Origin of the sequence: Vibrio fluvialis (genome assembly GCF_900460245.1) — a bacterium.
Taxonomy (GTDB): Bacteria; Pseudomonadota; Gammaproteobacteria; order Enterobacterales; family Vibrionaceae; genus Vibrio; species Vibrio fluvialis.
This window is the reverse complement of record NZ_UHIP01000002.1, coordinates 1,606,762-1,664,432: the sequence shown is the minus strand read 5'-3', so window position 1 is coordinate 1,664,432 and position 57,671 is coordinate 1,606,762. Positions and strand designations below refer to the sequence as shown.

The following is a 57,671-nucleotide window of genomic DNA, read 5'->3' as shown; positions in this document are numbered from 1 at the left end:
ACTTTTAAAGCGTGCATACAAAATGTCATTGAGTGTCAGGGCGTTATGTATGCGCGCTTCAATCGCAAACTTTTTACCCAGAACCCCCAGTGTCAGCCAAGTCGCCGGTAACTGGATCATCGCCAGCAATACCCATCCGAGGCCCATTTTGTATGCCGCTCCGGGGCCGCCGATAAAGCTACTGGCGCTGGCATACGTGGCGGCCAACGTCATGGCTAATACGAAGCCACCCATGCTGCGGCTACCTACAAAGTATTCGCTGAGGAAGCTGCCGTTTTTGTAGTGGCGGCGAGTCAGAAAAGCGACCGCGAATACGCCAATCAGATAAATAACTAAAGGTATGAGAAGTTGACTATTCATTGGATTCGTCAGGATTTACATCTAAGGGAATATCGCGATAAAACACTTTCACCATCACCGCGCACAGCACAGTGAAAATGATTGGGCCAATCACACACGAAAGCAGGAACCAGAGCGGCATGCCGAAATAGAGTTCAGGCATGCTGGTGTCTTGCGGCGGCGCCGAAAACCCATAGGCGGAAACGTACCACCAGATGAAGTAGCCCACTGCCAGCGCAATGGCTAAAAAAGCCTCACGATGCGCCTGACGATACCTGCTTTTTCTGTTGTCCATAAGTTGTCTCCCAGTCTAGGTACCATACGGAGGAGGGCTATGGTATTACAAATGTGCTGCAAGGCACAAAAGATTACTAAACCAGGGTGTTCAGGTTAGGTGAGTGCAAACCTGACCTGAACAAAAAGTGTCACAACAGACATGTACGTCGGCGCATGTGAGGAAAGGGACGGAAGGATAATCAGTCTTGGGGTAAACCTTCCCACAGTACAATTGCGGCGGCGAGATCTTCCAGCGATGCGCCGACCGATTTAAACAGCGTGATGTCGTCATCGGAGCGGCGGCCAAACACCTCGTGGCGAGTCAGCTGTTCCAAGTCGCCATGAATGTCTTCCATTGAGAACTGACCTTCGGCCATCGCCTGATGCAAATCGCCTGCTTCGCCTTTTGCGCCTGCCCAGGTATCGACAAACACCTGACTGCGTGCAACGGCTTCACCATCACATTCGCGCATATCTTTGCGAAACGCCCCGACCAAATCGAGGTGGCAGCCGGGTTGTAACCATTCACCCCGCACAATGGGTTCTTTGGAGAGCGTCGCGCAACTGATGATGTCGGCCTGAGCGCAGGCTTTGGCCAGATCGCTGACGGCTTCAATCTGCGTGATGGTGGTAAAGGCGCCTTGATAATCCTGATACTCATCAACCATTGCTTTCACTTTGTCGGGATTACGCCCCCAGACCAACACGCGCTGAATCGGCCGCACAGCGGCGTGCGCTTCAATTAGCATCGGCGCCACCTGTCCGGTGCCGACGATAAGTAGCGTCTGCGCATTTGTTTTAGCCAGATAACGCGCGGCCAGCGCAGAGGCTGCGGCGGTGCGACGACGAGTCAGTTCGTTGCCGGCAATGCACGCCAGCGTTTGGCCATGTTGGCCTTCCGATAACAGATACAGGCCGGAAATCGCAGGTAAGCCCACGGACGAGTTCTGCGGAAATACGTTGAGCATTTTCATGCCAATATAGCCATGTTGCTCCCATGCGGGCATCAGCAGCATGGTGGCTTCGCCGTCGGGGCGTTCAATGGTGTGGTGGTGACGCGCGGGGGCATTCACACCCGTGCGAAAGGTATCGTCCAGTTTGTCGATGAGCGTTGTCCAAGGCAGATGGCGGGCAACAACGTCGGCTGAGAGAAACTTCATAAAACCTCACAGAGTTTGCAAGACTGGCAGCCAGTGCCGCCAGTCGGAGTCACTATTATTCCCAGGCCGGGCCACCCATCACATCGGGTAACCACAACGCGGTTTCGGGGAAGGCGAGCACTGCCGTCAGCACCAGAAGCTGAATTACAATAAACGGCACCACGCCCGCATACATATGACGCAGCGAAATATCCGGCGGCGTAATGGCACGCAGATAGAAAATCGACGGTGCCAGCGGCGGAGTCAGGTAGCTGGTTTGCAGTACCACCAGGAACGCCACGCAGAACCACACTTCATCAAAGCCGAGAATGCGCACCACGGGCATTGCAACCGGAATCACGATCAATACCACCGACATCATGTCGAGCACAAACCCTGCCAGAAATGCGATGATGAGGATCAGCGCCAGAATTGCCCACGCTTCAAGTCCAGTGCCGAGCAGCACTGATTGCACGGTCGCCATACCACCTGCGGCAAAGAATACGCCCGCAAACATGTTCCCGCCGAGCACAATCAGTAAGATCATGGCAGAGATGTTGACGGTGCTCATCAGCGAGCTCCACATCACCTGCAGTTTCAGGTTACGGTAACAGGCGGCCAGAATGATGGAGCCAAGTGCTCCACAGGCGGCGGCTTCGGTCGGTGTGGCTAAACCCATCAGGATGGTGCCCAGCACGGCAAAAATCAGAATAGCCGCTGGCAGCAGCGCAGTGAACGTCGCGACCAGTCGCTCTTTCAGGCTGTAGCCTTCGCCATCTTCAATCTGGCGAGGTGCCACCGCCGGTTTCAGCCACGAGAGCACAATCACGTACAAAATAAACAGCGTCGCCATCATCAGGCCCGGCAGCAGCAAGCCACTGAATAGCTGACCGACCGACACGCCCGCTACCGGACCAAGTACAATCACGGTAATCGAAGGCGGAATCGCGGTACCGAGCGAGCCACTGGCGCAGATCACGCCGGACAGCAGGCGTTTGTCGTAAGCGTGTTTCATCATGATTGGAATGGCGAGCATGCCAATCACCGCTTCGGTTGCGCCGACCACGCCGCTCGCGGCAGCGAAAATGGTGCCGAGCAGAATGGCGCCGACGCCAAGTCCGCCGGGCATGCCGTGCGTCCACATATGGATGGCTTTAAACAGCCGCTCGGCGATACCGGATTTCTCCAACATCGCCCCCATGAAAATAAACAGCGGGACGGCGGCAAGTATCGAGTTGGTGGCGGTTTCTTCAATTTTGCTCAGCAATTGATAAGCGGTCACGTCGCCAAATTGCATCAGGCCGAAAATGGTCGCGACCAGAATCATGGAGAATGCGACCTGAAATCCCGCAAAGATAAACAAGATCAATAGCGGGAACATCAACAGGGATAAATAATCACTCATACATTCACCTCGCGGCCAAGGGCGATTTGCGCCGATTTCAGCAGTTCTGCCAGAATTTGCAGGCTCAGAGCCGCCAGGCCAATAAACCAGACGCCATAGATTGGCCACATCACCGGGTTCCATGCCGAACGGCCGGAGCGTTCACCACTTTCAAACGCTTCGTAGAAGTAGTGGTACAAATCCAGACTGATCCAACACACGATAGGCAGGAACATCAGATAGCAAAGGCTGCGCACCGTTGCGTTGACGCGCGGTTTGAGTTTCAGAGTCATCACATCGACACTGACGTGCTGTCCAAGACGCAGTGCATTGGCGAGGCCAAGCATGAAAATGGCGCCCATGACCATATAACTGATTTCAAAAGCCCATAGGGTCGGGGAATCAAACATATAGCGGCTGAAAACTTCGGTGACAAGTGCACCGATCAGCGGCAATACCAACAGAGCGGCGATCAGCCCGGCAAAGCGGGTAATGGCCTCGATACTGGTAATCAACTTCATAGTGTTAACCTAATTACGATCGGAAAAGAGACCAGACAGCCGCCTTACGGCGGCTGTGGCAAAGAAGATTAGCCTTCGGTCGCGCCGATTTGCAGACGGTATTCCGGCCACAGTTTGATCTTCTCTTTGAACTCGCGCTGAGAGGTCAGCACGCGCTTGAACCAAGCGTTGTCTGCCGCGTGTTCATCTTCCCACTTCTTAGTTTCTGCCATGATCTGGCTGATGAATGTCGGATCCAAACGAACGATTTCGTTGCTGCCATTGACCAGCTCTTTGTAAACATCTAAGTCGGCATAAGAAGAAGCCAGCCATGAATCAAACAGAGACAGTTTGGCGGCTTGGCGAACCAGGGTTTGTTCTTCGGCAGGCAGTTTGTTCCACGCTTTTTGGTTCACCTGACACTCCAGTACGCCACCCGACTGGTGAATCCCCGGTAGAATCACGTATTTCGCCACTTCCTGGAAACCAGTTGGACGGTTCATTTCTGGGCTGCCCCATTCGGCTGCGTCAATCACGCCACGTTCCAGCGCGGAGTAGATATCGCTACCCGCCATCACCACGGTTGACGCGCCAAGACGAGAGGCGATTTCTGCCCATGCGCCAGAGGTGCGGATGCGCAGACCTTTGAAGTCTTCCAGCGTGCGAACGGGCTTGTTGGAATGAAGGAAAATTTCGGTGCCAAGAATGGAACAAGGGAAAGCGACCACACCGAATTTCTCTTTACGGTACTGTTCGTACAGCTCGATACCGCCGCCTTTGTACATCCACAGCATGAACTCTTCCGGTGTCAGACCGCTTGAGTGACCGGCCAGCAGCGCGGTCGTTGGATCTTTACCGTAGTCGTAGTTGATGTAGTTATGGCTGACCGTCGCCACGCCCGATTTTACGGTGTCCGTAACTTTCAGCGCGCTGCCGAGTGTACCACCCGGAAACACTTTCACGCTGATGTCACCGTGAGTCAGTTCGCTGACGTTGTCGGCAAAAAACTTGGCGTCGCGTTCCAGCCAAGGGCCACCAGACCAAGGGGTGGCCATGCGCCATTCATCGGCGTGAGCGGCTGACGTTGCCAGTGAAACACACGCAGCCAGAGCGGCGGTTTTCATGATTTTACGAAGATTTCCTTTCATCTTTACTGAGTCCTTTTACGGGTTGTAGGTTTACCTCGGTTACCTGAGGTCGCCGTATTCAGGCGGCACCCACCCACGCGCATACAACGCCACTACGCGCGGGCGCAACGGATGACCGCCTTCCGACTGGGTCGGGTACGTCGGTTATTGGAATATTGTGCTGTGAGCTATTTCGTTATTTCTCGCCAAAGAGTGACTGCATCTCTCGGGCGCGATCGGCACAGTCCTGCATGGTCTGTGCAACGATTTTGCGAAGCCCGGCGGCTTCGAATGAGGCAATGGCACGCTCGGTTGAACCTTGTGGCGACATCACATTGCGCATCAGTTGCTCCGGTTCATCCTCACCGGTTAGGGCCATGGATGCGGCGCCAAAGCCGGTTTGCAGCGCCAGTTTGCGTGCTGTAGAGCGGGGAAGTCCTTGTGCCACGGCGGCATCTTCCATCGCTTTGAAAAACAGAAAGAAATATGCAGGTGCGCTGCCCGCGACGGCGGTGGCGGCATCCATCAGCTCTTCATCAGCCAGCCATTCGACAATGCCGGTGCTCGACAGCAGTTTTTCGATCTGCTGACACTGTGCTTCGCTGACCAGAGTATTCGCTTTAAGCGCAGTGGCTCCACAGCCGATCATGGCTGGCGTATTTGGCATGGCGCGCACCACAGGTACGTGCTCACCCAACCAGACTTGTAACGAACCGAGCGGAATCCCCGCGGCGATGGAAAGTACCAGTGGCGGCACCTCGCGAGCATCTAAGCTAGGGCGTAGTTCCTCACATACCACCCGCAGAATCTGCGGTTTGACGGCCAGTACCACAATGTCGGCTTGTGCGATGGCGGCGCAGTTGTCGCTGGTGACCTGAATACCGAAGCGCGTGCTGACGGCGTCAAGCATGGCTGTGTCCGGCGACGTTGCGGTAATGCTATCGGCTGGGTATCCCTGACTGACCAAGCCGCCGACAATTGCGCTGGCCATGTTTCCCGCACCAATAAAAGTGATCGTTGCTGTCATTGTTATTTTTCTTCCTGATTGAGAGCTGTGTTTGCCGCATGGTGTCCGTGCGTTGTTTGCATTTAAGCAGCTACTCATGTTGGATTCTTGTTTAAAACTCCTGATTTTTTGCGCAAATTGCAGCACTTGTTTAACATTTGAAACGCTTTTGAAATATTGCTTGTGTTTTTAATGACACCTTTGTTATAAGAGAATAATTCTTATTAACCTGGTCGGACATGTTTCCACACTCATCATGGGTATTCGAATTCGAACACAAACTCTGCAAAATAGTTGCTTACATCATGACCACGATTACCATCAGATTGTGATTGCGTATCGTGGCGGCGCAGCGTTTGAAGTGCAGGGCAGAGGCGGTCAGGTTGACCCGTTTCATGGTTGTTTGGTGCCAGGTGGAGATGTCCACTTTTATGAGGGGATCGGCGATAATAGCCACATTATCCTCGATATTCCGACTGAGAATGTCGGTTTTAAGGTTGAGCGTCTGTTCGAATCGGCGCAGTATTTTGATATCGATTCCGGCCTGCGTTATCTGCTGGCCTACATGCACCGGGAAAACAAAGTGTGGGACAGCTATCCGGAGGCGGCGGAGGGGATCACCACCACCTTTTTATCCAGCCTGCATCAACGCATGTTCCACAAGCAGGAAGTCAATTACCTTCATCGTGGCCGTCTCGATTTGGTTGCGATCGACGAATACATTCAGCAACACATTGATGAAGCGCTGCCAACCTCGCGCTTAGCGTCGGTCAGTAATGTCAGCGCCGGGCACTTCCATGAGCTGTTTCGCGAAGCGGCAGGCATAACGCCGGGGCAATACCTGTTTACCGCGCGGATGAAACGTGCGCATCAGATGATTCGTGATACTCGCTTGCCGCTGATCGAAATTGCCGAAAAGGTCGGATTTTCCAGCCAGAGCGCGTTAACTCATGCGTTTCGGCGCTTTTTCGGTGAAACTCCGGGACAAATGCGTCGTAAAATGTCTGCAAAACGATGATCGCTAAATCGGTGGTCAAATGCACCGAACAGCCGTAATCGTTCTAAATTGTCATATTAACTTCATAACATTGGCGTAGTTTCTTCACAAAACGAAGGAACGTATCGCCGTGATGAATGACGTCATGACGCGGCTCTGGCACCATCCCGCTGCGCCGCGCTGTTACACCCTGATGAGCCTGATCTTGTTCGTCGGGTTGATGGCTTGGTTGCAAGCACCAATACTCACCATGCCCCAAACTCTCACTTTTAATCAGCTATCCTGTTCTGCGGTTAAGGCAACAAAACACGCCGACCCAGCGCTGCCCAATCTAACCATATTGATCCCGGCGCATGTTATGGCAAGGCCTCTGCTGTCAACGCTGTGCAGTGACCCTGTTCTCAATCACCGTTTTAGTGATGTTACGGTGCAATGGTTGCCACGTGGTGAACTGACGCCACGTATGATCTATCAGCAGGATTTCGATCTGATGTGGGGGCGCGACTATCATCTGGCGGGATTGAGCCCGGACTATCAGCGCTACTACGAGACCCTGCTGCCCATGCCTCAATACGATGCGCTGTGGTTTGCCCGCGAGCCCATCACGCCGCAATTCCTTGCGACGCATCGTATCGGTCTGCTCAGTGATACCTTCAGTCGCTCTGGCTATCAGCTGCCGGTACAAGTGCTGGAGCAACTGTCTATTGATATTCATGCTGCTAATGTGATCCGTTATCCGTCACGTCAGGCGATGGTTTCTGCGCTCATGACGGGGGAGATTGATGTCATTCCGGATACCAATTACAGCCCGCTGTATCAGGGCGATACGTTTTATCAAACGACGATCGCGCAGGGTATTTCCGCTGGTGGCTGGTTTGTTTCCCGTTCATTGCGCGACGTTCAAGTGCTGCAAGCGTTGCAGCTTCGCCTCAAACAATTGCTGACAGCTTCCGCCCCATGAACCTTATTTCCTTAGTACGCCGCGCACCGATCGCTCGCGTGTTTGGTTTGACCGTGTGTTATCTGCTGATCTCGCTGTTGGTCAGCGTGATGCAGGCTCAGGCACGTTTGCAGCAGTTGATTGATGGCCCGATTGAGGCGGCGCGTAGTCTGGTTTGGCGGGACAGTGCTGAATTGGGCGAGCAGGCTGAAACCCAAGTGCTGTTTGCGCTGCAAAGCCGTGAGACGCTGAACCATCTGCAATGGCACAACCCGTTGCAAGTGCTGGCAACGTGCGGGTTTGAGTCTTCAAACTCGGCAACAAACGGGCTGCGATTCCCGATTACGCTACAGCTGCCATCGCAGGGTGAGGCGCAGCGCCTTTCCATGCAGTGCGATGTGCAGTGGTTGCCATGGGTCAGTATTGCGCTGTTGGCGGCGGGGCTGACTTCTCTGCTGATGCGCTGGCGGCCGCAACCACTCAGGCTGAGCGATCAGCGTTTGCTGCATCAGTTGTCTCAGCAGGGAGCTGATGCCAAGGTCTGGAAGCAAGCGCTGCAACACTTTCGCGGTTCGGCGCCGAGCGCTGAACCTGATGGTGATTATTTGCTGGCGGTGATCGCCAGCTACCAGTCTTCATACACGATTGAAGATGCGGTTGAACTGCTCAATCAAGCTTCGCAGCCGTTGACGCTCAAGTTCATCACTCATTCCGGTCAACTTCAGGTTCGCCTGAATGCGTTGGTGATCCCTTTGTCGGTTACGCCGGCCATTTACTGGCTGTGGTACGCGCAGCGCCGCAAGTGCGAGAGCGATAATGGCTGGGTGAGCAACCCGCCAGCGAACCGTCCGGATGTGTTCAGTGCGCAAAGTTTGATTGAGTTGATGGAGCAATTCGGAGGTCATGGGCGCGCCATTAGCGAGCTTAAACAACATGGTTTGCGGGCCAAAACCCTCGATCAGAACCGCAATAAAATTAAAGAGGCGCTGCTGGGTGTGGTTGGGGAGACGCTCACGGAAGCTTGCGGATTTGAAAATGGCCGAAAAGATCAAAACGCGCAGTCTTGCTACCGTTTAAAGATGTCTCCAAATCGGATTGATATTGCTATCGATGATTTTTAACTGATTGAAATTTAGTGAAAATATTTTAAAGATATCTCTGTATTGAACCGCTGAAAAGTTGTAACCGAAGCGTCATGTTTTTTCGCAAAAGTAACGTCCAGACCGCTCAAACACGGAGTTTGAGCGGAAGACAACACAGTGAAAAAACGGATCAATCATGAAGCAATTCTCAAAAGTCTGCCTGACGATGGCAGCGTGTGGCGCCCTGACGCTTTCCAACCCATCTTTTGCGCTCAATATTCTGCTGACGAATGACGACAGTTGGGACACCACCAACATTCAGGTGATGAAAAGCACGCTCGAAGCGGCGGGGCACGATGTGATTATGTCGGCCCCTTGTACCGGACAGAGTGGCAAAGGCGGCGCGATGACGTTCCTCAAACCCGTGTCGGTTGATGAGACCCAGTCGGCGGATCAGGAATATTGTGTCGGTGACACCGATACCTCGGTGGCGTTTTCCAGTTTCGCAGAAGGAACGCCAGTGATGGCGGCGATTTACGGTATTGATGTCGCCGCGCAGGCCGTGTGGGGGCAAGATCCGGATCTGGTGATTTCGGGGCCGAATGAAGGTAACAACCTTGGTTATATGAACAACAACTCCGGCACGCTCGGTGCGGCGATGATTTCACTCAGCCGTGGCATTCCGGCCATTGCGGTTAGCGCCAATTCCAATACCGCGTCAGACGCAGAGCAGTCACAACTGGTGGCGAACGTGGTGGTTAAGATTGTCGCGCAGCTGGTGGCCAATCAACCTTCGGGCCAGCCGCTATTGCCTGCTTACACTGGGTTGAACGTCAATACCCCGGAAGAGATGAACAACACGCAGGGGTACAAGTTTACCGATGTGGGCTGGAACGGCGGCGGCGCGCTGCTTAAATTCAGCGATGATCTGTCTACCGATTCCACCGCGCTGTACTACACCATGCAGAGCCTGATTGCGGGCGGCATGACTTCAGAAGAAGCGCAAGCGGCGGCAACGAGTGCGCTATCTGGCAAGCAAGGGCTGACTTTCACCACTGGTGATGCCGGCGACAGCAGTGAAGATTCTGAAGGTGTCGCGGTTAACGAAGGCTACATCACCATCAGCACGATTGATGGCAACGTGCAGGCGGCACGCGGCAAAGTCGCGTTGGTTGGCCAGCGTTTGATCGGTTTGGAGTAGGGAAGCGGTGATGAAACAGCAACAATGGATGATGGCACTTTGCTGCGCGTTCGCATTGTGGGGGTGTAAACCCACTGACAACACCATACAAGTAGGCACGTATGAAGGTGTGGTATGGAGTGACGACACGCTGCCTTTATCAGCGCAGGTTGTGGTGCAGAATTCGGCGACGTTACTGACGCTGTGGGATGAACGTGAGCATCAGACCTCGTATGTGGGCAGCAGTAGTGAAGGTAAGCTGGTATTTTCGGCGGCGGGGTTAAGTTGCGAAATGAGCGCCGCTGCTCTGGCGTGCACCAACAGCAATGGTGAAACCATTCTGTCACCGGTCTCTGCAGAGAGCGTGGATATTGCCAGCTTTGCCGGCTCCTATCAGGCGCGTTATCACGACGCACTGCTGCAAATGAGCATCGATGACAGCGGCGCACTTACCGTCAGTGGCGCAAGTTGTGAAAGCTCAGGCAGTCTGACCGCGACCACCGAGGTCAATGGCTTGGCGGACATGCAACTGACGGATGACCAATGCGCCGCAGCAGGGCATGTGAATCTGGTTACTCTGGAGACGGAGAACGAATCTCTGGTCAGCCTGAATATTCAGACCAACAGCGCGACGTTTCCTCAGGTGTGGGTGAAAATCTGATTTCTTGTTTCTTCTTCCAAAGCCGCTGCTCACCAGCGGCTTTGTCTGCTTTTTGCTCCGTCATGGTGACGTTGAGCAATTTCCTCAGCAGGCTCAAACAGTTGCATCAGCTTTTGCTGATTTAGTGTATCCACAACAAAAATAAGGTTGTTAATCAATAACTAAGATAATTGATATTCTTCTCATGAATCACTACACATTGAAGGTGATCAATAGTACCTTGTGCCGTTTCTGACCATCTATTCATCACAAGAAGAACGATCACCTTATGCTTGAGCAGTTTTTTGTTACGGATGTCGACCCATCTAAACTGGTTACCGGAACTTATGACCCGTGGCTGGTGCTGCTTTCGGTGTTTCTCGCCTCAATGGCATCGTTCTTCGCTTTGCGTCTCGCGGCGGCTGCGCGCCATATTGTGATCAGCAAATATCGCCGCATCGCTCTGTTCTCCGGCGCTTTCATCATGGCAGGAGGCATCTGGAGTATGCACTTTGTCGGCATGCTGGCTTTCGCGATGCCGCATTCGATGGATTACGACCCAATGATCACGGCGCTCTCGCTGCTGCCCGCGATTGTCGCCAGCTACATCGTGCTCAAATCTCTGATCGATGAAACGGACTCCTGTCGCCTCACGCTGCGCAATGGACTGATTGTCGGCGCAGGCATCGGTGCGATGCATTACCTCGGTATGGAAGCGATGCGGATGGACATGGCGCTGCGCTATGATCCGTACTGGTTCGCGCTCTCTATTGTGGTGGCGGTGGTTCTGGCGTTTATTGCGCTCTCGGCGCGCCGTTTGCTGCGAAAACGCTTTCCTGCTTTGCGCTCTCTGCACGTGAAGTTGATCAGCGCGGTCATCATGGGCGCGGCCATTTCGGGGATGCATTACACCGGTATGGAAGCGGCGCGTTTTATTGAACAGTTAGAGTGCATTACCCCTGTGGCGGGCATGCATGCAGGCGTTCAGGATAATCAGCAGCTCGCGTTGGCGGTGGCGATTTTCACATTGTTGATTTCCACGCTGGCACTCAACGTCAGCTCACAGCTACGTTACCGCCAGCTGTTGTCGGAAAAGACCTCTGGCGAAGCGCGATTACAAGCCATTCTGGATACCGCAACCGACGGTGTGATCACCATCAATGCCAAAGGCGAAATTCAGGGCATCAATGCGGCGGTCAGCCAGATATTTGGCTGGCAGGAAAATGAAGTGCTCGGGCGCAATGTGTCGATGCTGATGCCATCGCACCACCAACAGCAGCACGATGGCTATCTCAAACGTTATCTGGAAACGGGTAAAGCGAGCGTCATCGGTTCACCGCGCGAAGTTTACGCGCGTCATCGCAATGGTGATTTGATTCCGGTACGTCTCGGCGTCGGCCGCGTCAATCTCGATGACGGTGAAACGCTGTTTGTCGGCTTTATCGCGGACATTTCGCAACGCAAAGCGATGGAAGAAAAGCTGCGTGAAAGCGAGGAGCGCCTTAGCTCGCTGATGCAAAACATTCCCGGTGCGTCGTTTCGTCGCCTGCTCGATCATGGCTGGACTCCGATTTACCTCAGTGACGGTGTCGCAGAGCTGTGTGGTTACTCTGCCGATGTGCTGCTTTCCGGAGAAGTCTCGTTTTTTGACTGCCTGTTCGAAGAAGATCGCCCTCAGTTGTGCGACAACATTCGCAACTCACTGGATGAACGGGAAACGTACGAAATTGAATACCGTGTCACTCACAAGGACGGTCACACGGTATGGGTGCTGGAAAATGGCATGATTGTGCGCGATGAAAACGGCAATGTCGTGTGGTCAGACGGTGTCATGGTCGATATCTCCAGTCGCAAACAGATGGAAAGCGAGCTGTTGGAAGCGAAGCTGCGCGCCGAAGATGCGGCGGAAAGTAAAGCTTCGTTTCTTGCCAATATGAGCCACGAAATCCGCACACCGATGAACGCCATCATCGGCTTTACCGACATTCTGCTTGATTCCGACATCAGCGGCGAAAATCGTCGTCACCTGCAAACCATTTGTCAGTCGTCGCGTTCGCTGCTGCATCTGCTCAATGACATTCTCGACAGCGCCAAGCTGGAGAAGAACAAACTCGAAATAGAGCCGATTCCATTTAAGCTTGCGGCGTGTGTCGACACCGTGATCTCAACCTTGTGGCTGGGGGCAAAAAGCAAACGGGTTGAGTTGGATTTAGTTATGTCGGCCGACTTGCCCGAAGTGGTCGAAGGCGCAGAAGATCGTATTCGTCAGGTGTTGATGAATCTGGTCGGTAACGGCATTAAGTTTACCGAGCACGGCAGCGTCACGCTGGCTGTCGACCCGATGACCGATAAGCCTGGCTGGATACGTTTTAGTGTGACCGACACCGGTATTGGGATTGAGCCGGAGCGCCTGAACGCGATTTTCGAACCCTTTACTCAGGCCGATGCGTCAATGAGCCGCCGCTTTGGTGGTACGGGGCTGGGTACCTCAATTTCTAAACAGCTGGTCGAGCTGATGGGCGGCCAGATTTCGGCAACCAGTCAGCCGGGCCGAGGCAGTTGCTTCGTGATTGAACTGCCGCTCCCGGCCAGTGAACTGACCGTCGCTACGCCGTCATCTCAGGTGGTGGCGTTGCCGCATCTGCGCGTATTGGTGTGTGATGACATTGAACAGAACATTAACCTGCTGCGTATCTTGCTTGAAAGACAGGGGCACACGGTATTCACCGCTCAGGATGGTCTCGAAGCGGTGCGGCAATATCAGACGGTGCTCCCGGATGTGGTGCTGATGGATATTCAGATGCCAAACCTTGATGGCCTTGGCGCCAGCCGTGAGATTCGCCATTGGGAGGCCGAGCAGAATCTGTCTCAGGTCCCGATTGTGGCGCTGACGGCCAGTGTGTTGATTGAAGATCGTTTGCAGGCCAGAGATGCAGGCATGGCAGGCTTTGCCAACAAGCCGGTTGATTTTGCGCAACTGACTCAGGAAATGGCGCGTGTGTTGAACATCAAGCCGCAAGCCAGCAACTCGAATCCAGCAGTTGAACGTGAACAAACCACAGATTCAGATTATCAAGTCGTGCATTTCGCAAAGGCGATGAAATTGTGGGGTGACGAACGCTTATACGCAGTGGAGTTACAAGCCTGGCTCGACAAACAGGGTGAGGTGGCAAGCACGTTGGCGGCACTGGCCGATGATGGCGCCTGGAGTCAACTCGCCGAGCGGGCGCATGCACTGAAAGGGCTGGCTGGCAATCTGGCATTGATGCCGCTCTTCCACGCTTTTACGCAATTAGAAAAATCCGCCGATGCTCATCTGCCTGCTCACGTGAATCAAGCGCTTGCCGACATTGAACGTTATTGGGCAGCGCTGAAACGCGACAGCGCCAGACTCAATGACCATTCGCAGGAGAATGTACCAATCACAGCCGATGCAGAGATCGATACTCAGGCTCTGATCGTACACCTCAACGACTGGTTGCACGCCACTCAGTCAGGGGAACTGCGCGATGATTTGGCGACGCTGCTGCTTCAGTCGTCACCGGCCACCATAAAAAAACAGATTGTCGAGGCTCACAACGCCATTGACGAGTTCGATTTCAAAGCGGCTGCGCAGGCAATGCAGCAGGCGTTGAATGCGCTTCAATAAGAGGAAACTGTATGTCTTTGCTTGCGAAACAGCCACCGCGAATTCTGATTGTTGATGACGAACCCGCCAACCTCAAAGTCATGCGCCAGGTGTTGCAGGATCATTATCGCCTGTCGTTTGCCCGTTCTGGTCAGGATGCGCTGGCATTGCTGGAGCAGGAGAGTGTCGATCTGGTGCTGCTGGACATCATGATGCCGGAAATGACCGGTTTTGACGTGTGTGAACAGTTGAAGGCCAACGCCGCGACGGCAGCGATTCCGGTCATTTTTGTTACCGCTTTGCGCGATACCATTGATGAAGAAAAAGGGTTTGAAATTGGTGGTGTGGATTACATCGTCAAACCGATCGTGCCTGCCATCGTCAGAGCGCGGGTGAAAACGCATCTCTCGCTGGTGAAAATCGAAACGCTGCGCGAAACGCAAATCGACCTGATTCAGCGCCTTGGCCGCGCGGCGGAATACAAAGATAACGAAACCGGCATGCACGTACAACGCATGAGCCATTACGCCAAAACGCTTGCGATGGCGGCAGGGATGGATGAAGAACAGGCCGACGAACTGCGTATGGCCTCCACCATGCATGACATCGGCAAAATCGCCATTCCGGATCAGATTCTGCTTAAGCCGGGTAAGCTTGATCATGACGAATTTGATCACATGAAAAAGCATGCGCAGATTGGTGCCAACATTCTTGCGAAACCTCGCTCGGCGCTGGTGGCTTTGGCACATACCATCGCGATTACTCATCATGAAAAGTGGGATGGCAGCGGTTACCCGCATGGTCTGGCGGGTGAAGATATTCCGGTTGAAGGGCGCATTGCCGCCATTGCCGATGTCTTTGATGCGCTTACCAGCGAGCGACCGTACAAAAAAGCCTGGCCGGTGGACGAAGCGGTCGAGTTTCTGCAAACACAGGCGGGCAAGCATTTTGACCCGCAACTGATTCCGCTGTTTATCGCCAACCTGCCTCAGATTCTCGATATCAAAGAGCAGTTTAAAGAGTGCTTGGCGGAGGCGGAATAACGCAGCTTAGATACGTGTTGGCTATTGGCCAACGCTGTTCTCTTCATCCATAAAAAACTCGGGCATACTTTTCGCCGCCTGTTTGACTGATTCGGTAAAGCGGTAGAGCGATTTATGGTGGCGGGTGTTGGTCGGATAGGCGAGGCCGTAAGGGTAATAGACCGCTGGCTCAAAGGGGCGGGTCACCACACCATTGCTGGCCCACACTCGCGCCGCAAAGGGTTCGAGGATGCCCACGGTTAATCCCTGAGCAATCATTGAATACGCGGTGTGGGAGGTGTCGATGTAGATGCGGCGACTGAGCTGCGATTCAACTTCGCTCAGCACCTGCGTTAGTTTCTGCCAGTAGTTAGGGTTGTTGTCGAGCACCGTGATCACCGATTCTCCGGCAAGGTCTTTGGCGGTAATCACTTTCTTTTTCAGCAGCGGATGGCCCTTTTTGGCCGCGAACACATAGCGCGCATTGCCGATAAACTCCTGCTCAATACCACTCAATTGCGGCAATTGCAGGCCCACCGCCAGATCTACCGAGTTGGTTTGCAACTTCATCACAATTTCTGCCATGCCGTCGGTGTGAATCACCACTTTTTCTTGTGGAAAATAGCGTTGATGCTCGGTCAGTACCATCGGCAACAACGTACTGGCGATCGCGGAAGTGGCGGCGATTTTGAGTTCTTTCGGCGCCTGGCTGCGGATCTGCGCCGCGACGGATTCCAGTTTTTCTAAACCGAGAAAACTCTCTTCCACCGAACGGAAAAACTCACCGGCCTCATGGGTGGGATACAAGCGGCCTTTGCGGCGTTCAAACAGCGGGAATCCGAGCGAGTGTTCTAAATCGCTGATTAAACGGCTGACCGCAGGTTGCGTGACGTGCATTTCTGCCGCCGCTGCAGCGGTGGTACCGCGGAGCATGATATTGCGGAACGCTTCAATCTGGCGAAACTTCATTCAAAAACCCATAACATTTGTTTATCGAATATGACTTAATATAAGTTGATGTCATCGACTTTAGTTTACATGATGGAAACGAGTCAATAACAAATCCGCTTGGAATTGATTCGTTATCGGGACGCAAAAGGCAATCACGGACAGGTTGCTGGCGTCTTCGTTTTAAACTGTCAGACAAGGAAGTACAGATGGCAGAGTGGCAAGACTCCCCAATTCTTACCGTCAATGATCTTTCCGTTCAGTTCGGTGCGTCGACTGTGATTGAAAACCTGAGCTTTCAGGTCTTTCCGGGGCGTACGCTGGCTATCGTCGGCGAATCCGGTTCAGGCAAGTCGGTCACTTCGCAAACCATCATGCGCCTCGCTGACATGAGCGGCGCATCTTATCCCTCTGGTCAGATTCTCTATTCTCCGTCGGTGGATGGCGGGCAGGAGTTGCTGAGCCTCTCTCAGGCTGAAATGCGCGCTATTCGCGGCAAAGAGATCGCGATGATTTTCCAAGAGCCGATGACCTCGCTCAACCCGGTATTCACTATTGGCGATCAGCTGTGCGAAGCCTTGCTACTGCATGAACAGATGAGCAAACCGGACGCTGTTAAAGAGAGCCAAAAACTGCTGGAAATGGTGCGCTTGCCGGATGCGGCAGAAATGCTTAAACGCTATCCGCATCAGCTGTCTGGCGGTATGCGACAACGGGTAATGATCGCTATGGCGCTGGCTTGCAAGCCGAAAATATTGATTGCCGATGAGCCGACCACGGCGCTTGATGTGACCATTCAGGCGCAGATCCTCGCCATCATTTCGGACCTTCAGAAAGAGCTCAATATGGCGGTGATCTTCATTACCCACGATATGGGGGTGGTGGCGGAAATTGCTGATGATGTTGTGGTGATGTGGAAAGGCAAAAAAGTCGAGCAGGGCGAAGTTCGCGATGTGTTTGTCCGGCCGCGACATGTTTACACTCAGGCCCTGCTCAACGCTGTGCCACGGCTTGGCAGCATGACGGGCCGCAAGCACCCGTGTCGCTTCCCGGTCATGGTGATTGATGACGGCAAGCTCAAAGTGGTGGGTGAAGAGAAAGAGCAGGACACCGCCAAATACAATGATGCTCCGCTGCTGCGGGTACGTAATCTGGTGACCCGCTTTGATACCAAAAAGAACTTCTGGGGGCGCACAACGCATCGCGTGCATGCGGTTGAACAGGTCAGTTTTGATATTTATCCGGGCGAAACACTGGCATTGGTCGGTGAGTCGGGCTCTGGTAAATCCACGATCGGCCGAACCATTCAACAACTTCAGCGCGCCACCAGTGGCGACATTGAGTTTGAGGGCCGGGCGCTGAGTGCCCGTTCTAAAGCAGAACAAAGTCGCCTGCGTCAGGAAATTCAATACATATTTCAGGACCCGTTTGCCTCGCTCGACCCGCGCAAAACCGTCGGTTACTCGATTGCAGAACCGATTCGCACTCACCGTTTGCTCAGTTCAGACAAAGCGATTGAGCAGCGTGTCGGTGAACTTCTGGAGCGCGTTGGCCTTAGCGCTGAACATGCCAAGCGTTACCCGCATGAGTTCTCGGGTGGTCAGCGTCAGCGCATCTGTATTGCCCGCGCGCTGGCGTCAAAACCGAAATTGATCATTGCCGATGAAGCGTTGTCTGCGCTCGATGTGTCGATTCAGGCGCAGATCATCAATCTGTTTATGGAATTGCAGGAAGAGTTCGGCATCGCGTACCTGTTCATCAGTCACGACATGGCTGTGGTGGAAAAAATCAGCCACCGTGTCGCGGTGTTATACCTCGGCCAGATAGCGGAGCTTGGCAGCCGTCAGCAGGTGCTGGAAACGCCGACTCACCCATATACCCAGAAATTACTCAGCGCGGTGCCGGTTGCGGACCCGACGCTGCAACGCAAACACGTGCGACTAACCGGTGATATCCCCAGTCCGGTACGAGCGGTGGGTGATGAGCCTGCTGCCGTGCAGCATGTGGAAATCAGCCCCGGACATTTTGTGGCGGAAATCCCAAAGGAAGGGATGTTCCAACCTATCGTAGATGGAGAATACGTTTATGAAGAAACACACACCGAAACACTGGCTTAAATCAGCCGGCCTGGTTGCCGGATTGACCTTCTCGTCGTGGAGTTTGGCAGCGGGCTCGCTGACGGTGTCTTCCCCGCAGGATCCGGGCAGTTGGGATCCGATTGATACCTTTCTGGTTAACTGGGCTTCTGTGGCCACCAACCTGTATGACGGCCTGACGTATCGCGGTCCGGATTTGCAATTGAAACCGGGGCTGGCGACGTCGTGGGAGCAGCTCGACGACGGTAAACGTATCCGTTTTCATCTGCGTGAGAATGTCACTTTTCATAATGGCGAACCATTTAACGCTCAGGCAGTAAAATTTACCTTTGACCGTTTGTTGGGGGATGAAGGTAAGAAAGGGCCGCAGCGTTCAAACTATACCGCGATCGATCACGTGGAAATCATCGATGATTACACGGTGGACTTTTATCTTAACGCCCCTGATCCGGTACTGCTGACCAAACTGGCAGGTTATGGTGCGATGATTGTGCCGCCAAAATACATTCAGGAGCATGGCGACGCGTACTTCAACACGCATCCTGTCGGTACGGGACCGTTTAAGTTCAAAGCCTATAGCCCGAAAGTGTCGATCGAACTTGAGCCGTATGCCAGCTTCTGGGGCAACGCGCCAAAACTGTCGCAACTGACTTATCGTTTTATCTCCGAGCCTTCGACTGCGGTGGCAGAGCTGCAATCAGGACGGGTTGATCTGGTGATTCCACCGACCATTCCGATTGGCATGATTCCGACCATTAACGCCAATCCGAAACTGGATGTGGTGACCACGCAAAGCCCGACGGTGTATGCGCTGCGCTTTAATTCGAAAAGCGGCATCACTAAAGATGAGCGTGTTCGTAAGGCGCTGATTTATGGCGTGGACCGTCAGGCGATCATCGATTCAATCCTTGGCGGCCAGGCTGAACCGATTGCCAGCTTCCAAAGTGCGATTTCGTTTGGTAACGACACGGCGATGAAGCCGCTTCCTTATGATCCGAATAAAGCGATGCAACTACTTAAAGAAGCCGGTGTGAAGCCGGGGACTAAGATTCAGCTGGATATTCGTGGTAACGATGCAACATTCAATGAAGTGACGCAGGCGGTCGCGAGCTACCTGCAAATCATCGGCCTGAATGCGATCATCAAGCCTTACGAAACTAACGTGTTGCTGAACGACATTATTCCATCGGGTAAAACCGGGGCGATGTTCCAGCAATCCTGGGGTGGTTGGACGCTGGATTACGACAACACGGCTTACTTTATGTACCACACCGGTGAGAAGTGGAACCCATACGACAGCGATCCGGAACTGGATAAGCTGCTGGAATCACAGCGCTCCATCATCGATCAGCCAAAACGCGAAACGATTCTGAAATCGATCGCCAATTACACCGCCGATCGCGCACTGGAAATGCCGCTGTACAGCCTGAATGCCATTTTTGGCGTATCGAAACGCGTGAAAAACTTCACGCCAGTGCCGGACAGTCGTCTGCGCCTGACCGACGTAACGGTTGAGTAACCTCTGACGCCACCCCATTTGGGGTGGCCTTCGCTCAGACTTAAGGACAAGTTGATGACCAATTTTTTGCTTAAACGCCTGATTCAGGCGGTGTTCGTATTGCTGTCGATCACCCTCTTGGTGGCTTGGGCAATTCGTATGACGGGCGATCCGGCGCTGATGCTGACTCAGGGCGCGGGCAGCGTCACGGAAGCTGATCTGGCGCTGATTCGTGAATCGATGGGGCTGAATAAACCGTTTCTGGTTCAGTATGGTGAGTTTCTGCTCGGGCTGTTGTCCGGTGATTTTGGCAACAGTTTCCTTGGCGGCACGCCGGTCTCATCGCTGATTGAAATCTCTTTACCTGCCACCGTGCTGCTCGCGTTTGCGGTCATGATTATCTCGATTCTGCTTTCGATTCCGCTTGGCATCAAAGCCGCAGTCTCGAAAGGAAAATGGGTCGATCAACTGATCCGCGTGACGTCGCTGATTGGTTTGTCATTCCCCAACTTCTGGCTCGCCTTGATGTTGGTGCTGATTTTCTCTGTCACGCTGCAATGGCTGCCGCCCAGTGGCATGGACGGCATCGCCAGTTTTCTGATGCCGGCATTCACCATGGCCGTCATCCTCACCGCAACCAATGTGCGACTGGTGCGCACCGCAATGCTGGAAACGCTGCAATCGCAATACATTATGGTGGCTCGCGCTAAAGGCTTGAGCGAGACCAAAGTGTTGTACAAACACGCACTGCGTAACTGCGCGATTCCCCTGATCACCTATTTCGGTCTGCAATTTGGTGGCTTGTTGGGAGGCATAGTCGTGATTGAAAAGGTATTTAACTGGCCGGGGTTGGGCACGCTGGCGTTTGATGCGGTCAGCGCGCGCGATTATCCGGTGTTGCAGGCGGTGATCACCGTGTTGTCGATGCTGATTGTCGGCGTGAACCTGCTGGTGGACGTGGCTTATGGCCTGATTGATCCACGTATCAGAACGGAGTAGTAGCATGACCACTGCCATTCAAAGCAAACGCTTTACGCGTTTCAACAATCTCGAATTCATTTTAGGTTCGGTGCTGACCATCGGCATGATCGTGCTGGTGCTGCTGTCAGACGTTATCTTTCAGGGCGCCGCCGACAAAATTAACTTAACCGCCCGACTAGTGGCGCCGTTTACTCAGTCGGCACACTGGTTTGGCACTGACCCGCTCGGGCGCGACGTGTTGGCTCGCGTTGTCTCCGGTGGCGCCGTGTCGCTGCAGGTTGGCTTTATCTCTGTGCTTGGCGCAGTCGGCTTTGGCGTGGTGATGGGGCTGGTTGCAGGCTACTTTCGCGGCTTCTGGGATGTCGTCGTGATGCGTTTTGCCGACATTCAACTGGCGATGCCGTTCATTCTGCTGGCGATCACGTTCATCGCCATTGTCGGTGGCGGCCTGACCAACATGATTATTCTGCTTATTCTTTCGCAATGGGTGCAATACGCCCGTTTGGTGCGCGGCTCGGTGCTGTCGCTGCGCGACCGCGAGTTTATTCAGTCGGCCAAAGCGATCGGCGTCAGCCACTTCAATATCCTGTTTCAGCACTTGCTGCCGAACCTGATTGGTCCGGTTATCGTGTTGATGACGCTAAACGTTGCCAACAACATTCTGCTGGAAAGCAGTCTGACCTTCTTAGGTCTTGGCGTGGATCCGCTCACTCCAAGCTGGGGTGGAATGTTGGCGGACGGCCGAACCTACATTCAGACTGCCTGGTGGGTGAGTTTCTTCCCCGGTATGGCGATTCTGCTGACGGTGCTCGGGCTCAATCTATTGGGCGACTGGCTTCGTGACACACTTGATCCAACCGGGAGAACCGCCAAATGACAACCTTGTTATCTCAGGTAATCCATTCCAGTTTGAGCGAATGGGTGGCCGAACTCAGTCAATCTGACTATCGCGGTCATCAGGTTGAACTGTGGACTTTTAACGATCAAGCTTCGCGCGCCGAGGCGCAGTGTGCACTACGGGAATTGGGTATCGAGGCGTTTATCTATAGCGCCTACAAACCACTGGTGCACTTTTGTCTGGAAAGCACCGCGATGAGCGAATCCGTTCCAGAGCAGATTGAAGTGCGCTATCCGCTCAATCCACATGCATCAGAAAAGCGTTTTCTGCTTGAGGCGTATCCGCTGGGCGCATTGCTGCAGGATAAAAACGTGCGCTTTGTTGCCGACAGCAACCTGACAGACCGGTATCAACTTAACGTAACCAGCAAAGCGGGGCAGACACAGTCGCTGTTTGTGCTGGCGCCGAACCTTGTTCGTCCGGACGCAGCCGGTGCTGAGCAGTTGTCACCAACGGCTTGGTTGCGGATAACGAACCCTGAAGGCAAAGTGATAAAAGACGAAGCTCTGAGCAGCGATTACGAGCAAGCGTATCGGGCGGTGATGCAGGTGATTGCCCAGCACGACTGGCCGAATCATGCACCGTACTTTCAGCGGCTGGAGATCAACATTCAGTTGCCAACTGAGGATGACGCGCTTGGCTACGATCATGAAGTGATCAGCTTGCGCGAAGCGCTTCACGAAGACCTCTATTTCTCCGTTCAGGAGTGGTTTAAAACCCGGGCAGGCAAAAACGCGACCGCGCGCGACTGTCAGCCTGGACAGATCGTACCTAACATCACTCGTTGTGCAGGTAGTCAGGTGCACATTGATGTTGCGCTGACAGCGTATCAGCACACCCACTCAACGCATACGGCTGAGGTGTTGGCAAGCGCAGGCCATCCGCTGAGCGAGCAGCAGGTGATGTTTGAATTGGAAACCTTAGGGGGTGAGCCCTTTGCTGCTCATACGGTAAGCGGGAAACGCGTTAATGCCACTTACATTGCGGGCAGCGACAAAGCCGTTGTCGTCAGTGGCGGCCAGCATGCCAATGAAACGACGGGGGTGGTTGGCGTTCTGAGAGCTGCACGCCTCCTGAGCCAGCAGGCGAACGCGCATTTAGTCATCTCACCACTGGAAAACCCGGATGGTTATGCACTGCATCAGGAGCTGATTCAGTCGAATCCGCATCACATGCATCATGCGGCGCGCTACACCGCACTGGGTGATGATTTGGAGTATCGCACGGCGGAACCTTTGTACGAAAAAGCGATTCGCAAGCAGGCGCAAGCGCTTAGTCAGGCGCAGTTGCACGTCAATCTGCATGGTTATCCGTCTCATGAGTGGACCCGGCCGTTTTCTGGCTATGTGCCGCAGGGATTTGAGATGTGGACCATTCCTAAAGGTTTCTTTTTGGTGGTGCGTCATCTGGATACGCCGCAGTGGCAGGAATACGCCGAGCGTTTTGTTGATGCCCTGACTCTTGAGTTACAACACTGCTCTGAGGTTATTGCCATGAACCGCAAACAGATTGCTCTATATGAACAGCATGCGGGCGAAACCGGGTTTCGTATGATTAACGGCTATCCGTGTTTTGTGTCATCGGTGGATCAGGCGGATTTCCCACTGCAACTCATCACAGAATATCCGGACGAGTCGATTTATGGTGACGACTTTATTGCCGGTCATGCGGTGCAGATGGAAACGGTGCTGGCGGCGTATCGGGTACACCAGTCACTGAGCTAAAACAAGAAAGCTGTTGTTCTTCGGAATGAGAGCACAACAGCTTTCCTTTTTATTTGAGGCGTTGTTTCGCTTACTGCTGATTGTCGCTGTAGCAGCGATTGACGCGTGGCGTCAGTTTGATGGTCAGCTCATAAGGGATAGTCCCCACGTGGTTGGCAATGGTTTCGATCGGCAGGTTTTGCCCCCACAGTTCGACCTCATCACCCACTTTATCTTGGGCATCCGGACCGAGATCGACGGTGATCATATCCATCGAAACCCGACCGACAATCGGCACCTGGCGGCCATTCACGTACACAGGCGTACCACTTGGCGCGCAGCGCGGATAGCCGTCGCCATAGCCCATCGCAATGACCCCGATATTGGTATCACGCTCTGCCAGCCAGGTTTCACCATAGCCAACCGGGCGGCTGGCCTGATGTTTGCGCACGGCAATCAGGCGAGTGGTGAGCGTCATGACTGGAATCAAGGCGTGATCGGACCCGGTATGAGCCGCACTTGGCGAAATGCCAAACAGCGCAATGCCGGCGCGGGCGACATCGTATTGTGACTGTGGCCAGAACAGAATGCCTGCCGAATTGGCGATGGTCTTTGGCCCGTCATACTGCGCCGTGGCTTCATTAAAACAGGCCAACTGACGCTGCGTGGTTGGGTGGTTAATGTCATCTGCGCAGCTAAAGTGACTGATAAAGCCAACCTTATCTTTCAGTTTTTGCGTTCGCTCGATGCGCGCAACGTAATCCGACACTTCGTAAGGCTGCACGCCCAAACGGTGCATGCCAGTGTCTACTTTTAGCCATACGTTCACTGGGTTCGCCAGCTCGCGGTTTTCAAGATCGCAAAGCTGTTCTTCGCAGTGAATCGTCGTAGCAAGGTTCATCTCAGCGGCGCGTTGTAAATCCTCGCCACAGAAACAGCCTTCCAACAACAAAATCGGTTGGTTGATGCCCGCCTGACGCAGTTCTTCCGCTTCTTCCAGACGTGACACCGCAAACAAGTCAGCTTCTGGCAGAGCTTGCGCCAATTGCACCGCACCATGCCCGTACGCATCCCCTTTGATCACCGCAACCACTTTTTGCGAACCGCTCAACGATTTGAGCTGGCGATAGTTATGTTGTAAAGCGTTTAGGTCGATTCGTGCTTGGGCGGTAATCATGTGGCTTCCTGCTGACATACATTGATTTTAGAGGATAACTCCTGAATGGTGGTTATTATGTAGCAAAATCATTGCTTGTGTTAGTAATTTGTAGAGTATGTAACTGTGATGTTTGCATTATTCTTGTCTAATATTCTGTTAAAATAATGTTGAATAATATGGAGTGCTTTGTGCGAGGTTTGTACTTATATAAAATTCTGGTGAGTGGTATAAAAAAAGAGTTTCCTAAATTTGAATTCTCAACGCCTTTATCCATGTGGTTTAGATGGGATTTAACGATGATTTCGTTCTCTTTAGGCTGATTTCTGTACAAAATAACCGTATTCAGTCACTTATTGCTTATCACAGTGCAAAATATGACCATGTGATTCGCGTTTTAATCGCAATCAAAGCCTTATCTGGTCAGATCTCACTCGATTTTCATGCAGTGAAATGTGCTTTAATCGAATCTAACGACGAATTTATATAAATCTGATAGCGAAGGGATTTTAACGTATGGTCCTGTGCCCGGTTTTTGTGACAGGCAAATATGTTGTCAAAATGTAGTCAGGCAGGATTTACGGTAAAACGCAAGCTGTGTTCTCGGTGGCATGTTGGAAACGGGCGAGGGCATATTTCGTGTTTCAGGTTGAAGCTCAGCGCGAGAGACGACATTATGGCCATGACTTCACAATCAATAAGGACGACGACGATGGATGCCAGTTTGCTGACTCAGTATTTCGAACGTATCGGTTTATCAGACACACCAACATTGGATGAACGCGGTTTGAGATTGCTGCATCAAAACCAACACCGTAGCATACCGTTTGAAAATTTTGATGTGGTATCGGGCAAAGGAATCGATCTCGATCCTGCGGCTGTTTTTTATAAGCTGGTTGCGGAAAAGCGCGGCGGTTACTGTTTTGAAGTCAATGGCTTACTACTGCGAGTGATGCAAACTCTCGGGTTTGATGCTCGGCCACTGTTGGGACGCGTTCACCTCTCAGGGCAGCCGACGGGACGCAGTCATCAATTAAGTTTAGTCATGTTGGGAGAGCAGTCCTGGCTGGTGGATGCTGGCTTTGGAGCAAATACACCGCGTCAGGTGATGCCGCTTGTGCTGAATCGGGAAATGACCTTCGATTATCAGACGCTGCGTTTTGTTGAGCGTGCTGATTATGGTGTGATGCTGCAAAGCAAAAACGGCGATGAGTGGAGCGATCTTTACAGTCTGGATCTGGGTTTTGTCTGCCCAGCGGACATTCAGTATGGTAACCATTTCACCTCGACCCATCCGAGTTCAGTTTTTACCAACGCCTGTGTAGCGGTGATGCCGACGCCAAACGGCATCACCACTTTGCTCAATAACAAGCTCACTATTCGCGATGGCAACAATACCGAGCAGATCCTTCTTAATGATGAGCACTCCTACTTTTCGGCGCTGAAACAACACTTTGGCATTGCGCCTCGTGTCCCGTTCGACGTGCTGAAAGGCTATTTCGGTGAGTAACATGCCACTACTGATAGGCCTAACAATGTGTGAAGTGGATTAAACTCTGATGTGTAACCCATGAATCTTTAGCGATCTGTGGCTTAGCTTAAGAATCTCTTAAGAAATCCTTCATAGAGTTTAGCTATGGGGCGTATCGCGCGTCGCCGTTAGCTGACTTTCATAAGGAAAGCATATGATCAGAAACATTCGAATCGGGCTGAGAAGCGCCTTGGCGTTTGGTGTTGTGGGTATTTGTACACTGATATTGGGCCTGTTCTCCGTCTCTCAACTTTCTCACCTTAACGATACAACCGACATTCTCACTTTGCATCGCATGCCCGCTATATCAACGGTGGCGGAGTTACGCCGCGGCATTTTACGCACCCAAATTGCGGTCAGCGAACTTTCCGACGCGAAAACCCCGCAGCAACAGCGTGCAATCCAGACTCGTATCGATGCCATCATCCGCGATTATGATGCGGCTGAATCGGCGATGTCTGATCTGGCTGATAATCCGGATTCTCGTCAGCTACTCAACGAAGTCAGTCAACTGCACAACCAACTGACGGACGCCTTGCCTCAGCTTTTCCAGCTAACGGACAAAGGCGAGCTGGAAGCGTCGGTGCGGTATCGCGAAGACACCGTTGTGCCGCTCATCACCAAACTGGAAGTCGTGCTTGATCGGTATGACGCATTTCAGAAAACCATGGCCGGACGTGACAACGATGCCGCTACGCAAACCTATCTGAACGCGCGTAACCTGGTTTATGTCGGTATTGGCCTGACTCTGCTGGCGATCTTGTTGTTGGCTTACTTTTACAGCCGCAGCCTGATTGTGCCTTTGCACAATGCCGTCAATGTTGCCAAGCAAATCGCTGCCGGTGATCTGACACAGAAATTTTCTGACCCGCACCGCGATGAAGCGGCCGATTTACTTCAATCACTGGCGGATATGCAGCAGCAACTGGCAAGAGCCATTTCTCTGATTGGCGATTCATCCACCCAACTGGCGGCAACGTCGGAAGAGCTGAGTGTGGTGACCAATCAATCATCGGTTATCGTGACGCAGCAGAGTGACCAATTGGGTCTGGCCGCAACCGCGGTAAGTGAACTTACGTCAGCCATTGAAGAAGTTGCGCGCACGGCCAGTGCGACCAGCGCCAACGCTGAAGTGATGGACGAGAAAACTCAGAGCGGTAAAGGCAAAATTGGTGAAACGATTAAGGCTCTTGAGTTACTGAAATCGGACATGCAGGATGCAGAAAACAGCGTGTTGGTGCTTTCCGAAAACGTGGCGAATATCAGTACGGTGTTGGATGTGATTCGAGCCATCGCCGAGCAGACCAACTTACTTGCTCTGAACGCAGCCATCGAAGCGGCTCGTGCCGGAGACAACGGCCGTGGTTTCGCGGTGGTGGCCGACGAAGTGCGGGCGTTGGCTCATCGTACGCAGCAATCCACTTCTGATATTGAAGCGATGATCACCGCGGTCAGCTCTGAAACCAAACAGACGGTCAGCAAAATGGGGCGCAGCAACGATCTGGCGCATTCCACGCTAACCGTGGCGAATGACGCCAGTGCAGCTTTTGAAGAGATTTCTGTGCTGGTCAGCGAAATGAATGCTCAGAACGCCACGATTGCCAGTGCCGCAGAGCAGCAGGCCGTGGTGGCGAAAGAAGTGGACGAGAATCTGGTGCACATAAAAGATTTGTCGGTGCAGACCTCCGCCGGGGCGGATCAAACCAATGCATCCAGTGTGGAGCTGGCGAAACTGGCAGAACATCTCAATGAGCTGGTGAAACGATTTAAAATCTCCTGATTTACACCGCATCGGATTCAGAAGGTGAGGTGACGGCCACTCTCTGATCAATGGCGATGCGGTTTCTGCCGGAACCTTTGGCATCGTACAGTGCCATGTCGGCTCGTTTAACCAGCAAGTCGATGTTGCTGTCGTCTTTATCGACTTTGGCCAGGCCGATACTGGCGGTGAAATGGATTTGCTGCCCTTCACAATCGATAGAGAACGAGGCGATTGCTGCGCGGATTTTTTCCAGACAAGCGAGAGCTTCGTCCATCGAACTGTTGGACATGATGATGCCAAACTCTTCACCGCCAATCCTCGCCAGCAGATCATCGTCACCCAATTGCGCGTCGATGATGTCCACCGAATACTGCAACGCTTTGTCGCCCATATCATGGCCGTAGCTGTCGTTTAATTTCTTGAACTCATCCAGATCCAGAATCGCGACGAAAAACGCCTCTTCCTTCTGGTGATAATCGTTGAGTCGCTCTTTGAGCTCTTTAATAAAGCATCGGCGATTGAACGAACCGGTCAGCTCATCTGTGGTGGCCAGGAGTTCGAGTTCAACCAGTTGCAAATGCAAGGCGATATTGATGGAAATCCAGTTAGCGATACACTGCAGTTTTTCGGCGTCTTCTAAGCGATAGTAGTTTTTGTGTTTGTGCGCCACATTGAGCGTGCCAATGCAGCTGTCACCACTGATAAGCGGCGCGTCCATGCAGGTGTTCAAGCCGTATTCACCCAGCATTTTGCAGTCAATCTCATCAGACAGCGTGACATCGTCACAGATGATCAGGGTTTTATTCTTAAACACGCGGCCTACAAAAGAGCCTTCAATTGGCATTCGAAAGTCAATTGGAATCGCCTGATTTCCCGAAATGGTGTAGAGCTTGAGATGCTCCTTTCCTTCTGCCAGCGTAATGCTGACTCGCTCGGCATCAAAGATGTGGTGTATCCAGGTGGCGACGGTGTCGAGCACATTCTGCAAGGTACGCGATTTTGCCAAATGGTGAACGAAATCAACCGGAAAGCAAATGGCATTGCTGCTACTGCGTCGCGTGTGTTCGCCCAGTTCAATCACTCGCTCTGAAACCATATTTTGTCCTTGCGTCTGTCTTACCTATATACATTAGGTAGCATAAATTTGACGAATTGCGATTATTCGTGGCTGTAAAAGCAGAGATTATGAACCAATTTGGCCAAAGATGGCATGGATTCATCGTTCTGACATAGCGGAAATAATCAGCGTATTGATCAGCGCAATGGACATATCGGCAAACTGACTAACAGAGAATCCGCTAACCAGTTTACCAAGCTATATCACGTGAGGAAGTCAGGTGAGAAAGTCAGGTGAGAAAGCTGAGCGATTATTCCAGCGATTTAATGACTCTCGCCGGATTGCCGGCAATCACGACATTGTCACCAAAACTCTTAGTAACAACAGCACCGGACGCGACAACGACGTTGTTACCGAGTGTCACGCCTGGGTTGATGGTTGCATGCCCGCCAATCCAGCAGTTGTTGCCGATCGTGATCGGCTTGGCGAACTCTTTGCCGCTGGCACGTTCAACGGGATCGAGAGGGTGACAGGCGGTGTACAACCCCACTTGTGGACCAATCAGGCAGTCATCACCAATGATCACTTCTGCACAATCGAGGATGACGCAGTCGTAGTTGGTGTAGAAGTTGTTGCCGACTTTGATGTTTACGCCGTAGTCACAGTGAAAATGGCGATTCACAGAAATGTTGCTGCCTGCAGTGCCAAACAGCTCAGTAATTATGCGCTCCTGCAGTGCTTGCTCATCAGACTGGCTGCGATTAAACCTATCCAGTTTCTCGCGTGCCGACGCTCTCATTGCTTTCAGTTCTGTATCGGCCGGGTCGTAGATCTCTCCCGTGACCATTTTTTTAAACTCGTTCACTTTTGTTCACCTTTAACTACTTTAGTATCCAAACACGAAAAAATTGGTTAAATGAAAAAATATAAACATATAAAGTGTTCATTCTTGATCGAATTGATACAATGTCAACGATTTTCAGGAGACGACGAATGAACAAATGCATCGCAGAGCAGCGGCAACGTATTTTACTGGATATGCTCGCTGCCGAAGGAAGCCTTAATGCCACTGAGGTCGCCGAGCGGTTGAACACAACCGGTGCCACAGTCAGACGAGATTTGAACAAACTGGCTGAAATGGGGCTTTGCAAGAGAACGCACGGTGGCGCGATAGTGCTGACCCCCGCGAATGGCAGTGTGGATGAGCGTCAGTCTCAGCATGCACTTGAAAAGCAGAGCCTTGCCGCAACCGCGCTCTCGTTGATCAAACCTAATCAACTGATTTTCATTGATGCCAGCAGCACCAATATGGCGCTGGCAGATCGCATGCCGCAGGATCTGAATCTGACGGTAGTGACGAATTCCATCCACATTGCGATGTCTCTTTACAATCGGGGAGCGATTAACACCATTTTGATCGGTGGCCAGATTGATGCCGCCATTGGCGGCGCGGTGGATGCCAAAGCACTGGCCGATGTTCAGATGTTTCACTTTGACCTGATGTTTATCGGTGTATGTGCGTGGTCGCAAGAGCATGGTTTTACGGCGCTGCACTATCCTGATGCCCAGTTTAAACGCCAGTTGCTCAAGCAGAGTGGTGCCAAGGTTGTGCTGTTTACGCCCGATAAAGTGGAAACCTACGCGCCGTTTTCTCTGATGGCGACGACAGACGTTGATTATTTGGTGTGTGACGGTGCATCAACGCCAGACAACCTGACGCGCACGCTTGTAGAGTGTGGCGCCCATATTCTTGACAGTCACGCTGGCGATGATCAGCAATAAAGGTAGAAAACGCATGACGAATAAACATATTGGCGATTTGGTATTAACTGAAGCGCAAATCCAACGCGGTGTCGCACTCGTGGCTGAGAAAATTAACCAGAATTATCGCGACGTGGTGATCGTCAGTGTGGTTCCTGGCGGCATATTGTTTACCGCTGATTTGGTTCGCCAGTTACAGCCAGACGTTCGGATGGATTACATCTCTTGCCCTCATACTCCGGGGGACAGAAACAACCAATCACAGATCGTCTTTCACGAAAACATCGCGCTGGCCGGGCAGAATGTCATTCTGGTTGATGATGCCATTGAGTCGGGCGGTACCATGAAAAGAATCGTGGAGTTTCTGCTGGCCAACTACGCAATGAAGTCGCTCGCCATCGCAACCCTGTTCGTCAAACCTAACCGCGTCGATATTCCGGTCACGCAATACTTCGCCTATGAAATGGACAACGATGACCTGTTGGTTGGGTACGGATTGCCCTGGCAAGACAAACTGAGAAACGTGCCGTTTGTCTCTAAGTTGGTGAAGTAGTCACGAGCTGTGCGTTGAATCGCAATAACGATTTAAATGTCAGCGATTTTATCCAGTTGTATTAACACGTCTGTCACCTTCCCACGCTATACCTGTCAATAAATCTAATTTGAGACACCCGTTGAATCGGCTCAAGTGATAATGAATATATTTTCGTATGTGAGTTGCTGCTGTACTACGCTTAAAAAGTTTTCTTTCGATAACAAGCAATAAGGAGTATTGCAATGAAGTCAGTCTTGGCACTAGTGATTGCAGCGATGGTCTCATCGGGAGCAAGTGCGGCGGACCCGAAACCCGCCACGCAAGCAACGATAGACGCAAACAATGCAGTCAAACAATCCTTACCTTTTAGCGACAAAAAAGACTTTGAAAACGCTCAGAAAGGCCTCATCGCAAAGCAGGATGTGGTAACGATCAAAAATGACAAAGGTGACGTCGTTTGGGATCTGGAGCAATACAAACAGTACATCACGCTTAATAACCCGGCTCCGGATAGCGTTAACCCAAGTTTGTGGCGTAACGCTCAGCTCAACATGATTAATGGCTTATTTGAAGTGACCGATGGTATCTATCAGGTGCGCGGTTATGACTTGAGTAACATCACTTTTATCAAAGGTAATACCGGTTGGATTGTCTTTGACCCACTTATCTCACAAGAAACGGCTAAAGCCGCTTTAGATTTTGTTAACGAGAAACTGGGTAAACGTCCGGTTGTCGCCGTCGTTTATAGCCACAGTCATATCGACCACTTTGGTGGTGTTCGCGGGATTGTTGATGAAAAAGATGTGAAAGCGGGCAAGGTTAAAATCATTGCTTCGCACGGATTCACTGAACATGCCGTGTCGGAAAACGTGATTGCGGGTAATGCGATGGGTCGTCGCGCGATCTTCATGTACGGCGCATTATTACCTCGAAATGAATTTGGTGGTGTAAACGGTGGTTTAGGACAAACCACATCAACAGGGATCGCCACACTCATCGAACCTACGGACATCATCGAGAAAACCGGCGATGAAATGACCGTTGATGGGGTGAAGATGGTCTTCCAATATACTCCTGGCACAGAAGCTCCGACGGAAATGAACACCTGGTTCCCGGATAAGAAAGCACTGTGGATGGCCGAGAACTCAACCAATACTATGCACAACATACTGACGCTGCGTGGCGCGCAGGTTCGTGACGCGTTGAAATGGTCGGGATATTTGCAAGAAACCATCGAAATGTGGGGCGGAGACGTTAAGGTTAAATTCCAAAGCCACCATTGGCCGATGTGGGGGAATGCTGACATCGTTGAGTACTTTAAGAAGCAACGCGATATCTACAAATATACCCATGACCAAACGGTGCGCTTGATGAACCAAGGCTACACTGGTGAGGAAATCTCAGAAATCATTAAGTTACCCAAAACGTTGGAAAATAACTGGAGCACCCGCGGCTATTACGGAACCCTGCGTCACAACAGTCGTGCTGTCTATCAACGTTATATGGGGTGGTATGATGGCAACCCGTCTGATCTGAATAACCTGCCACCGACCAATGCTGCAGTGAAATACGTGGAGTATATGGGCGGCGAGAGCGCGGCGATTCAGAAAGCGCAGGCAGACTTCGATAAAGGTAACTATCGTTGGGTTGCTGAAGTGCTTAAGCATGTTGTGTTTGCAAACCCACAAAGCAAGAAAGGTAAAGAACTGCTAGCGGATGCGTACGAGCAGTTAGGTTATCAGTCAGAATCTGGCCCGTGGCGCTCTGTATATCTGCAGGGTGCTTATGAGCTAAGAAATGGCACCCCTTCGGCGGGTGGTGTTCAGACTGCATCACCAGACATCATCAAGAATATGCCACCTGAGATGTTGTTTGATTATCTCGCGGTGCGTATTTTGCCTGAAAAAGCAGAAGGTAAGAAATTTGCCATCAATCTGAATTTCACGGACCTGGATGAGAAATACACCTTGTATCTGGAAGACTCAGTGCTGATTCATACCAAAAAGCAATCGGATAAACCCAACGTGACTCTAACCTTGACGAAATCGGTACTGGATGATGTTCAGTTAGGTAACGTCACGCTCGAAAAAGCGATTGCCAATGGCGACATTCAGCTGAAGGGTGACAAAGAAGTCTTCAAGGATTTCGTCGGGATGCTGGATCGTTTCAATTTCTGGTTCAATATCGTGACACCATAGTAGGACGGTTAAGATGAAGCTGATGTCTGCTTTTCTGACTGCCGTATGTACATTGAGTGCAAGCCCATTAAGTTGGGCTTGCTCTTACGACGGGCAGTTTAGTAACCCGTTTGCGGAGAGTTATCCTGGCGCGCTGGATGTCGCAATGGCGACGCAAGATGCCTTAAATACTCAAACTATTTCGGTTCCGACAAAGCTTGAAGGTGAAAAAGGATTACGTCGGGCAACGTGGTGGTTGCACTTATTGGTCAGCCAGAACTCTGATGCTCTTATGGATTCCTATATCTATCTGGTGGATAGCCAGTTGTGGGCGCACTATGATGCAAACAGTAAATTGACTGTTCACTCCTTGCCGCCTGAGGCGAATCAAAAAGTGATGCAACTGACTGAGATCGCTTTGCATAATATTGTGTCAAAGAAACTGAGTTTGAAACATGCAGAAAAGCTGGGGCTGGTGCTGACAAGTTAGTGGGGCTTTGGATGAGAATTGTCAGTGTGTGGACTTATGTTTCGTAGCTGCGTCAATCCTGTCGTTAAGATTGTCTTTACGCTGACCCTATTACTTTTTTATTTGAAGTACACCGGGCATCCTTTGCCCGTTCTGGCACCAATATTCGTCGTGATACTTATGACGACGATACCGTCAAAACCTCCAATGAATTTGGTGTTGCAATTGGTATTGGTGCTGCTGCTCATTAGCTTTGTGATGGTGTTTTTCGTGCAAATGTTCGCGGGGTCGCCCACGGGGTTTGCGTTGGTGTGTTGGGGCATCTTCACTTGGAGTTATCACCGCAGCCACAACAATCCACAAGACATCATCTCGAACTTGGCATTAATCGTGCTCACCACTGCGACCGGGATTTTGTTTACCATTCCGACCATGTTGCTGTGCGGCTTTGGCGCGCCTGAGTGGGTGGCGATGGGCGTGTCATTGTTCTTAGGCATTCAGCTTGCCTGCTATGCCATCCGCCGCGATGCCCATTCCGCGATTTATCAGTTGCTTCTGACTAACGTTGTCGTCCTGACTTATCAAGTCATTAAAAATGCGGGTATCGATTCGTTCTCGTCCGGAATCATGCGCTTGGTGTCCATCAGCATCGCCATTTTTATCGGTGCGCTCATTTTAAGGCTCATCAGTCCAAGCAGGGGACGGAATCACGAAGCGAATCGAGCTAATAAAAAGAGCCCTTGGGGGAAGGGCTCTTTGGGGTGGAGCATAACGTTTAAGCTTTAATCAGAGTCGCAGCGCTGCGCATCGCTTCTTTGGTTGAACATTCAACGATATTGGCGTTGGCAAAGCGGTGAGCATCTTTCACTTGGATATCGTGAGCGAGGATGACCAGCTTGGCGTTTGCGACGTCCAGTTCGGTGATACGGTTCTGAATACCGTTTTGGCCTTGAGTTTCTACTTTGATTTTGATGCCGGCCGCCGCCCCTGCTTTCTCTAGCGCTTTTGCTGCCATAAAGGTGTGCGCGACACCTGAAGGGCAACAAGTGACAGCGACGATGTCATATTCGCCTTCACCAGCAACTGGAGCTGCTTGTGCAGGCGCTGCTTGTTCCAATTCTGCTTCCGGATCTTCTGTTACAACCGGTTTCCATAAGCCGACTATCAATGCTGTTGTTAGCGAGCCCAATGCGATGCCGACCACATACATGGGAATGTTGCTGGAAACTGGCGCTGTGATGAGGCCGCCCCATGGTGCGTGAAGCAATACATTGGTCAGAAAACCAAATACACAACCGACGATACCACCAGCGACAATTGAAGGAAGCACACGCATCGGGTCATTTGCGGCAAATGGGATAGCGCCTTCAGAGATACCGATGGAACCCATGATGGCAGCAGCTTTACCAGCTTCTTGTTCTTGCTTGGTGAACTTGTTCTTAAACAGGAAAGTGGCTAGCGCCATACCCAGAGGAGGCGTACAGATGGCGATACCCACGCCACCCATTAACCACGGTTGAGTATCAACCTGAGTTTGAGCGAATAGAGTTGCCACTTTGTTGATTGGACCGCCCATATCAAATGCCGTCATCCCACCCAGAATAGTACCGAGCACGACTTTAGAAGCACCAGCCATTGAGGCAAGGAACTCATTCATTGATGCCATGAAGATCTTGATGGGTTCGCCAATGCCCCAGAGTACAATCCCAGCGGAGACAATGGTGCCGACAAGAGGGTAGATAAAATACGCACCCAACGCAGTCATATGGGCGGAAAGAGGGATCTTCTTCAGTTGAAATACCACACCACCTGCGATAAAGCCCGCTACGATACAACCGAGGAAGCCACCGCCCATATCGGCCATGATGCCAGACGAGATCATGGCCGGTGCGAGTGCTGGTTTATCAGCAATCGAGTAACCGATGAAACCACCTAAAATGATCGGGAAAAGAACCAAGCCTTTGATACCAATATTGGAAATATCAGCCAATATACCGTCTGCCGGAACTGCACCTTTGCCTGATGCCATTACGGCTAATGCCAGTAGCACACCACCAGCAACGATAAATGGCAGCATGTGAGAAGTACCAAATAAAAGGTGGCCTTTCATGGTACTAAGGAGCTTTTTGAAATCGCTACTATTATTCGTAGCTTGAGCTGTTAGGGTACTCATAATTTCTCGCCTTATGATTGAATTTAAATATTAAGGATTTGATGTTCGTCTTTTGCGTTACGGATATCTTAAATAAACTATTCTCTTAATTTTCGAATAATTATTGAATCGCCAAATATGATGTTCTGCACCGTTGTTGAGTGAAGAATGCATAAAAAATAGGGCAGGCTGAACACCGTCTTTATCACCGTAAACGATGCTGACCCAAGTGGTGAAACTCAACTTTTTACGTGTTTCATGTCAGCTAAGAAAGCCTTTTTCTAATGGCTCGATGGCTATCGAACAGCATTTATGCCAATACATCAAAGAGTTGCTTTTTATTGGTTGCCTGTAAGTTTCTATTAATGGGCGCAGTGCTTATTCATTCAATAATCACATTCATATTTAAACGTTATGAAGTAACGAACTTAATGTAATTAGTGAGCGTGTTTTCATAAATAGTAAAATAAATACAATCACTATATTTTTGTATCACCAATACTTAAGTGTGATGTGGCTCTACTGGATATATCCATGTGAAGCGAATCAGTGCGAATAGAAAAAAGCCAATAACGATGATTATTGGCTGAACGATAAAATATAACAGTACGATAGAATCGCAAGAGACTGTCTTTAACTATAAGCGCGTGCCACTCTGCCTTGGCAACTGAGGGTGTATTTTTGCACGTATGCCGGAATGAAAACGGATTGGCCTTTCTCTACTATACAAACTTCACCGTTTTCATGCGTAACAACCAATGTGTCGTCAAGCGGTAACAATATTTCGGCGCTTTGAACATCAAGGCCGATATTGGTTGCGCCCGGTATGATGGCGAACTTGAAATCGTCGACCGGGATTGGGTATTCGAGCACGCCTTTATCTTCAATCGGGGCCAACAATAGGCTATCAAACGGTTTCTCACGAAATCGCGTGCACGCCACGAGTTCATTGACGTCGATGTACTTTGGCGTGAGCCCTGCACGCAGAACGTTGTCTGAATTGGCCATGATCTCAAGCCCGGTGCCTTTTAAGTAGGCGTGCGGAGTTTCTGCATCCAGGTACATGGCTTGCCCTGGCTGAAGGGTGACAACGTTGAGTATTAAGGGCGCAAACAAACCAATATCCCCCGGATACTGCTTCTCAAGCTCTAAAATCAAGCTAAACAAGGGTAAATCGATGATGCGCGCCTGCGCTAAAAGCACCGTTAACGCCATCTCCTTCTGCTCGCCTTCTAACGATAGCAATCCGCCGAAGAACGCCGCCAAACCAGCTGGTGTTTGCTCGGTGATAAGATCGTTAACCAGGCTCTTTAGTTCAGGGATAGCCAGCTCTGAAAAGAGGCTGATGATTTCGCTGATGGGACGAAAGCCATTCATTGCCTGGTATTCCGTCAATGCATAAACGAGTTCTGGCTTGTGATTGGGGTCTTTGTAATTACGATTTGCTGCGTTCAGCGGGATGCCTTGTTGGTTTTCCTCAGCGAATCCGAGTTCTGCTTGTCGCTTATTTGGGTGAACCTGAATCGACAGTGCTTTTTCTGCCGCCAACACTTTAAACAAATAAGGAAGTTCGCCGAAGCGGGCCGCAACATCGTGGCTCAGAAAAGCGTTCACATCTTGGGTAATCAGGGTTGAAAGCTTGGTCTCTTCGCCGTTAAACAAGACGGTTGAACAACCATTCGGATGTGCGCCCATCCAAATTTCTGCCTGCGGCTCGTTGGTCGGATTTTCAATATCAAACAAATGGTTAACTGACGTTCTGCTACCCCAGGCATAGTTTTGAATCACATTGTTCATCACAAAGAACATGGGATGAGCGGTTGTGGTTTGGAGGGCTTTCGTCTCGTGGATCGTTAAGTCAGACATAGAGTGTCACCATAGAAGGTCATCATGGCTCGGATGTTGCCCGAGCCATTGGAGTGGTATGGGGAGGGATTAAGCGATAGCTTCAATCATTTTTGCTTTGCGGACTTTCTTGAGCGTTACACAGGTGACTGCGGTAACTGCTGCGCCTGCTGCCATGCAGATCAGAGCTAATAGTGGGTGGTTCATTGCGCCAAGCAGTGCGACCACAGGACCACCATGTGCGACGCTGTTGGTGATGCCAAATGAGAACGCCATAACGGCCGCGACCATTGAGCCAAGGACGTTTGCCGGAATGACTGACATTGGATCCTGCGCTGCGAATGGGATTGCACCTTCAGAAATGCCGACCAGACCCATCGCTCCTGCGGCTTTACCTGCTTCCGTCTCTGACTCTTCGAACAGGTCAAACTTACGGCCCAAGACGGTAGCCAGAGCCATACCCAGTGGAGCAACTGGGATAGCACACGCCATCGCGCCCATAAATTGAGTTTGACCGCTGGCAATCATGCCGACAGAGAAGAGGAAAGCGACTTTGTTGAACGGGCCACCCATATCAAAGCCGGCCATACCGCCAAGTACGATACCGAGCAGGACTACGTTACCGGTACTCATGGTAGTCAGCAGGGCGGTGAGTCCATCCATCAGGCTGGCGATTGGCGCGCCGATAACGAAGATAAAGAGCCCTGCGATGAACAATGAGCCGGTAATCGGCGCAATCATGATTGGCACTAAAGGTTGAATGAACTTGTGGTAGTTGATGGAAGTAATCCACTTCACGAAGTAACCAACCAGCAAACCGGCGATAATGGCACCAATGAAGCCAGTACCTGCATCTGCGCCGTAGAACGAACCGTTGTTTGCAATCCAGCCACCGATCAAACCTGGCGTTAACGCAGGACGGTCGGCAATTGCGTAAGCAATGTAGCCAGCAAGAATTGGGATCATTAATGTAAAGGCAACCACACCCACGTTTAGGATCTGATTCCACATGCTGCCTTCCGGGATGGCCATTCCTGCTTCGCTTGGTTGGCCGCCAATCGCCAGAGAGAGCGCAATCAACAGACCGCCGGTGACCACAAATGGGATCATGTGTGAGACGCCGTTCATCAAATAACGGTAAAGATCAGAGCGAGCCTGAGAGGCTTTGTCTGAGACCGAAGATGGGGTGCTAGCTTTCATCTCAGCTTGGAAAACCGGTGCGCTTAATGCCTCGTTAATCACGCCTTGCGCATCACGGATGGGCGCTTTAACGTTGGTCTTCACCACGCGTTTGCCTGCAAAGCGGTTCATGTCGACCTGTTTGTCACACGCCACGATGATGGCATCAGCACGTTGGATCTCGTCTTCTGTCGGACCGTTTTTTACCCCGATAGAACCGTTGGTCTCAACCTTAATCGCGTAACCCATCGCAGCCGCGCCTTTCTCTAATGCTTCGGCAGCAAGGTAAGTGTGAGCAACGCCTGCTGGGCAGCCAGTGACGCCGATGATGAAACCTTTACTTTCTTCTGCGCTGGCTGTGGGTTGAGGCTCTTGTTTTGCGAGCAGCAGGGCAAGTGCTTGTTCTGAGGTTGTGGCGCTGAGGAAGGCATCAATAAAGCCATCTTCAATCAGTTTTGAAGATAGTTCTGCCAGCACTTCGATGTGGTGATTATCGCCACCGTCCGGAGAGGCGATCATAAAGAACAACTTGGATGGCAAACCGTCTTCTGCGCCGTAGTCGATGCCAGACTGGCTAACGCCGATGACAACCGCAGGCGCTAGAACGGCAGCACTCTTCGCATGCGGAATGGCAACACCATCTTCAAATCCTGTATTACCTAATGTTTCACGCTCTTTAATATCGGCAAGGAATTGGGCTTGGTCAGAAATACGACCTTGCGTATAAAGAATAGAAACGAGTTCTTTAAATACATCTTCTTTCGAAGTCGCTTGAAGATCGAGTTTAATTAAATCTTCATTTATTAGTTTGGTGATCATTGTCGAACCCCTGTAAATATAAATTTCATTTCACAGGTATTCTTAATTTAATGAACAATAGACAGTAGTGAAGAAAAAATGCATTTGCTGGAGAATTGTAACGTCCTTGTTGCAGTGTGATTTAGATCGTCTTAACTCCTAAAACTAACTGCATATGTGATGCATTATGATGAGCCTGATAAATCATGAGTTTGTTGAGTGTTGCCCAAGATTATTAAAGGCTTTATTGGCTTTGTCTGGAAAGTTTGAACTGGAATATTGATGCGTTAACTGGATTTTTGTAACCTTAAAATGAAAGTGTGATTTTGCTCAATAGAGAAAAGCCATTTCAAGTGTATATCTGTAAGCGCAGCGTCATTCAAGCATGTGTAGAGTGTAAGAAAATGATTTTTCATGATTTAATTTCAGCCGTGTTAAATGAACGCGAACCTTTTCATAATGTTTGGTTTGCGGGTGATTTTCATACGCCGCCTGAATTTAGTTATCAAGTTAATTTCCCCCGTTTAGAATTAGTCCTTTACGGAGAGTATATTAACGAAATGGAAAGTCATGACCGAAAAGTCACCAATATTATCGCTCAGAAAGGAGACGCGATATTTATTCCGCCCAACTGTTGGAACAAACCTGACTGGGATAGTGATTGTTCAGTCTTGAGCATTCTCTTTGGGCGTCGCCAGCTTGGACTTAGCTTTGTGAGTAAACGTAAAGGCGAGGCAAACTTCTATGACATTCAAAAACACAGTATTCAGACGCGCTCAGGTTTCGCCATTGATAACATTTTAGAAGCACTGAGTTCGCTGGCGCGTGAAAATACCAAGAAGCCGATGGATGAATTACTGCTGCAGGCTTTGTTACAGTATGCGAAAACGATGCTGGATGCGCCTGCCGAGCTGCAATCACAAAATCGGGTTCAAGATCTCTATCAGGGAATTTGTATCTACATTCAGGAGAATTTCCATCGGCCAATTACGCGGGACAGCATTGCGTCTCGGTTCAGCATTTCATCTAACCATTTATCTCGTCTTTTCCGCCAGCAAGGGCATATGACTTTGGCAGATTACATTACGTGGGTAAGAGTGGATCGCGCCAAGTTCATGTTGAAGAAGTACAAATTCAAACTCAACGACGTATCAGTACGGTGTGGTTTTAAAGATGTGAACTACTTCTGCCGCGTATTTAAAAGCCGCACTGGCAGAACGCCAACAGAGTATCGTGGTTCAATTTAACCCAATTAGCTTTTCCTGCCTGCTAGCCAAGCAGTCTTGACATGGCGTACATCAGCAGCGCCTGTAAGTCGATACTGCTTTTGGTTAACAACAGCCGTTCTGCCATTTGGTCTGTCAGTAGGTTTCGGGTTAGGTTGGTTGCGGCGATGAGCTGTTCGCGCGTTGGTTTTTCAGGCATCACCAGTGCTATAACGAGGTGAACCTCTCCCATTTTGGATTCCCAATCCATCGACTTTTCGTTGGCAATGACGGCAATAGATATGTGCTCAATGCCGGGAAACATTACGTGGGGCAGTGCGATTCCCGGTGCGACGCATGTAGAGGAGCGCTCTTCTCTTTTGATGAAAGCCAGAATCAACTCGTCCGGATAAATAGGATGAATCAGCTGGGCGAGCCCTTTTAAGCATTCAAATTTGGTGAGGTTAGTATGTGCTTTGGCGTAGTGCCATTTGATTTCACAAGGCGGGCATATTTGTGGCAATCGTTGTGCTAACTGGCCAGAAAACTCATAGTTGATATGGGAGCCGACGACAGTAAAGCGCTCGGCGATAATGTCTTTAATAACAAAACATGCCAGCTCTGCATCAATACCGATGGCGGTGATTTGGCATAGATCGCCTTGTCGTAACCCTACCTGAAAAATCGCAACGGATTTCGTCAGCTCAGCAATGCGATTTTGCGTTATGTTTATGATGTGTAAGGTGCTTTTGAACTTCTTTGCGACACGATTTAACGGCTGGGCTACATGAGCACTCGCGTTAGCGTCTTCGACAAAAAAAGTGATTTGGTATTCGTTCATCTGTGAATTCAGTTGCGACAGTGGACGAGAAACACTTTGTCGACATTCAGCAATACATCTTCAATTGAGATTTGAATTTTATCCGTACCTTCAAATCGCGCTGGTTGTTCTATTTCAATATCAGACACAATTAGCACGCGATCGGCGTGAGCAATATCATGAGGTGTGAGTTGATTTTCAATCCCCATTGCACCTTGCGTTTCGACTTTTATCTGTACGTTATATTTTGGCGCAGCTTTCATCAATGCATCTGCCGCCATATAAGTGTGCGCGATGCCTGTAGGGCACGCGGTCACCGCTACGATTCTCATTCTCTATCCACTTTATTTTTTTGTGGATACTAGCACAGTGGTCGTCAGTTGAATCTAACCCAGTTCGAATTAACGCAAGAGCTCTATCACAGTTTAAATCTCATGTTACATTAATCCAGTTAATGCACTTTTAGTCCTATATCTCACAGGGTAGTCACTGGCTAATCTATGCTCACCGAGAACAAGAAGGAATGCATTCGAGTCTGGGATTCTGTATCTCACACTCACTTGGGTATATATTCCAGCGTGAATATTGGAAGGTAAAACAATGGACATCACAAACCTGATTGAGCTGGATACGATATGCCTGGATTTGAAAGCTCAAACCAAAGACGAAGCGCTCGTAGAACTGACCACAATGTTAGATTCTGCGGGCAAGCTCAACAGCCCAAGTCAGTTCTTAGCGGATATCTGGAAGCGAGAAGAGATAGGTAACACCGGATTCGATGACGGCATTGCCATTCCACACGCTAAAAGCGATGCAGTGTCGAAACCTGCGGTTGCCGTTGGGATAAGCCGCCGCGGCATTGACTATGGTGCAGAGGATGGCGAACTGTCTGATGTCTTTTTCATGCTGGCGTCACCCGATGGGGATGACAATCAACATATTGAAGTTCTTGCACAAATTTCTACAAAAATCATCGAAGATGGCTTTGTTGAAAGGCTCAAAGCGGCACAATCGCGAGAAGACGCGCTTGAGATGCTGACCGATATTCAAACTCAATCCAATCCATTTCCTTCGGCATCAGCAGAGTTCGCGTCGTTGCCTCTCAGCCCTTGGGCGAGAAAGCTCGGGCGCATTAAAGAGCATCTGCTGTTTGGCACTTCTCATATGATCCCGTTTATTGTTGCGGGTGGAGTACTGTTGTCGTTATCGGTGATGCTCTCTGGTCATGGCGGTGTTCCGGAAAAAGGCATTCTTGCCGACATCGCTCAAATGGGGATAGCGGGCCTCACGTTGTTTACAACTGTCCTTGGCGGATATATCGCATATTCGATTGCGGATAAACCAGGGCTTGCCCCGGGCATGATCGGCTCATGGATCGCGGTCAGTCATTACAATACCGGTTTCCTCGGGGCGATTGTAGTCGGCTTCTTTGCCGGATTTGTGGTGTGGCTTTTAAAGAAAATTCATTTGCCAGATAGTATGAGTTCATTGGGTTCGATATTTATTTATCCGCTGATTGGCACGTTTATCACCTGCGGCGCAGTGATGTGGCTAATTGGTACTCCCATTGCCAGTGCGATGACAACCATGAACGAAGTACTGACGGGGATGGCGGGGTCCGGAAAAGTGCTGCTCGGTACGGTGCTCGGTGCAATGACAGCTTTTGATATGGGTGGACCGATCAATAAAGTGGCGACTTTGTTTGCTCAAACTCAGGTGAATACGCAACCATGGCTAATGGGCGGTGTTGGCATCGCGATATGCACGCCTCCTTTGGGGATGGCGCTGGCGACGTTCTTGGCACCAGGTAAATTTAAACGGGATGAACGTGAAGCAGGTAAAGCTGCTGGCATTATGGGGATGATTGGTATTAGTGAAGGCGCTATCCCCTTTGCGACTAGTGATCCCGCTCGCGTGCTGCCCGCTATCGTGGCAGGGGGCATTGTTGGTAATGTGATTGGTTTTATGTTTCATGTCATGAACCATGCTCCGTGGGGGGGCTGGATTGTCCTCCCCGTGGTCGATGGAAAAATTGGCTATATCGTCGGGACAATTGTAGGTTCGGTGACTACGGCGTTGATTGCCATTGCGCTCAAAAAAACCGTCACTGAAGACGATCTCTATGCTCGCCATTCTCAAGGTTATGGTTCTGTTGTGGGTGAGGGGGAAGCAGACATTTTGGCCGTGACCTCTTGTCCTTCTGGTGTGGCACATACGTTTCTGGCCGCTAAATCGCTAGAGAAAGCGGCGTGTGCTCTTGGTATAAAAATCAAGGTAGAAACACAAGGCGCAAACGGCGTTATCAATCGAATTACAAGCAAAGACATCGACAACGCACGGTTTGTTATTTTTGCTCATGATGTGGCGATTAAAGAACCGGAACGCTTCAGGAAGATCAAAGTGCTGGATGTCAGTACCAAAGATGCGATGTTTAATGCGACCGCGCTACTGAAAGCGAGAAGAGTTTCTTGATTAGAAGTACAGCCGGAGTTTAGTTTGGCCAATCTAATAATAGTTAAATCGGTAGATTGGCCAATAAAAGATGATGTGTTTCGGTCTTTCTCGATGCTTTGATCTCTCTGAAGCCTATAGGAGAGAAGCTTTCTACGCCTTATTCTCCGGACTTCTATTCGCACCAATCCAGTCTTTTATCTCTACGGCATAGGTGGCGTGCGCTTTCACATACATTTGTTTTGAAAGCATTAAAATGGATTGTTCAGCCAAGACTTTCTGCATCTGGTTTTGAGCTTTTCTCATGACCGCGTGAATTCCGCACATCCCTTCGCATGCCCATTGAGGAACATCATCCGTGAAGATGTTCATCCGTTGGCGAATTTCTTTACAGTCGAAAATAGACTTTTCACCATCAATCGCAATCGCGATATCAAGCACACTGATCTCCGCTGGCGACTTGGCGAGCTTATAACCGCCTTTGCGACCTTCAGAACTCTCGACTAACCCCGCTTTTGAGAACTTAGTAAAGATTTTGCCCAAATAATCATACGGGACGCCTTGTAAGTTCGCCGCTTCGCGAACGGACATTTCTCTTGGTTCGCCGTCTTCATCAACCATATTCACCAAACAGTGAATCCCATACTCAACGCCTGAGCTGTAAAAAGCCATGAGTTAACCTCTGATTCTAATGACTTGGCAGTGTAAATCACTCTCTTGCGACAAGCATAAAGAAATCGAGCAAAAAAATAAACTGCGACTAATATTGTCGCAGTTTATTTTTTCTTGTATGCTGCGCCGAAATGATGAGTCAGAAGTGAACGAGGAATCTCACATGAGTAAAGAAATAGTGATTATTGGTGCCGGTTTTGCGGGCATGTGGGCAGCGCTCAGTGCTGCGCGTTTGGCAAAGTTGAAGCAAGCGGAAGACGTCGGTGTGACGGTCATCGCACCTGTTGCAGAGCTGCGTGTTCGCCCGCGCTTTTATGAATCAAAAGTACAGACACTGGTTTCTCCGTTGATGCCGGTGTTTGAGACGATGGGCGTGAAATTCGTTGTTGGGCAGGTCACCAACATTGAATCGGACACTCAACAAGTGGTTTATGTTGATGAAAATCAGCGCCCGATTACCAAGCACTACGACAGGCTTGTGTTAGCGGCTGGGTCAAATCTACGCCGAGATATGGTGAGAGGCATTGCAGAATATGCGTTTGACCTTGACCAAATCGACAGCGCCGCGGTTTTGGAACAGCACATCAACGGCCTGGCAAACCAGCCGTCTTCTCAGGCTCGCAATACCGTTGTGGTTTGTGGCGGGGGATTCACCGGGATTGAAATCGCGACGGAACTGCCTGCCAGACTGAAAGCTCTGCTGGGGGAGAGTGAGCCAGTTCGAGTCATCATCGTGGAACGCAATGGCCAGATTGGTACCAATTACAGTCAAGAGTTACAAGATGTCATCAAGCAAGCGACAGACGATCTGGAGATTGAATGGATGCTGAATGCACAGATTGAAGAAATCACCGCACACGGCTTACGACTCTGTTCTGGCGAAGAGATTCAATCCAAGACCGTCATCTGGACCGCTGGCGTCAAAGCGAATGATTTAACGAACGTGTTCGAGAAACAGCAAGGCCCGCAGGGCAGGCTGCATGTTGAGTCATCGTTGAAAGTGATCGATCAGCCGAACATCTTCGCAACTGGTGATGTGGCTTATGCTGCAACGGATGACAAAGGCAATCATGCATTGATGAGCTGTCAACATGCGATATTAATGGGTAAATTCGCCGGGCATAATGTTGCCGCGAGCTTACTCGATTGTGATTACTTGCCTTACAAACAAGAAAACTATGTGACTTGTTTGGACCTCGGTTCATGGGGCGCGGTGTTTACTGAAGGCTGGGAACAGAAAGTCAAATCCGTCAAAGAAGACGCAAAAAAAATCAAAATCGCCATCACCAATGAACTCATTTATCCGCCAAAAGCAGAACTGGACTTGATCATGGAACAGGCCGATCCGCTTGCCCCTTGGGTATAAGTCACGTTATTACACGGTAAATCACACAGACAAAACGCCGTGTACGCGTTTTGTCTGGTTTATATTCGATAAACTGAGATAGATGGGGAAGGCTAAAGCGCCGCTTTGAGTCTGAATATCAGCGCGGTGCATTCCTCTTCTGTTTTGATGTTGGTGAAGCCGAGGATCAAGCCGGGATGAATTGGCGTCGAAGACCACTGCGACAGCGCCTGAGAATAGAGCCCATCACGCAACAGTGTTTTGGCTATCTCGACGTCATCGCAGCTGGAATCGTTGAATCTCAATATCATGTGCATGCCGCCGGGTTGAGGCTCAATGAAAACTTTATCCCCCAGATATTGAGCAAATAATCTGGCCGTGAACTCTCTACGCTTACGATACAACTTGCGCATCCGTTGGATATGACGACTGAAGTGCCCTTCTTGCATGAAGTTGGCAATGCAGAGTTGGGTCAAACCAGCGACATTGCCAGCATACAAATCGGAGAGTTGTTCAAAGCGGTCCACCAAGTTTTGCGGAACTACAATATAGGCCGTTCGGAGGTTAGGGAATAACACTTTACTGAATGTCCCCGAGTAAATGACCCGGTCTTGGCTATCTAAACTCTTTAATGCGGGCAGCGGCAGGCCGGTGTGGCGGTATTCGCCGTCGTAGTCGTCTTCAATGATCCAGCTGTCTTGGGTGATTGCCCAATCCAATAACATCTGGCGTCGTTGCAGTGACAGCGAGACGCACGTTGGGCTTTGGTGTGCTGGCGTGATAACGAGAGCTTTGATGCCACGATCTTGAGGAATGGTGACGCCGCTGTCATCGATGGGCACAAACGCGGGCGTCAGGCGCTCATTTTCCAATATCAACTTGGTGAGCGGATAACCCGGGTTTTCAACCCCTACTTTGTCATCGACAGAAAGCAAGGCCTTCGTGATCCACTTTAATGAGTTCACATAGCCGGACGTAATAAAAACCTGCGTCGGTTGACATTGCACACCGCGATACACGTTCAAATATTGGGCAATCGCGAGTCTCAGTTCTGGCAAACCATACACAGAAGGATACGTCAGATTCTCTATCGCGGTATGACGCGCATTTCTTGCGGCCATGCGCGCCCAGCTCTTAAAAGGGAAAGCATCCAGAGCAGGAATGCCAAGCTGAAAAGGGAGGATATCCGTTGTTTGCAAGTCGGCAGAAAAGCCGGGCTGACGCACTGTCACTTCGCTTAAAGAAGGCCTCGGTTGTTCGATAACGCTTTGGCTGACTCGTGTTCCCGCTTGCCCGTTGGCTTCGATAAAACCTTCGGATTTCAGAAGGGCGTAGCCTTCTTCCACGCTGCCACGGGATAGTCCCATCTCTTTGGCGAGAGCACGTGCCGATGGGATTCGCTCTCCGGGTTTGAGTACGCCTTCTAAAATCGCGCTGTGAATCCGCTTGTAAACCAGTTTATAGGCAAACAGTTTGTTCTGGCCTTTTTGCATGTCCAATTATGGTCCATAAAAATCTTAAACTTATGGCTCTTATTGTAAGCCATATTAGCTTGTAACATCACTACCAATACGGCATGACTATCGAAGTTTTGGAGACAATATGAAAATACTATTGATTAACAGTAGCCCGAGGCAACAAACATCTTCGACGTATGCCCTCGCACAAGCATTGCTTCAGCGTGTGTCGACACTGACGCCTGTAAGCGTGACGGAAGAAAACGTGACGCGACTGGCGCAGGTGGATAGCGAATATTCGATCTCCGTGGCGAGCATTGAACAGCAGCACGATGAGTCGACGGGCAGCCTGGCTGTGTCGAATCGATTGATTGACGATTTAATCGAAGCTGACTTGGTGATCGTGGCGTCTCCGATGCATAACTTCTCGCTGCCTTCCGGGTTAAAAAGCTGGGTGGATCATGTAGTGCGCGCTCAAAAGACGTTCGCCATTACGCCAACCGGGAAACTGGGATTATTAGACGATAAACCGGTATATGTGCTTATTTCTTCCGGTGGGAGATTTTCAGGAAATAATGCATATCAACCTGATTTTTTCACACCGTATATGAAAGAAGTACTCAGCACGATTGGCATCAAAAGTGTCAGTTTCTTTGCAATTGAAAGTACCGTTTCTTCTCATGAGGTTATCGAAAATAATATTGAATTCATTCGTCAAAAACTATTATCGCATCTAGAAGAACACGTCATCAAAATCCAATTATTATAAATTTTCCTACTTAAATCTTTAAAGTTACTTCAAATAGGATGCTCACTATGAAGCCTATGTACAAAAAATATTTAAACCTCTTTGTTACGGTGGTATTAAGCCTCGTGTCTTTCTATCAGCAAGCTCGCGCGGAAGAGATTGATTACGCCGCTGACGGTCAGCGTCGAGCTCAGTCGGCGGGCGAACTTTTGGTCGGTAAACCGGCGCCTGATATGAAAATTACCACCATTGACGGCAGTACGATCGACTTGAGCGAGGTGTATGGCAAGAAACCGGTCTATATCAAATTCTGGGCGACATGGTGCATCCCTTGCCGTGAGCAAATGCCCGGGTTTGAAGCCATATACAAGCAATATCGCGATCAAATCGAAGTGATATCGGTCAATACAGGCATTAATGACAACCTGCAGTCGGTGAAACCGTTTTTGAAAAAAATGGGGCTGACGATGCCGACGGTGATTGATGACGGAACTCTCGCTCGAGCCTTAAAACTGAGAGTGACACCGCAACATGTGTTGATTGATAAACAAGGCCGATTTTCTTACTTTGGTCATGTCGATGACGAAAATTTTCACAACCAACTTGAGCGTGTCATTCACCAACCCACCGTTGACAAGGTGACCATAGCTAACTCGTCAGCACCGGATGCGCATACGTATCAAGTTGGCGACACGCTAAAAAATTTAGCGTTCACCACGATTAATGACAACAGCATCGAGTTGAAGTTTGGCGAGGACAATAGCGCCAAAGTCGGGTTGGTCTTTTTTGGCCCTTGGTGCGAATGGTATTTGGAAGAGACAGCACCGGAATCGTCAAAGGCGTGTACACAGGTCCGCGAACTGCTAGAGGAGAAATCCAAATCAAAAAATATGAAGTGGGTTTCAATATCCACCAATGTTTGGTCCTCTGTGGCTGAACTGCACGAATATAAAAAGAGCTATGGAACCAGTTTGCCGATTGTATTTGACGGTGATGGAAAATTATTTGAAGCATTTGGCGTGAACCAAATTCCAACCATTATTTTAATGGATAAAAGTGGACGTATTGAATCGAAAGTCTCAGTGCAAGATAGTGAATTTGAAAATGTTTTAACTTCATTGTGAAATTCTAAAATATAAAGTGTCCCCCAATGGCTGTTATTTTTACTTCACATGAATAATAACAGCCATTCGTTGAATTATTAGAGATGAAAAACATGAAGTACATTGTTCTTTTCGTCCGTATCATCACGTTTACCGCTTGTATAATGGCTTCATTTCAAGCGTTGAGTAACCCTAATGATGGTCCGAACTATTTACTGTCTGCTTCCATTATTACGGCGTCTGAACATCCGTCCGCTGGTCAAACACAAACATTAGCGTTAAAAATGACACCGCAAGCAGGCTGGCATGGGTATTGGGAAAACCCGGGTGACGCTGGTTTTGCCAATCATTTCCAATGGTCTTTACCGAAAGGCGTGACCGTTGGCGAATTGGCCTACCCGGCGCCAAGCCAACTGCTCACCAGTGGTTTAATGAATTACATCTACCACGGTGAATACGTGTTGTTGGCGCCGCTGACGATCAGCAACGACTATAAATACGGCGACTCGGTCGATTTAGCTCTTGAGCTCAATTATTTGGTATGTAACCCAGAAAGTTGTCTACCGGAAAGTCAGTCATTAAGAGTGGCATTGACGGTTGGTGATGGCGCGGCAGAGAGTGCCTTGCAAAATCGATTGAATCAATGGCAAGCACGAATCCCTAAACCCATGCACGAAACCGGGCAGTTTTACACCAGCAACGAGACGTTGACACTGCGTTTGCCATTATCTAGTTCTTTTTTTATGAACAACGTCGATATGAAGAATGTGCACGTGTATCCCGTCATCAACGATTTGATGTCTAACAGCGCCGCTCAACAATTCACATTAAACGATGATCGCCTGACGATGAGCACGGTGAAAGGCGACGCGGACGGCGATCTGTTTGAAGGTGTTCTCGTGCTCAATAGTGGCACATCGTTGCGGTTCAAGGCCGAACGCATCGATGCGCCAAGTGCGTTGTCCGTTCAGCAAGATTCATGGATGGACAATGACATCGCGCTCTCGATGATTGCATTTCTGGGTGCCGTGGCTGGTGGCCTATTGCTCAACATCATGCCGTGCGTATTTCCAATTTTGAGTCTGAAAATTCTCAGTATCGCGCATCAGGGTTCTGAAAAAGAAGCCAGAGCTGGTGCACTCGCCTATACGTTCGGCGCGGTCTTGGTGTGCGTGATGCTGGGCGGCGTCATTCTGGCGCTCAGATCGCTGGGTCATCAAGTCGGATGGGCGTTTCAACTGCAAAGCCCGGTAGTCATTACGGCGTTGATTCTGTTGATGAATGCGATCGGCTTTAACTTGGCAGGGTTGTATGAGATTGGAACGCTTACTTCTGGGTCGCGCTTGCAAGACTCCAAAGGACCCAAAGGCGATTTTTGGACCGGTGTCCTTGCGGCATTTGTCGCGACGCCTTGTACGGGGCCATTTATGGCCACCGCACTAGGTGCTGCCTTGATGTTGCCGCTGGTCAGTGCGTTGATGATTTTTGCCGGATTAGGTTTTGGCTTGGCGTTGCCATTTTTGTTGGTGAGCTTTATGCCAAGGTTGCGAACAGTGCTGCCAAAACCGGGGGCGTGGATGGTCACCGCAAGACGCATTCTTGCACTGCCTATGTTTGTCACGGTGCTGGGACTGTTATGGATATTGATGCGCCAGACCAGCAGCGATTTCACCCTGTTGGTCATTGCGGCGACTATGCTGTCTACCTTTGGCTTGTGGCTAACTGGTTTATGGCAGGTGTCACAACGCAAAATACGCTGGTGGCCAGCCATTGTGTTGAGCTTGATTCCGCTGTTGGTGATGGCCTCGTGGGATTCAGAATCGCTGGTACAGCCATCTCATCTCGAATCCAATGTTCTACCGTTTGAGCAAGCCGAGCTGGATGCGATAAAAGCGGATCACGATGTGTTTTTATACTTCACGGCAGATTGGTGTTTGACGTGCAAAGTGAATGAAAAAACCTCGATAGCGCGAGACAGCGTGCAAGCAGCCTTGAAGCAACAGGGTGTGGTCACTATGGTCGGCGACTGGACCAATGGCGACAGTGCCATCACTCAGTTCCTTACACAGCACAAGCGTTCGGGTGTGCCACTTTATCTTTGGTATCGAAAAGGGGTAGATACACCAGAGGTGCTGCCTCAGATCCTCACCCCCACGATTCTCCTGAATCAGTTGTCCGCACAGTAATGAAATTCAAGCCGTATAAATATATCTATATGGCTTGAGTTTGAATATTAGATGTTTTTATTATGTCGCACAATAAAGTCACTCTTAATCAAAATTATTTCTTTGATATTGAATCAAAGGTGTTAACTAATTTAGTGGGGGACGTTATTAGTCTCGGAGAGAATGAAAAAAGAGTACTGAGTGCTTTTGTTAGCAATGAAAATACAGTGATATCAAAAAAACAATTAATAGAGAGTGTTTGGAATGCCCGAGGTGTTCAGGTGGATGAGGCCAGTGTAACACAAGCAATATCGTCTCTCAGACGCAGTCTAAGTGACTCAATTAAAACGCCAAAGTTCATCAAGACTGAACCTAGAGTAGGTTATAAATTCATAGGAAAAGTTGAACCTGTCGTAAACTTGGAAGACCAGATGATAAGGCAACCTCTGAGCAAAAGACAAGAAACCAAAGAAATAAAATCAAACATAACAGGACATGAGAATATTTACTCTCGTAGAGAGAATGATGTATATGACTCAACACTGCTTTGCTATTCGATATTAGTTTTAATTGTCGTTGTTTTAACGTCATTGATTGTATTTAATTACAATGACTCTCAATGGGTATTGTTATACCTGTAGAATAAAATCGTTTCTTAATGTCATAGAGTGTGTTTGATATTGAAAAACATCCATTCAGTAACAAAAATCAGAAATGAAAAAAGCCGCTGATTGCTCAGCGGCTTTTTCTAATGTGGCGGAGAGATAGGGATTTGAACCCTAGGTACGCTATTAACGTACGCCGGTTTTCAAGACCGGTGCTTTCAACCACTCAGCCATCTCTCCGTAGTGCGACGAACTATACTCGTCAATGATAGTGATGTAAATACGTCATGATGCTAACTGCGCAATATACAACCATTTTTTGCAAATTTAGCTAATCGATGACGTCATGCTCGTTCGATGATTTTGGATATAAAAAAGGCCGACAGGAATTGTCGGCCTCAGTTTCACTAGTTTTTGATTAGCGTAGGATCATTTGTGCGCGTTCTGGGCCCACAGAGATCATTTTCACCGGCACACCCATCAGTTCTTCAACACGTTGAACGTAATGTTGAGCGGCTAGAGGCAGGCTTTCAAACGTGCGGCAGCCTGTGATGTCTTCGTTCCAGCCTTCCATCTGTTCGTAAACCGGTGCCAGAGCAGAAGTTTGTGGCCAAATTGGGTTTTCACTGTGTTCACCTGCGTAGCTGACGCAGATTTTCAGATCTTGCATGCCGCTCAGACAGTCTAGTTTAGTCAGCGCAACTTCAGTTGCTGCTTGCAGTTCAACACCGTTGCGGGTCGCTACAGCATCAAAGTAGCCCATATCGCGTGGACGACCTGTTACTGCACCGTATTCGTTTGCCGCTTCACGGAAGCTGTCTTGCTCTTCCATCGCCGTGATCAGCGTACCGGTACCCACTGATGAACTGAATGATTTTGCTACCGCAATCACGCGCTCTGGACGCAGTGCTGGCAAGCCACTACCCAAACCAGCATAGGCAGCCGTTACGTTGGAAGAAGTTGTCCATGGGTATTCGCCGTAAACTAAGTCACGACCCGCACCCAGCTGCGCTTCAAACAGCAGGTTTTCGTCCTTCGCTTGCAGCGCTTTGAGCGGTTGACTCACGTTACAAATCGCGTCGCGCCATGGCGCAGAAACTTCCAACAGCCATTCGGTCATTTCTTCTGCGGTTTGAGAAAATTCAAATGACGGGTAAAGCGCTTTCAATTGAGGCAATTTCCAGTCCAGCATGAATTGGATACGCTCACGCAATACTTCTGGTTGCTTCAGCCAACCGACCAGAATACCTTTCTTCATGACGCGGTCGCCGTATGCTGGCGCGATACCCTGACGTGTTGAACCGTAAGCGCCATCACCGAGGCGTTCTTCTTCCAGTGTATCTTCCAGTGCATGCAATGGCAGACATAGCGTCGCACGATCTGAAATGCATAGGTTAACGTCAACACCTGCCGCTTTTACTTCCGCAATCTCCTGAGAAAGTGGAGCAGGGCTGATAACCATACCTGGGCCGAGAACGGCAAGACAACCTGGGTTAAACACGCCGCTTGGCAGTTGATGCAGTTTGAATGTACCAAAGTCATTTACAACGGTGTGGCCGGCGTTATTACCGCCTTGAAAACGAATGCTCGCTGCGGCGCTATCTGCCAAATAGTCCACAATACGGCCTTTACCTTCATCACCCCAGTTTGCACCCACAACAACGATAGACGACATGTTTTAATCTCCTCAAAAGTTACCAATCTATCCTAGGGGGCGGACTGAAATAAGAAAAATTAATAATCATTATTGGCTTGATAAGAAATTCATATCGGGATAATTTTAACGACTAAATGTAAGCGCTTATCGTACTGAAGGTCGCGCCTTCACCGTCCTTTCTATCGTTCAGGAGCTGATATGCTTGATCTCCACTGGCTCAACACATTTGTGACGTTGGCTCGTCTTGAGCACTTTGGGAAAGCCGCCAGCGAGTTGCACATGACCCAGCCAAACGTCAGTTTGCACATCAAACAGCTTGAACAGAGCACACGGGTAAAGCTCATTGAACGTAATCCCTTTCGTCTGACTCAGGCGGGTGAACGTTTGTTGCAGAGCGCGCAAAATACGTTGATGGAGCTACAAAGTTGCCAAGCCGATCTCAATGCGATTAACGACCTTTGCCAAGGCACACTCACCATTGCTGCCAGTGACATTATTTCCCGCTGGTTACTGATTGGACCGTTCCAATCGTTTAAGTCGGAATTTCCCGGAATAGATCTGACGCTGCTGAATACGACGTCGTCGCAGGCTGCGGATCTGGTCAAGAGTGCCAAAGCAGATCTTGGCTTTGTGATGGCGCAAAAAGAGAGTCAACCACTGCATTTTACTGAGCTTAAGCAGGTGAAGTGGTGCGCGTTGGGAAATGGCTTGGAAGCGTGGCAGAACGGGGAGGTGGTCGATAATCTTGAAGCGCCAACCTTAATTTTGCTGGGACACGATACCCGCACGCGAGATTTAATGGATCCGGCATTGCCGGATTTAAAATTGCCTAAATATCGCATTATGGAAGTCGGCAGTGTCGATGCACAGATTGACTGGGCAGAAGCCGGATTCGGTATCGCGATTGTTCCGGATTTCGCATTGCATCCCAAGCTCAATCTTCAATCCACCATCACACCCTTACCGACTTTTCCTTCGGCCAGTTTAGGCTATATTGTGCGTCAGAATCAGGTACTGTCGAAAGCAATCAAAAAGCTGCTGCATTGGGTGGACGAAGAAATTATCCGCTCGCCTCATGTCAATTGAGAACGTTTGCCGTATTTGGTGGTCGAATGCATATTGCTTTAAAAATCAACAAATTTGCTTATTGGACGCGTCATTGTCTACAGTTAACGACAAGCCCGAATAGAAAATTCAGTACAAAGTTTGCCTAAAATACTCGTGTATTTACTCTAATTTTTGAAATGCTAATAAAATAATGTTTTATTGATAACCTTTTGAAAATAAACAAAAAATAAAGGTTGAGTATACGCATGTACGCCCGAAAGTGTTTGCAGGTTACTGTGAAGTACTTCAAAATTAGGACGTTAGCATTTCTTCTTAGTTAAGAATGAGGTTTTGATGAAAGTCGCGGATCTATTTAAACATCGTGCAGAAAATCTTGTTAAGCACGCTGAATTTAAGCAGTGGGTGTCTCCTGCTATGCGCGAATACTGGGACGAATTCTTAGGCAAAGCCAACAATCGTCAGCTGTTCTCTTGGGTAAAAGAGTTTCATCAGTCAGCGAATGAAGATGTACAGATGCCGGAGCCTATCGTGCTTAAGCCCGAAGCTCAGGCTGTGTATGACGAACTGATGCCAAACATTGGTGAAGTTATCCATACGGGTGACTGGATTCTGGTGGATCAGGATCGCATTAACCAATTTGGTGCTGTCACGGGAGATATGCAATGGATTCATACTAACCCTGAAAGGGCAGAAGCTGAGTCGCCTTTTAAAACAACGATCGCTCATGGTTTTCTGACGTTAGCTCTGCTGCCAAAACTGACAGACAGTGTGGATGCGGATAACTCACTTTTCCCGACCGCGAAGTTGGTCGTGAATATTGGTCTGAATTCGGTACGTTTTCCTTATCCGGTGAAATCGGGCAGTCGGGTTCGCGCAGTGAGTACGTTGTCTAAAGTGACGCCAATCAAGAAAGGCCTGGAAATCGAGCGTGAAATCAAGGTTGAGATTGAAGGCGTTCGCCGCCCCGGTTGCGTGGTGGTCTCGGTGATTCAACTGCACTTTTAAGCGTATTAAAAATGAAAAAGGAGAGCTGAGGCTCTCCTTTTTTGTGGGCGTTATTTATATTCGCCGACCGGAATGTATCCGTACTCGACAATCAGCGCTTTGGCTCTCTCTGAGCGCAGGAAATCGAGAAACGCTTTTGCTTCTTTGCTGTCCTTGTCGGTGTAGTGCAGGATAAGGAAAGGACGTGACAACGCGTATTTGTGGTCGGCAATGGTTTTAGACGTTGCATCGATGCCTTCAAACTTAATCGCCTTAACCGACTTATCTACTGAGCCTGTTGAGATGAAACCAATCGCCTGCGAGTTGTGGTTAACCAGAGTTTTCACCATGCTGTTGCTGTTGACCACCAGGTTATTCGGGTTAATGTCCGACACCAAACGATCGTTGATGATTTTGGTTAGCCCGAGCAGACTTTCAAAACTGTAACGGGTACCCGAAGAGGCTTCGCGTGTTACTACTGCGATTTTCTGATCGTTACCGCCGACTTGTTTCCAGTTATTAATTTTGCCTTTATAAATGTCATACAGCTGTTCACGCGACAGATCGCTGACAGGATTCGCGCGGTTTACCACGACCGCCAAACCATCGTAAGCAAGTAAAAAGGTATTGAGAGAATCCTCTTCTTCGCTTTCGGTCAGATAACGAGAACTCATGGCAATGTGCGCCACGCCTTTTTTCAGCAGAGTGATCCCCGCGGTAGAACCGACACCCTGAACCGCGATGTAACTATCCGGGTGTGTTGCATTGTATTCTTCTGCGAGCACATCCATGATGCGGGCAACCGACGTGGAACCAGAGACATTAATCTCGCTCGCTTGCGCAAAAGAGGTCAAAAGAGAAAGTGAGCAAAGAGCAGCAAGCGCGACCCGTAGCATAAGTGAACTCCAAAAATAGGTAATAGAACAGGGCATTATGTTATGTCGCTTAGATGACACTTTTGTGAATCATCGGCCTGTTCACATGGGATTGTGTGAAATGTCTCCGGTTTAAGGGGGATGGGTTATACTCAAAACACATTGAGATCATAGAAAATTCAGTTCTTTCAGGAGATACTGAGTCGGTCGGCGGGTTGAGTAAGGCGTTGAGGGAGTCATGGCGGTTATTAGTTTACTGCAGCGTCAGATAGAACGAAGAGCGGAGCTGGTTTGTCACAATCGAAATCAGAGTTTACCCGCGGAATTGGGCAAATCCGGATTTGAATCCATTGAAAATGGGGTGCAGTTTATTCAGAGCCACTTCAAGTTGGACTCGGCCCATTGTGATTACACCAGCCCGGTGGCCAAAGTGATCTGGGAAGAAGAGTCCCGGCTGTGGGCGCTGTATGTACCCTCTGGTCTGGGTGAATCTCCGGAATGGATGCCATACCCTTATTTATCCAAAAGTGGTGATTTGACCGCGTTGATTCGGGAAGTAGAAAAAGATCCTAAATCTTATTTCTGGTCCTGATGGACAAAACGGGAACAATAAAAAAGGCATTCATTTGAATGCCTTTTTTGAGCGTGGGTAATTAAGCCTCGGTTGGCTCCTCGGTGGCTTCTGGAGCGGCTGGCGCATCTGCAAAAAC

The 57,671-nt window shown here is 50.0% G+C and carries 50 protein-coding genes and 1 tRNA gene (2 of these 51 only partly in view); 29 read left to right on the top strand and 22 right to left on the bottom strand.

Annotated elements, in window-relative coordinates; all coding sequences use genetic code 11:
• The 7 genes from panF to proC form a co-directional block, all read right to left on the bottom strand.
• Positions 1-360 carry the start of a sodium/pantothenate symporter gene (gene panF / locus DYA43_RS22770; protein ID WP_061055776.1) on the bottom strand. The gene continues 1,095 nt to the left of window position 1, outside the view, so only the first 360 of its 1,455 coding nucleotides appear in the window; the start codon lies at positions 358-360; its stop codon lies off the left edge, out of view.
• The gene (locus tag DYA43_RS22765) at positions 353-634 is read right to left on the bottom strand and encodes a YhdT family protein (protein ID WP_047460794.1); all 282 of its coding nucleotides are present in this window, start codon (positions 632-634) and stop codon (positions 353-355) included. Before DYA43_RS22765 ends, panF begins: the two co-directional genes overlap by 8 nt.
• 181 nt (positions 635-815) lie before the next feature.
• Positions 816-1,775: a bifunctional Delta(1)-pyrroline-2-carboxylate/Delta(1)-piperideine-2-carboxylate reductase gene (gene lhpI / locus DYA43_RS22760; protein ID WP_047460797.1), complete on the bottom strand. Its 960-nt coding sequence runs from the start codon at positions 1,773-1,775 to the stop codon at positions 816-818.
• A 55-nt stretch (positions 1,776-1,830) separates the two neighbouring features.
• Positions 1,831-3,159 (bottom strand): TRAP transporter large permease, encoded by a 1,329-nt coding sequence (locus DYA43_RS22755; RefSeq protein WP_020328312.1) that lies wholly within the window; start codon positions 3,157-3,159, stop codon positions 1,831-1,833.
• On the bottom strand, positions 3,156-3,659 hold the full coding sequence (locus tag DYA43_RS22750) for a TRAP transporter small permease subunit (protein ID WP_020328313.1): 504 nt from the start codon (positions 3,657-3,659) through the stop codon (positions 3,156-3,158). Before DYA43_RS22750 ends, DYA43_RS22755 begins: the two co-directional genes overlap by 4 nt.
• A gap of 68 nt (positions 3,660-3,727) precedes the next feature.
• Positions 3,728-4,786, bottom strand: a complete 1,059-nt coding sequence (gene dctP, locus DYA43_RS22745; protein WP_061055775.1) for a TRAP transporter substrate-binding protein DctP — start codon at positions 4,784-4,786, stop codon at positions 3,728-3,730.
• Positions 4,787-4,961: 175 nt separating this feature from the next.
• A complete protein-coding gene (proC, locus tag DYA43_RS22740) occupies positions 4,962-5,792 on the bottom strand; it encodes a pyrroline-5-carboxylate reductase (protein ID WP_061055774.1) in 831 nt (276 codons plus the stop codon).
• Between the two features lie 235 nt (positions 5,793-6,027).
• Here proC and DYA43_RS22735 point away from each other — a divergent pair, with 235 nt between their 5' ends.
• From DYA43_RS22735 to DYA43_RS22705, 7 genes are all read left to right on the top strand, one after another.
• A complete protein-coding gene (locus DYA43_RS22735; RefSeq protein ID WP_225869373.1) occupies positions 6,028-6,789 on the top strand; it encodes a helix-turn-helix domain-containing protein in 762 nt (253 codons plus the stop codon).
• Between the two features lie 112 nt (positions 6,790-6,901).
• The gene (locus DYA43_RS22730; RefSeq protein ID WP_061055773.1) at positions 6,902-7,729 is read left to right on the top strand and encodes a hypothetical protein; all 828 of its coding nucleotides are present in this window, start codon (positions 6,902-6,904) and stop codon (positions 7,727-7,729) included.
• Positions 7,726-8,829: a hypothetical protein gene (locus tag DYA43_RS22725; protein ID WP_061055772.1), complete on the top strand. Its 1,104-nt coding sequence runs from the start codon at positions 7,726-7,728 to the stop codon at positions 8,827-8,829. The genes DYA43_RS22730 and DYA43_RS22725 overlap by 4 nt, the downstream gene beginning before the upstream one ends.
• 157 nt (positions 8,830-8,986) lie before the next feature.
• On the top strand, positions 8,987-9,991 hold the full coding sequence (locus DYA43_RS22720; protein ID WP_061055771.1) for a 5'/3'-nucleotidase SurE: 1,005 nt from the start codon (positions 8,987-8,989) through the stop codon (positions 9,989-9,991).
• 10 nt (positions 9,992-10,001) lie between these two features.
• A complete protein-coding gene (locus tag DYA43_RS22715; protein ID WP_061055770.1) occupies positions 10,002-10,631 on the top strand; it encodes a hypothetical protein in 630 nt (209 codons plus the stop codon).
• A 268-nt stretch (positions 10,632-10,899) separates the two neighbouring features.
• Positions 10,900-14,259, top strand: coding sequence for a PAS domain S-box protein (locus DYA43_RS22710; RefSeq protein WP_061055769.1), 3,360 nt, complete (start codon positions 10,900-10,902; stop codon positions 14,257-14,259).
• Positions 14,260-14,270: 11 nt separating this feature from the next.
• The gene (locus DYA43_RS22705; RefSeq protein ID WP_061055768.1) at positions 14,271-15,281 is read left to right on the top strand and encodes an HD-GYP domain-containing protein; all 1,011 of its coding nucleotides are present in this window, start codon (positions 14,271-14,273) and stop codon (positions 15,279-15,281) included.
• Between the two features lie 21 nt (positions 15,282-15,302).
• Here DYA43_RS22705 and DYA43_RS22700 read toward each other — a convergent pair whose 3' ends face one another.
• Positions 15,303-16,229 (bottom strand): LysR family transcriptional regulator, encoded by a 927-nt coding sequence (locus tag DYA43_RS22700; RefSeq protein WP_061055767.1) that lies wholly within the window; start codon positions 16,227-16,229, stop codon positions 15,303-15,305.
• 188 nt (positions 16,230-16,417) lie between these two features.
• On the opposite strand from DYA43_RS22700, the gene DYA43_RS22695 reads away from it, so the two are divergent.
• Genes DYA43_RS22695 through DYA43_RS22675 form a run of 5 tightly spaced genes read left to right on the top strand, consistent with a single transcriptional unit; the run spans position 16,418 to position 23,405 of the window.
• Entirely contained in the window at positions 16,418-18,325 is a 1,908-nt protein-coding gene (locus DYA43_RS22695) for an ABC transporter ATP-binding protein (protein WP_061055766.1), read from the top strand.
• The gene (locus DYA43_RS22690) at positions 18,294-19,823 is read left to right on the top strand and encodes an ABC transporter substrate-binding protein (protein WP_061055765.1); all 1,530 of its coding nucleotides are present in this window, start codon (positions 18,294-18,296) and stop codon (positions 19,821-19,823) included. The genes DYA43_RS22695 and DYA43_RS22690 overlap by 32 nt, the downstream gene beginning before the upstream one ends.
• A gap of 54 nt (positions 19,824-19,877) precedes the next feature.
• Entirely contained in the window at positions 19,878-20,801 is a 924-nt protein-coding gene (locus tag DYA43_RS22685) for an ABC transporter permease (RefSeq protein WP_020328330.1), read from the top strand.
• A 4-nt stretch (positions 20,802-20,805) separates the two neighbouring features.
• Complete coding sequence (locus DYA43_RS22680) at positions 20,806-21,660, top strand: ABC transporter permease (protein WP_024375171.1); 855 nt, start codon at positions 20,806-20,808, stop codon at positions 21,658-21,660.
• Positions 21,657-23,405: a M14 family metallopeptidase gene (locus tag DYA43_RS22675; protein WP_061055764.1), complete on the top strand. Its 1,749-nt coding sequence runs from the start codon at positions 21,657-21,659 to the stop codon at positions 23,403-23,405. Before DYA43_RS22680 ends, DYA43_RS22675 begins: the two co-directional genes overlap by 4 nt.
• Positions 23,406-23,475: 70 nt before the next feature.
• Here DYA43_RS22675 and alr read toward each other — a convergent pair whose 3' ends face one another.
• Positions 23,476-24,561: an alanine racemase gene (gene alr, locus DYA43_RS22670; RefSeq protein ID WP_061055763.1), complete on the bottom strand. Its 1,086-nt coding sequence runs from the start codon at positions 24,559-24,561 to the stop codon at positions 23,476-23,478.
• Positions 24,562-25,252: 691 nt separating this feature from the next.
• Here alr and DYA43_RS22660 point away from each other — a divergent pair.
• Positions 25,253-26,050, top strand: coding sequence for an arylamine N-acetyltransferase family protein (locus tag DYA43_RS22660; RefSeq protein ID WP_061055761.1), 798 nt, complete (start codon positions 25,253-25,255; stop codon positions 26,048-26,050).
• A 175-nt stretch (positions 26,051-26,225) separates the two neighbouring features.
• Complete coding sequence (locus DYA43_RS22655) at positions 26,226-27,851, top strand: methyl-accepting chemotaxis protein (protein ID WP_061055760.1); 1,626 nt, start codon at positions 26,226-26,228, stop codon at positions 27,849-27,851.
• Position 27,852: 1 nt separating this feature from the next.
• On the opposite strand, the gene DYA43_RS22650 is transcribed toward DYA43_RS22655, so the two are convergent.
• Positions 27,853-28,929 carry a sensor domain-containing diguanylate cyclase gene (locus tag DYA43_RS22650; RefSeq protein ID WP_061055759.1) on the bottom strand — a complete coding sequence of 359 codons (1,077 nt, stop codon included), beginning with the start codon at positions 28,927-28,929 and terminating at the stop codon, positions 27,853-27,855.
• Between the two features lie 271 nt (positions 28,930-29,200).
• Positions 29,201-29,755, bottom strand: coding sequence for a sugar O-acetyltransferase (locus DYA43_RS22645; protein ID WP_061055758.1), 555 nt, complete (start codon positions 29,753-29,755; stop codon positions 29,201-29,203).
• Between the two features lie 128 nt (positions 29,756-29,883).
• On the opposite strand from DYA43_RS22645, the gene DYA43_RS22640 reads away from it, so the two are divergent.
• From DYA43_RS22640 to DYA43_RS22620, 5 genes are all read left to right on the top strand, one after another.
• Positions 29,884-30,672 (top strand): DeoR/GlpR family DNA-binding transcription regulator, encoded by a 789-nt coding sequence (locus tag DYA43_RS22640; protein ID WP_061055757.1) that lies wholly within the window; start codon positions 29,884-29,886, stop codon positions 30,670-30,672.
• A gap of 13 nt (positions 30,673-30,685) precedes the next feature.
• Positions 30,686-31,204: a phosphoribosyltransferase gene (locus DYA43_RS22635; RefSeq protein WP_061055756.1), complete on the top strand. Its 519-nt coding sequence runs from the start codon at positions 30,686-30,688 to the stop codon at positions 31,202-31,204.
• Positions 31,205-31,428: 224 nt separating this feature from the next.
• Positions 31,429-33,384 (top strand): alkyl/aryl-sulfatase, encoded by a 1,956-nt coding sequence (locus DYA43_RS22630; protein WP_020328341.1) that lies wholly within the window; start codon positions 31,429-31,431, stop codon positions 33,382-33,384.
• Between the two features lie 13 nt (positions 33,385-33,397).
• Positions 33,398-33,853, top strand: a complete 456-nt coding sequence (locus tag DYA43_RS22625) for a hypothetical protein (RefSeq protein ID WP_020328342.1) — start codon at positions 33,398-33,400, stop codon at positions 33,851-33,853.
• A 36-nt stretch (positions 33,854-33,889) separates the two neighbouring features.
• Positions 33,890-34,618 carry a DUF2955 domain-containing protein gene (locus DYA43_RS22620; RefSeq protein WP_081094706.1) on the top strand — a complete coding sequence of 243 codons (729 nt, stop codon included), beginning with the start codon at positions 33,890-33,892 and terminating at the stop codon, positions 34,616-34,618.
• On the opposite strand, the gene DYA43_RS22615 is transcribed toward DYA43_RS22620, so the two are convergent.
• The 3 genes from DYA43_RS22615 to DYA43_RS22600 form a co-directional block, all read right to left on the bottom strand.
• Positions 34,608-36,005, bottom strand: a complete 1,398-nt coding sequence (locus DYA43_RS22615; protein WP_047460845.1) for a PTS fructose transporter subunit IIBC — start codon at positions 36,003-36,005, stop codon at positions 34,608-34,610. The two genes, DYA43_RS22620 and DYA43_RS22615, sit on opposite strands and share 11 nt — an antisense overlap.
• Positions 36,006-36,617: 612 nt before the next feature.
• Entirely contained in the window at positions 36,618-37,850 is a 1,233-nt protein-coding gene (manA, locus tag DYA43_RS22605) for a mannose-6-phosphate isomerase, class I (RefSeq protein ID WP_061055755.1), read from the bottom strand.
• A 69-nt stretch (positions 37,851-37,919) separates the two neighbouring features.
• Complete coding sequence (locus DYA43_RS22600; protein ID WP_061055754.1) at positions 37,920-39,827, bottom strand: PTS fructose transporter subunit IIABC; 1,908 nt, start codon at positions 39,825-39,827, stop codon at positions 37,920-37,922.
• 383 nt (positions 39,828-40,210) lie between these two features.
• Here DYA43_RS22600 and DYA43_RS22595 point away from each other — a divergent pair, with 383 nt between their 5' ends.
• Positions 40,211-41,053: a helix-turn-helix transcriptional regulator gene (locus DYA43_RS22595; RefSeq protein WP_047460849.1), complete on the top strand. Its 843-nt coding sequence runs from the start codon at positions 40,211-40,213 to the stop codon at positions 41,051-41,053.
• 22 nt (positions 41,054-41,075) lie between these two features.
• Here the strand turns inward: DYA43_RS22595 and DYA43_RS22590 are convergent, their stop codons facing one another.
• Both DYA43_RS22590 and DYA43_RS22585 read right to left on the bottom strand, forming a co-directional pair.
• Complete coding sequence (locus tag DYA43_RS22590; protein ID WP_020328357.1) at positions 41,076-41,852, bottom strand: PTS sugar transporter subunit IIA; 777 nt, start codon at positions 41,850-41,852, stop codon at positions 41,076-41,078.
• Between the two features lie 8 nt (positions 41,853-41,860).
• Positions 41,861-42,163, bottom strand: coding sequence for a PTS fructose transporter subunit IIB (locus tag DYA43_RS22585; protein WP_032082532.1), 303 nt, complete (start codon positions 42,161-42,163; stop codon positions 41,861-41,863).
• Between the two features lie 268 nt (positions 42,164-42,431).
• On the opposite strand from DYA43_RS22585, the gene DYA43_RS22580 reads away from it, so the two are divergent.
• Positions 42,432-44,303: a fructose-specific PTS transporter subunit EIIC gene (locus tag DYA43_RS22580; RefSeq protein WP_061055753.1), complete on the top strand. Its 1,872-nt coding sequence runs from the start codon at positions 42,432-42,434 to the stop codon at positions 44,301-44,303.
• Between the two features lie 132 nt (positions 44,304-44,435).
• Here DYA43_RS22580 and DYA43_RS22575 read toward each other — a convergent pair whose 3' ends face one another.
• Positions 44,436-44,954 (bottom strand): RrF2 family transcriptional regulator, encoded by a 519-nt coding sequence (locus DYA43_RS22575; protein ID WP_024374384.1) that lies wholly within the window; start codon positions 44,952-44,954, stop codon positions 44,436-44,438.
• 163 nt (positions 44,955-45,117) lie between these two features.
• Here DYA43_RS22575 and DYA43_RS22570 point away from each other — a divergent pair, with 163 nt between their 5' ends.
• Positions 45,118-46,320: an NAD(P)/FAD-dependent oxidoreductase gene (locus tag DYA43_RS22570; protein WP_061056087.1), complete on the top strand. Its 1,203-nt coding sequence runs from the start codon at positions 45,118-45,120 to the stop codon at positions 46,318-46,320.
• Between the two features lie 92 nt (positions 46,321-46,412).
• Here the strand turns inward: DYA43_RS22570 and pdxR are convergent, their stop codons facing one another.
• Entirely contained in the window at positions 46,413-47,792 is a 1,380-nt protein-coding gene (gene pdxR / locus DYA43_RS22565; protein ID WP_061055752.1) for a MocR-like pyridoxine biosynthesis transcription factor PdxR, read from the bottom strand.
• A gap of 109 nt (positions 47,793-47,901) precedes the next feature.
• On the opposite strand from pdxR, the gene DYA43_RS22560 reads away from it, so the two are divergent.
• The 4 genes from DYA43_RS22560 to DYA43_RS22545 all read left to right on the top strand — a co-directional run bounded on the left by DYA43_RS22560 (position 47,902) and on the right by DYA43_RS22545 (position 52,413).
• Positions 47,902-48,525, top strand: coding sequence for an FMN-dependent NADH-azoreductase (locus tag DYA43_RS22560; RefSeq protein ID WP_024374381.1), 624 nt, complete (start codon positions 47,902-47,904; stop codon positions 48,523-48,525).
• A 47-nt stretch (positions 48,526-48,572) separates the two neighbouring features.
• On the top strand, positions 48,573-49,628 hold the full coding sequence (locus DYA43_RS22555; protein ID WP_061055751.1) for a redoxin domain-containing protein: 1,056 nt from the start codon (positions 48,573-48,575) through the stop codon (positions 49,626-49,628).
• Between the two features lie 143 nt (positions 49,629-49,771).
• Entirely contained in the window at positions 49,772-51,793 is a 2,022-nt protein-coding gene (locus DYA43_RS22550) for a protein-disulfide reductase DsbD family protein (RefSeq protein ID WP_061056086.1), read from the top strand.
• Positions 51,794-51,855: 62 nt separating this feature from the next.
• On the top strand, positions 51,856-52,413 hold the full coding sequence (locus DYA43_RS22545) for a winged helix-turn-helix domain-containing protein (RefSeq protein WP_061055750.1): 558 nt from the start codon (positions 51,856-51,858) through the stop codon (positions 52,411-52,413).
• 113 nt (positions 52,414-52,526) lie between these two features.
• On the opposite strand, the gene DYA43_RS22540 is transcribed toward DYA43_RS22545, so the two are convergent.
• Both DYA43_RS22540 and DYA43_RS22535 read right to left on the bottom strand, forming a co-directional pair.
• Positions 52,527-52,617: transfer RNA gene (locus tag DYA43_RS22540), tRNA-Ser, on the bottom strand.
• Positions 52,618-52,795: 178 nt separating this feature from the next.
• Positions 52,796-54,052: an adenylosuccinate synthetase gene (locus DYA43_RS22535; protein ID WP_024375570.1), complete on the bottom strand. Its 1,257-nt coding sequence runs from the start codon at positions 54,050-54,052 to the stop codon at positions 52,796-52,798.
• A gap of 180 nt (positions 54,053-54,232) precedes the next feature.
• Here DYA43_RS22535 and DYA43_RS22530 point away from each other — a divergent pair, with 180 nt between their 5' ends.
• Positions 54,233-55,120, top strand: a complete 888-nt coding sequence (locus tag DYA43_RS22530; protein ID WP_020328364.1) for a LysR family transcriptional regulator — start codon at positions 54,233-54,235, stop codon at positions 55,118-55,120.
• Positions 55,121-55,435: 315 nt separating this feature from the next.
• On the top strand, positions 55,436-56,107 hold the full coding sequence (locus DYA43_RS22525; RefSeq protein WP_061055749.1) for a MaoC family dehydratase: 672 nt from the start codon (positions 55,436-55,438) through the stop codon (positions 56,105-56,107).
• A gap of 50 nt (positions 56,108-56,157) precedes the next feature.
• Here the strand turns inward: DYA43_RS22525 and DYA43_RS22520 are convergent, their stop codons facing one another.
• A complete protein-coding gene (locus DYA43_RS22520; RefSeq protein ID WP_020328366.1) occupies positions 56,158-56,982 on the bottom strand; it encodes a phosphate ABC transporter substrate-binding protein in 825 nt (274 codons plus the stop codon).
• Between the two features lie 217 nt (positions 56,983-57,199).
• On the opposite strand from DYA43_RS22520, the gene DYA43_RS22515 reads away from it, so the two are divergent.
• Complete coding sequence (locus DYA43_RS22515; RefSeq protein ID WP_020328367.1) at positions 57,200-57,553, top strand: DUF3024 domain-containing protein; 354 nt, start codon at positions 57,200-57,202, stop codon at positions 57,551-57,553.
• Between the two features lie 61 nt (positions 57,554-57,614).
• On the opposite strand, the gene rnb is transcribed toward DYA43_RS22515, so the two are convergent.
• A protein-coding gene (gene rnb, locus DYA43_RS22510) for an exoribonuclease II (RefSeq protein WP_061055748.1) crosses the window boundary here: on the bottom strand, positions 57,615-57,671 show its 3' end. It continues 1,950 nt past the right edge of the window; 57 of the gene's 2,007 nt are visible here — the last part of the coding sequence; the start codon falls outside the window, past its right edge — the gene reads right to left on this strand; the stop codon is at positions 57,615-57,617.

Excerpts from the sequence above, each read along its gene's own strand:
- DYA43_RS22730 (WP_061055773.1), top strand. The coding sequence starts at position 6,902 with ATGAATGACGTCATGACGCGGCTCTGGCACCATCCCGCTGCGCCGCGC.
- DYA43_RS22725 (WP_061055772.1), top strand. The coding sequence starts at position 7,726 with ATGAACCTTATTTCCTTAGTACGCCGCGCACCGATCGCTCGCGTGTTT.
- DYA43_RS22555 (WP_061055751.1), top strand. The coding sequence starts at position 48,573 with ATGAAGCCTATGTACAAAAAATATTTAAACCTCTTTGTTACGGTGGTA.
- DYA43_RS22715 (WP_061055770.1), top strand. The coding sequence starts at position 10,002 with ATGAAACAGCAACAATGGATGATGGCACTTTGCTGCGCGTTCGCATTG.
- DYA43_RS22545 (WP_061055750.1), top strand. The coding sequence starts at position 51,856 with ATGTCGCACAATAAAGTCACTCTTAATCAAAATTATTTCTTTGATATT.
- DYA43_RS22710 (WP_061055769.1), top strand. The coding sequence starts at position 10,900 with ATGCTTGAGCAGTTTTTTGTTACGGATGTCGACCCATCTAAACTGGTT.
- lhpI (WP_047460797.1), bottom strand. The coding sequence starts at position 1,775 with ATGAAGTTTCTCTCAGCCGACGTTGTTGCCCGCCATCTGCCTTGGACA.
- DYA43_RS22570 (WP_061056087.1), top strand. The coding sequence starts at position 45,118 with ATGAGTAAAGAAATAGTGATTATTGGTGCCGGTTTTGCGGGCATGTGG.
- dctP (WP_061055775.1), bottom strand. The coding sequence starts at position 4,786 with ATGAAAGGAAATCTTCGTAAAATCATGAAAACCGCCGCTCTGGCTGCG.
- DYA43_RS22625 (WP_020328342.1), top strand. The coding sequence starts at position 33,398 with ATGAAGCTGATGTCTGCTTTTCTGACTGCCGTATGTACATTGAGTGCA.
- DYA43_RS22620 (WP_081094706.1), top strand. The coding sequence starts at position 33,890 with ATGTTTCGTAGCTGCGTCAATCCTGTCGTTAAGATTGTCTTTACGCTG.
- DYA43_RS22630 (WP_020328341.1), top strand. The coding sequence starts at position 31,429 with ATGAAGTCAGTCTTGGCACTAGTGATTGCAGCGATGGTCTCATCGGGA.
- DYA43_RS22700 (WP_061055767.1), bottom strand. The coding sequence starts at position 16,229 with ATGAAGTTTCGCCAGATTGAAGCGTTCCGCAATATCATGCTCCGCGGT.
- DYA43_RS22515 (WP_020328367.1), top strand. The coding sequence starts at position 57,200 with ATGGCGGTTATTAGTTTACTGCAGCGTCAGATAGAACGAAGAGCGGAG.
- DYA43_RS22765 (WP_047460794.1), bottom strand. The coding sequence starts at position 634 with ATGGACAACAGAAAAAGCAGGTATCGTCAGGCGCATCGTGAGGCTTTT.
- DYA43_RS22530 (WP_020328364.1), top strand. The coding sequence starts at position 54,233 with ATGCTTGATCTCCACTGGCTCAACACATTTGTGACGTTGGCTCGTCTT.
- DYA43_RS22525 (WP_061055749.1), top strand. The coding sequence starts at position 55,436 with ATGAAAGTCGCGGATCTATTTAAACATCGTGCAGAAAATCTTGTTAAG.
- DYA43_RS22535 (WP_024375570.1), bottom strand. The coding sequence starts at position 54,052 with ATGTCGTCTATCGTTGTTGTGGGTGCAAACTGGGGTGATGAAGGTAAA.
- DYA43_RS22580 (WP_061055753.1), top strand. The coding sequence starts at position 42,432 with ATGGACATCACAAACCTGATTGAGCTGGATACGATATGCCTGGATTTG.
- DYA43_RS22550 (WP_061056086.1), top strand. The coding sequence starts at position 49,772 with ATGGCTTCATTTCAAGCGTTGAGTAACCCTAATGATGGTCCGAACTAT.
- DYA43_RS22655 (WP_061055760.1), top strand. The coding sequence starts at position 26,226 with ATGATCAGAAACATTCGAATCGGGCTGAGAAGCGCCTTGGCGTTTGGT.
- DYA43_RS22615 (WP_047460845.1), bottom strand. The coding sequence starts at position 36,005 with ATGAGTACCCTAACAGCTCAAGCTACGAATAATAGTAGCGATTTCAAA.
- DYA43_RS22685 (WP_020328330.1), top strand. The coding sequence starts at position 19,878 with ATGACCAATTTTTTGCTTAAACGCCTGATTCAGGCGGTGTTCGTATTG.
- DYA43_RS22705 (WP_061055768.1), top strand. The coding sequence starts at position 14,271 with ATGTCTTTGCTTGCGAAACAGCCACCGCGAATTCTGATTGTTGATGAC.
- DYA43_RS22675 (WP_061055764.1), top strand. The coding sequence starts at position 21,657 with ATGACAACCTTGTTATCTCAGGTAATCCATTCCAGTTTGAGCGAATGG.
- manA (WP_061055755.1), bottom strand. The coding sequence starts at position 37,850 with ATGTCTGACTTAACGATCCACGAGACGAAAGCCCTCCAAACCACAACC.
- DYA43_RS22560 (WP_024374381.1), top strand. The coding sequence starts at position 47,902 with ATGAAAATACTATTGATTAACAGTAGCCCGAGGCAACAAACATCTTCG.
- DYA43_RS22750 (WP_020328313.1), bottom strand. The coding sequence starts at position 3,659 with ATGAAGTTGATTACCAGTATCGAGGCCATTACCCGCTTTGCCGGGCTG.
- DYA43_RS22680 (WP_024375171.1), top strand. The coding sequence starts at position 20,806 with ATGACCACTGCCATTCAAAGCAAACGCTTTACGCGTTTCAACAATCTC.
- DYA43_RS22660 (WP_061055761.1), top strand. The coding sequence starts at position 25,253 with ATGGATGCCAGTTTGCTGACTCAGTATTTCGAACGTATCGGTTTATCA.
- DYA43_RS22755 (WP_020328312.1), bottom strand. The coding sequence starts at position 3,159 with ATGAGTGATTATTTATCCCTGTTGATGTTCCCGCTATTGATCTTGTTT.
- DYA43_RS22600 (WP_061055754.1), bottom strand. The coding sequence starts at position 39,827 with ATGATCACCAAACTAATAAATGAAGATTTAATTAAACTCGATCTTCAA.
- DYA43_RS22640 (WP_061055757.1), top strand. The coding sequence starts at position 29,884 with ATGAACAAATGCATCGCAGAGCAGCGGCAACGTATTTTACTGGATATG.
- DYA43_RS22720 (WP_061055771.1), top strand. The coding sequence starts at position 8,987 with ATGAAGCAATTCTCAAAAGTCTGCCTGACGATGGCAGCGTGTGGCGCC.
- DYA43_RS22590 (WP_020328357.1), bottom strand. The coding sequence starts at position 41,852 with ATGAACGAATACCAAATCACTTTTTTTGTCGAAGACGCTAACGCGAGT.
- DYA43_RS22690 (WP_061055765.1), top strand. The coding sequence starts at position 18,294 with ATGAAGAAACACACACCGAAACACTGGCTTAAATCAGCCGGCCTGGTT.
- DYA43_RS22695 (WP_061055766.1), top strand. The coding sequence starts at position 16,418 with ATGGCAGAGTGGCAAGACTCCCCAATTCTTACCGTCAATGATCTTTCC.
- DYA43_RS22585 (WP_032082532.1), bottom strand. The coding sequence starts at position 42,163 with ATGAGAATCGTAGCGGTGACCGCGTGCCCTACAGGCATCGCGCACACT.
- alr (WP_061055763.1), bottom strand. The coding sequence starts at position 24,561 with ATGATTACCGCCCAAGCACGAATCGACCTAAACGCTTTACAACATAAC.
- DYA43_RS22635 (WP_061055756.1), top strand. The coding sequence starts at position 30,686 with ATGACGAATAAACATATTGGCGATTTGGTATTAACTGAAGCGCAAATC.
- DYA43_RS22595 (WP_047460849.1), top strand. The coding sequence starts at position 40,211 with ATGATTTTTCATGATTTAATTTCAGCCGTGTTAAATGAACGCGAACCT.
- DYA43_RS22575 (WP_024374384.1), bottom strand. The coding sequence starts at position 44,954 with ATGGCTTTTTACAGCTCAGGCGTTGAGTATGGGATTCACTGTTTGGTG.
- DYA43_RS22650 (WP_061055759.1), bottom strand. The coding sequence starts at position 28,929 with ATGGTTTCAGAGCGAGTGATTGAACTGGGCGAACACACGCGACGCAGT.
- DYA43_RS22520 (WP_020328366.1), bottom strand. The coding sequence starts at position 56,982 with ATGCTACGGGTCGCGCTTGCTGCTCTTTGCTCACTTTCTCTTTTGACC.
- proC (WP_061055774.1), bottom strand. The coding sequence starts at position 5,792 with ATGACAGCAACGATCACTTTTATTGGTGCGGGAAACATGGCCAGCGCA.
- DYA43_RS22735 (WP_225869373.1), top strand. The coding sequence starts at position 6,028 with ATGGGTATTCGAATTCGAACACAAACTCTGCAAAATAGTTGCTTACAT.
- pdxR (WP_061055752.1), bottom strand. The coding sequence starts at position 47,792 with ATGCAAAAAGGCCAGAACAAACTGTTTGCCTATAAACTGGTTTACAAG.